Genomic DNA, 55,271 nt, shown 5'->3' on the forward strand with positions numbered 1-55,271 from the left:
AGCTAAGCCTCACAGCGCCGATGGTACTGCAGGGGGGACCCTGTGGGAGAGTAGGACGCCGCCGAACTATTGTTGAGAGAAAGCCCTGGACGGGTAACCGTCCAGGGCTTTCTTGCGTTCAAGGGCCTACCCCCTCGCCGGGTACCTCGGAGCTGAGGGTAGGGTCAGGGGGCATTGTTGGCTCGTTTCCCCACAGGAGGCCCCCGGGTGGAGGTCCAGGAGACCCGTGTCCAGACGGACCGGGTGCTCACCATCCCGAACATCCTCAGCATGGCGCGTCTGGTCGGCGTACCCCTCTTCCTGTGGCTGATCCTCAGGCCGGAGTTCGGCGGCCCCAAGAGCGACGGCTGGGCGCTGCTGGTGCTGGCGCTGAGCGGCGTCAGCGACTATCTCGACGGCAAGCTCGCCCGGCGCTGGAACCAGATCAGCAGCCTCGGCCGGCTTCTCGACCCCGCCGCCGACCGGCTCTACATTCTGTCCACGCTCCTGGGACTGACGTGGCGGGGGATTCTGCCGCTTTGGTTGACGGGCGTACTTCTCGCGCGGGAACTGGTTCTTCTCGTGATGGTGGGTATCTTGCGCCGTCACGGGTACCCGCCCCCACAGGTGAACTTCCTCGGCAAGGCAGCGACGTTCAACCTCATGTACGCCTTCCCGCTCTTGCTTCTGAGCGACGGAAGTGGCTGGCTCCACGAGCTTGCTGCTATTTTCGGATGGGCGTTCGCCGGATGGGGTACAACGCTGTACTGGTGGGCAGGAATCCTCTACGTGGTTCAGGTCCGCCGTCTTGTCAAGGCGGACTCCGAGGCCGATTGAGCTCGCCATTGGGCGTACGTAAGGCCAGATGGCCCACTGTAAAGACATCGGCGGGCCATTACTGACGAGCGAAGTCGGCTAGACCGTCGTCTCTGTTCAAGGAGGACGCTTCCGACATGAAGGCCGTCGTGATGGCTGGAGGCGAAGGCACACGCCTTCGCCCCATGACCTCGAGCATGCCCAAGCCGCTCCTGCCTGTGGCCAACAGGCCGATCATGGAGCATGTGCTGAGGCTGCTCAAGCGGCATGGGCTCAACGAAACCGTGGTCACCGTCCAGTTCCTGGCGTCGCTCGTCAAGAACTACTTCGGTGACGGCGAAGAGCTCGGAATGGAGCTCACCTATGCCAACGAGGAGAAGCCACTCGGCACCGCCGGCAGTGTGAAGAACGCCGAGGAAGCGCTGAAGGACGACGCGTTCCTCGTCATCTCCGGTGACGCCCTGACCGATTTCGACCTCACCGAGCTGATCAATTTCCACAAGGAAAAGGGCGCGCTGGTCACCGTCTGCCTGACGCGCGTACCGAATCCGCTGGAATTCGGCATCACGATCGTCGACGAGGAAGGAAAGGTCGAGCGCTTCCTGGAGAAGCCGACCTGGGGCCAGGTCTTCTCGGACACCGTCAACACCGGCATTTACGTCATGGAGCCCGAGGTCTTCGACTACGTCGAGGCCGATGTGCCCGTCGACTGGTCCGGTGACGTCTTCCCGCAACTCATGAAGGAAGGCAAGCCCATCTACGGCTACGTCGCCGAGGGCTACTGGGAAGACGTCGGCACCCACGAGAGCTACGTCAAGGCCCAGGCCGACGTCCTCGAAGGCAAGGTCGACGTAGAACTCGACGGATTCGAGATCTCCCCCGGCGTATGGGTCGCCGAAGGCGCCGAGGTGCACCCCGACGCCGTACTGCGCGGACCGCTCTACATCGGTGACTACGCCAAGGTCGAAGCCGGCGTCGAGATCCGCGAGCACACCGTCGTCGGGTCCAACGTCGTCGTCAAGAGCGGTGCCTTCCTGCACAAGGCCGTCGTCCACGACAACGTCTACATCGGGCAGCAGAGCAACCTGCGCGGCTGCGTCATCGGCAAGAACACCGACATCATGCAGGCCGCGCGGATCGAGGACGGCGCCGTCATCGGCGACGAGTGCCTGGTCGGGGAAGAATCGATCATCCAGGGCAATGTGCGGGTCTACCCGTTCAAGACCATCGAGGCCGGCGCCTTCGTCAACACCTCGGTGATCTGGGAGTCCCGCGGGCAGGCCCACCTGTTCGGCGCGAGAGGCGTCTCCGGCATCCTCAACGTCGAGATCACCCCCGAACTGGCCGTACGGCTCGCAGGCGCCTACGCGACGACCCTGAAGAAGGGCTCGACCGTCACCACCGCCCGCGACCACTCCCGAGGCGCCCGCGCGCTCAAGCGGGCGGTCATCTCGGCGCTCCAGGCCAGCGCCATCGACGTACGCGACCTGGAGAACGTGCCGCTGCCCGTCGCGCGCCAGCAGACCGCGCGAGGCAGCGCCGGCGGCATCATGATCCGTACGACACCCGGCGTGCCGGACTCCGTCGACATCATGTTCTTCGACGAGCGCGGTGCCGACCTCTCCCAGGGCAGTCAGCGCAAGCTCGACCGGGTGTACGCGCGACAGGAGTACCGGCGGGCGTTCCCCGGCGAGATCGGCGATCTGCACTTCCCGTCCAGCGTCTTCGACTCGTACACCGGGTCGCTGCTGCGCAACCTCGACACGACCGGGATCGCGGAATCCGGGCTCAAGGTCGTCGTGGACGCCTCCAACGGCAGTGCCGGGCTCGTGCTGCCCAGCCTGCTCGGGCGGCTCGGCGTCGACTCGCTGACCATCAACCCCGGGCTCGACGAGTCGCGGCCGACCGAATCCGCCGACAGCAGGCGTTCGGGGCTCGTGCGGCTCGGGGAGATCGTGGCGTCGGCGCGCGCGGCCTTCGGCGTACGGTTCGACCCGGTCGGTGAGCGGCTGTCGCTCGTGGACGAGAAGGGCCGCATCGTCGAGGACGACCGGGCGCTGCTCGTCATGCTCGACCTCGTCGCCGCCGAGCGGCGCAGCGGGCGCGTCGCGCTGCCCGTGACCACCACGCGGATCGCCGAGCAGGTCGCCGCGTACCACGGCACGCAGGTCGAATGGACGACCACCTCGCCCGACGACCTGACCCGGGTCGGGCGCGAGGAGCGGACCATCTTCGGCGGTGACGGGCGCGGCGGGTTCATCGTGCCCGAGTTCAGCAGCGTGTTCGACGGCGCCGCTGCCTTCGTACGGCTCATCGGGCTCGTCGCTCGTACACAGCTCACGCTGAGCCAGATCGACGCGCGGATCCCGCGGGCGCACGTCCACAAGCGGGACCTGGCCACACCGTGGGCCGTGAAGGGGCTCGTCATGCGGCGCGTCGTCGAGGCGGCCGGAGACCGGTTCGTGGACACCACCGACGGCGTACGCGTCGTCGAGGCGGACGGGCGGTGGGTGATGGTGCTGCCCGACCCGGCCGAGGCCGTCACGCACCTGTGGGCCGAGGGACCGGACGACTCCTCCGCGCAGCAGCTGCTCGACGAGTGGGCCGCCGTCGTGGACAGCGCCGGACGCTGAGCCTCCGCGTGCCGGCCGGCCGCCCGAACGGGCGCCGACCGGCACGCCGGTGGGGCCATTTCGAGCCAGTGGCCGCGACATGCGACGATGTGCGGCATGCCGCAGCCGCCCCCCGTTCGGAGCACCCCCAAGCGCCCCGCGCGCCCCGACGCGTCGATGTCGCTGCTGACCAACGTGATGGACCACAGCCTCGACGACGGGTACGCGGAGGCCGCCGCCCGTAAGAAGGCCGCGGGGCAGAGCGGGATGCCGAAGACACTGCGGGCCAAGCTGGGGCTCGCGGCCGGGCTCGTGCTCGCCGCGCTCGTCGTGACCGTGGGGGCCGCGCAGGCCCGCGTCGCGGCGCCGGTCGTGGCGAAGGAGCGCGAAGAACTCATCGCCCGTATCGACCAGGAGACCAAGACCGCCGACGCCCTTGAGGGCAAGGTCGACTCGCTGCGTACCGACGTCGGTGCCATGCAGCGCCAGGCGCTCAAGAAGCACGGCGGTGAACAGGGCGAGCTGGTGGGCATCCTGTCCGGGGCGCTCCCGGTGCACGGTCCCGGCGTCAAACTCGTCGTCGACGACGCCAAGTCCGCCGAGATCGGCGGCGGGAGCGGGCCGCGGGAGAGCGCCGGGTTCTCCGACACCGGGCGGGTGCGTGATCGGGACATGCAGCGCGTCGTCAACGGGCTGTGGCAGTCAGGCGCCGAGGCCGTCAGCATCAACGGGCAGCGGCTGACGGCACTGTCCGCGATCAGGGCCGCCGGTGACGCGATACTGGTCGACAACAAGCCGCTGGTGCCGCCGTACACGGTGCTCGCGGTGGGGGACGGACAGCGGCTGAGCACCCGGTTCCAGAACAGCCCCGACGGGCTGTATCTGCACGCCCTGAAGGAGAACTTCGGGATCCGGACCAGCATCGCGGCGCAGGACGACGTGAGGCTTCCCGCCGCCCCCAGCGTGATCGTACGTACAGCACAGCCGAGAGCAGAGCAGAAGGGCACATCGTGATCGCCGTACTGGGCCTCGTCGTGGGAGTGGTGGTCGGGCTGTTCGTCCGGCCCGAGGTTCCGGCGGTGGTCGAGCCTTACCTTCCGATCGCCGTCGTCGCGGCGCTCGACGCGGTGTTCGGCGGGCTGCGCGCCATGCTGGACGGGATCTTCGACGACAAGGTCTTCGTCGTGTCGTTCCTGTCCAACGTCGTCGTGGCCGCGCTCATCGTCTTCCTGGGCGACAAGCTGGGCGTGGGCGCCCAGTTGTCGACCGGTGTCGTGGTGGTGCTCGGCATCCGCATCTTCTCCAACGCCGCCGCCATCCGGCGGCACGTGTTCCGGGCGTGAGGCCGATGAGCGAGGACGACAACACCGCGAAGGACACCGGCCGGGACGCGGCCGGCGAGGGCACACCGGGCGCGCGCAGGGAACTGCCCGCTGAGATCGCGCCCGGGGAGCGGACCGCGGAGCCCGCCGAGCCGGCCGCCGAGCAACAGGGCGGGAAGTCGGGCGGGCAGCCGCAGTTGACCGGGCGTCAGCGGCTGGTGAAGGGGCTGTGGCCGCCGCGGTTCTCGCGCGCGCAGCTCATCGTCGCGCTGCTGCTGTTCGGGCTGGGGCTCGGGCTCGCCATCCAGGTGCGGTCCACCAGCGACAACAGTTCGCTGCGCGGGGCGCGTCAGGAAGATCTTGTGCGCATCCTCGATGAACTCGACGACCGTACTCAGCGTCTAGAGGATGAGAAGCAGGGCCTCCAGGACCAGCGCACCGAGTTGGAGAACAGCTCGGACCAGGCCAAGGAGGCGCGCAAGCAGACGGTCGAGAAGGAACGGCAGCTCGGCATCCTCGCGGGCACCGTGGGCGCTCAGGGGCCCGGCATCACCATGACGGTCACGGACACGAAGGGGGCGGTCCAGGCGGACATGCTGCTCGACGCGGTCCAGGAGCTGCGGGCCGCCGGCGCCGAGGCGATCCAGGTGAACGGCGTGCGGGTCGTGGCGAACACGTACCTCACGGACGGAACCGGCGGCAAGGGTGTCAGCGTCGACGGTCACAAGATCAACCAGCCGTACCGCTTCAAGGTCATCGGCAAGCCGCAGGACCTCGAACCGGCCCTGAACATCCCGGGAGGTGTGGTGCAGACGCTGGAGAAGGAGCAGGCCACGGTGGCTGTCAGCCGGTCGGAGAAGATCGTCGTGGACGCCTTGCGAGCTGCGCAGCGGCCTGACTACGCTCGGTCGTCCTCGCAGTGAGACGAGGGTGTATGGGGGATGTCGTGCAAGGGCATGAGGTTGCGGGGGGTCGGCGCACCGTAGGCGGGGTGCGTGGTGGAAACTGTTTCGCGGACCCGGACGTTGTGAGGATGTCCGTGTCAGCGAGGTACGCCGATGTGTGCAGTCAGGGTTCGTCCTGCCCCACGGGCGGGTCTGTTTCGGTCAAGGGGAATCGCCCGTGAAGTTGTTTGCGAAGTTGTTCGGCAAGAGCGCGCGTGAGGACAACCGTCACCGCGCGTCGCGCCAGGGAGATGTGCCGGAGACGCAGGTGGGCGAGCGCCCGCTGTTCCGGGACCAGGTCGGTGGAGACAATTCGGGCGGACAGGGCGCGTCGTCTGTTGACCCTGCCGGTTCCGGCCGCATAGGTTTCGGGGAACCGTCGACCTCACGTACGGGTGGAGGGTTTGGTTCCGGCCCGTACGAGTCCCACGCCCCCGCGGGGCAGCCGCGGCAGGAGGGTGATCCATCCATGTCGGCCCTGGTGTGTACGAGGTGCGGAAACCGGAACGGCGAGAACAGCCGCTTCTGCTCCAACTGCGGTGCGCCGCTGCGGGGCGGGATCGCGGCGGAGGGCCCGTCCGAGACGACCTCCACGATCTCCATCTCCGGTCTTGAGTCCTACGATCCGGAGGCCACCGGCCAGACGCAGTTGCCGGCCCTGTCGCCCGAGGCGCAGGCCGCGGTGGACGCGCTGCCGATGGGCTCGGCGCTCCTGGTGGTGCGGCGCGGTCCGAACTCGGGCAGCCGCTTCCTCCTGGACGGCGATCTGACCACGGCGGGCCGTCACCCGCAGAGCGACATCTTCCTGGACGACGTGACCGTCTCGCGCCGCCATGTGGAGTTCCGTCGCCAGCAGGACGGCTCGTTCACGGTCTCCGACGTCGGCAGCCTCAACGGGACGTACGTCAACCGTGAGCGCATCGACTCCGTGCTGCTGAACAACGGTGACGAGGTGCAGATCGGCAAGTACCGGCTGGTGTTCTACGCGAGCCAGCGAGGTATCTGAACCGTCAGCCAACCGTCAGGAAGGTCCATGCTTCACACACCGAGGGGCGGTGCCGCGGGCGGCACCGCCACTGCGGACAGTCGACAGATGAGCATCGGCACCGTTCTGAACGTGCTGCGCGAAGAGTTTCCCGAGGTGACCATCTCCAAGATCAGGTTCTTGGAGTCCGAGGGGCTCGTCGAGCCGCAGCGGACGCCTTCCGGCTACCGCAAGTTCGGTCCGGAGGACGTCGAGCGGCTGGCTCATGTCCTGCGGATGCAGCGGGACCACTACCTGCCGCTGAAGGTGATCAAGGAGCAGCTCGACGCTCTGGAGCGGGGCGAGTCGTTGCCCGTCCCCGCGCCGGGGCGGCCGGGCGACCCCGCCGATGAGGGCGAGGACGGCCCCACCGCCGCCCGGATCGGGCGCGACGAACTGCTCGCCGCCGCCGAGATCGACGAGGCGGAGCTGGTGGAGTGGGAGTCCTACGGGCTGATCGCGGCGCTGCCGGACGGCGGCTACGACGCGTCGGCCGTCCTGGTGGCCGAGCTGATCGGCGATCTGGGCCGGTTCGGCATCGAGCCGCGTCATCTGCGGGTCATGCGGGCCGCCGCCGACCGGGAGGCCGGCCTCGTGGACTCCGTCGTCGCCCCCCTCAAGGTGCACCGCAATCCGCAGACGCGGGCGCTCGCCCAGGCCCGCGCCAAGGAGCTGGCAGGGCTGACCGTGCGGTTGCACGCGGCACTTGTGCAGACCGCTCTCGGGGTGCGTCTTCCCTGATCGCAGGGGCGGGCGAGCGCCGTGGGCCCGGCCCGCGGAGCATGCCCGACTACCCAAACCGGCCGGGCACGTCCTAGGGTTGCTGTGTGAACGAGCTCGACGTCGTAGGTGTCCGGGTCGAAATGCCCTCCAACCAGCCGATCGTGCTCCTGCGTGAAGTGGGAGGCGACCGCTACCTCCCCATCTGGATCGGACCGGGGGAGGCGACAGCCATTGCCTTCGCCCAGCAGGGCATGGCCCCCGCGAGGCCGCTGACGCACGACCTTTTCAAGGACGTGCTGGAAGCGGTCGGTCAGGAGCTGACCGAAGTCCGGATCACGGACCTGCGAGAAGGCGTGTTCTACGCGGAGCTGGTGTTCGCGAGCGGGGTCGAGGTCAGTGCCCGCCCGTCCGACGCCATAGCGCTCGCGCTGCGCACGGGCACGCCGATCTTCGGCAGTGACGGGGTCATGGACGACGCCGGCATCGCGATCCCGGACGAGGAGGAGGACGAGGTGGAGAAGTTCCGCGAGTTCCTCGACCAGATCTCACCCGAGGACTTCGGGACCAACAGTCAGTGATCAGCGGGCGGCCGCCATTCGGCGGTCGCCGCGGCACATTCGGCTAGCCTTTCCCCGCGGTGGGACACGGGAAACCACTCGTAGGGTGATTATCACTCGGCGTGGCGAGTGTGGCGTTCGTTGACGCACCCCCTGTGACTGCCTACCGTCGAGAGGGCAGGTCAAAGAGGAGGTCGGCGTGAGAAGCAGCGGCGACGGTACGGCTACGGGCGGACCGTACTCGTTTCACGGCAGCGCGGCCGATCACCCTCAGCAGCTCTCGCAGGTCGTGCCTGCGGGGTCGGGGGCGGAGGGCGACGCGACGTCCGAGCAGATCGGGTACCGGGGGCCGACCGCGTGCGCGGCGGCCGGGATCACGTACCGCCAACTGGACTACTGGGCCAGGACGGGCCTGGTCGAGCCGAGCGTGCGGCCCGCGTACGGGTCGGGGACGCAGCGGCTCTACAGCTTCCGGGACGTCGTCGTCCTGAAGGTCGTCAAGCGTTTCCTGGACACCGGCGTCTCCTTGCAGAACATCCGGACGGCCGTGCAGCATCTGCGCGAGCGCGGGTTCCGGGACCTGGAGCGGATGACGCTGATGAGCGATGGGGCCACGGTCTACGAGTGCACGTCGCCGGCCGAGGTCCACGATCTGCTCCAGGGCGGGCAGGGGATCTTCGGGATCGCCGTCGGAGTGGTGTGGCGGGACGTCGAGGCGGCCCTGTCGCAGTTGCACGGCGAGCGCGTCGACACCGGCGAGACGCTGGTCGGGCACAACCCCCAGGATGAGCTGGCCAGGCGGCGCAACCGGGCCGTGTGACGTGGCTGAGGTCCCGTTGTCAGTGGCGTAGGGCAGCATCGGACATGTGAGAACCGCGCCGACGATCCTGCATCTCGACATGGACGCCTTCTACGCCTCGGCGGAGCAGGCGTCCAAGCCGAGCCTGCGCGGGAAAGCGGTCGTCGTCGGCGGGCTCGGACCGCGCGGAGTGGTGGCCACGGCGTCGTACGAGGCGCGGGTGTTCGGGGTGCATTCGGCGATGCCGATGGGGCAGGCGCGACGGCTCGCTCCGAACGCGGCGTATCTGGTGCCGAGATTCCGGCTGTACAAGGCGGTCAGCGAGCAGGTCATGGGGCTGCTGCGGGAGCTGTCGCCGCTGGTGGAGCCGTTGAGCCTGGACGAGGCGTTCGTCGATCTGGAGGCCGGGGGCACCGCCTGGGACGAGGAGTCCGCGCGGGCGGTGGGGGTGCGGCTGCGGGAGGACATCCGGCGGGTGACCGGGCTGACCGGTTCGGTGGGGCTCGCCGCCTCCAAGATGCTCGCCAAGATCGCCTCGGAGGAGGCGAAGCCGGACGGGCTCTTTCTGATACCGCCGGGGACCGAGCGGGCGCTGCTCGGGCCGAAGTCCGTGCGGATCCTGCCGGGCGTGGGACCCGCGACCGGCGACCATCTGCGGCGGGCCGGCATCCTCACGGTCGCGGAGATCGCGGAGGCGGGCGAGGACGAGCTGGTGCGGCTGCTGGGCAAGGCGCACGGCAGTCACCTGTACGCGATGGCGCTGGCGCACGACGACCGGCCCGTGGTCGCCGAGCGCGACTCCAAGTCGGTGTCCGTCGAGGACACGTACGACGTCGACATCCACGACCGGGTGCGGGTGCGGGCCGAGGTGCAGCGGCTCGCCGACCGCTGCGTGGAGCGGCTCAGAGGAGCCGGGCGGTCGGGACGGACCGTAGTCCTGAAGGTGCGGCGGTACGACTTCTCGACGCTGACCCGTTCGGAGACCCTGCGCGGGCCTACCGACGACCCCGGGGTGGTGCGGGAGGCGGCGGCGCGGCTGCTGGAGTCCGTGGACACGACCGGGGGCGTCCGGCTGCTCGGCGTCGGCGTCAGCGGGCTCGCGGACTTTACCCAGGAGGACCTGTTCGCGCAGGCCGCGGCGGCGGCTGAGCGGGCCGAGGAGGCGACTGCCGGGGGCCCGGGGGCGGGGAGTACGGGTGGGGGTGCGGAGGGCTCAGAGGGGGTTGCGGGGGCCGTGGTGGGGGTGCTGGGGGATGCGGGGGACTCTGGCTCTGGTGGGGGTTATGGGGGCGGGATTGGTGTGCGTGGGGTGGTGGGTGCCGGGGATACGGGCGGGCCTAGTGCTGCCGGTGGTGCGGGTGGAGCTGGTGGAGCCGGTGGTGCGGGCGGAGCCAGCGGTGTCGGCAGTGCCGGTGGTGCGGGTGGGGCCGGCGGTGGCGGTGATGCCAGTGGTATCGGCGATGGCGGGGGCTCCGATGGGGCCGGTGTGTCGGGCGTGGCCGGTGTTGGGCCGGGCGTGCCGGGGGGCGCGGTGGCTCAGGCGGGGGCCGGGGCTGTCGTGGCGCCCGGCGCACAGGGCGCGTCGGGGGCTGAGCGGCGCTGGATGGCGGGCCATGACATCCGGCACGCGGAGTTCGGGCCCGGGTGGGTGCAGGGCAGCGGGCTCGGACGCGTGACGGTGCGGTTCGAGACGCCGTACTCACGGGTGCCGGGGCGGGTGCGGACCTTCGCCGTGGACGACCCGCTGCTGGAACCGGCGGAGCCGTTGCCGTTGGTGCCGGTCGAGCCGGAGGCCGGTGACGCGGCGGAGGAGGGCGCGGGCAGTGCCGGGGAGCCGGGGGCGAGGAAGGAGGCGGGGAGTCCGGGATGAGCGCAGGGGAGCGAGATGCCGTAGAGAAGCGGCCGGGCGGGAGTTCCGCCGAGCGGGGGAGCGGGCGTGGTTCCAGGGGCGGTCCGGTCAGCGGCGGGGGTCGTCCTCGGGGCGGGCGGTCCGGCCGAAGGTCAGGTCGTCCGGGGCCGGCGGCGCGGTGACGTCCAGTCCGTAGTGGTGGTAGAGCTGGAGTTCCTGCTCGGGGGAGAGGTGGCGGCCCACGCCGAAGTCCGGGGCGTCCTTGATCAGGGCGCGGTCGAAGGGGACGCGGAGGGTGCCGTCGACCAGTTCGCTCGGCTCCAGGGGCACGAAGGCGTCCCGGCTGAACAGACCCGTCCGTACGGCCGCCCATTCGGGGACTCCGGTGGCGTCGTCGAGGTACACCTCGTCGATCGTGCCGATCCGGGCCCCGGTGCGGTCGAAAGCCTTGCGGCCGATCAGATTGCGCGGATCGACATCGGTCTGCACGGTGCCTCCAACTGATCGCAACTCATGTGTAAACACTACGAAAGAGCACAATGAGGAAGGCGGCCACTCGAACCCCTCGGCCAAGTAGCCGCTGGTAGGCTGGCAGACGGCTGCTGACCCCGTGCGGGAGAGTCCCCGGACAGTCGTCGGGGGCGCCGAAGGAGCAAATCCTCCCCGGAATCTCTCAGGCACCCGTACCGCACGGACGAGGTCACTCTGGAAAGCAGGGCGGGGCGCACGTTTTCCGCTCTCACCGACGGTGAAAACCGGCATGCCCCGTGGGAGCGCGGGCCGGGCCGGTGAAGCTCTCAGGTTGAGATGACAGAGGGGGAGGCCGTCCGGGCACCCGCGCCGTGGTGCCCCTCGTAGGTCGCAATGACCAGGAGGCCCCCGTCATGACCGCCCATCGCATTCCGCTCTCCGAGTTGGAGCAGGGAATCCCCTTCGAGCAGCGCCACATCGGCCCGGACGACGCCGCGCAGGCCAAGATGCTCGCGCAGGTCGGCTACGGCTCGCTCGACGAGCTGACGGCCGCCGCGGTGCCGGACGTCATCAAGAGCGCCGAGGCGCTCGACCTGCCCGGCGCGCGGACCGAGGCCGAGGTCCTGGCCGAGCTGCGTTCGCTCGCCGACCGCAACCAGGTACTCGGCTCGATGATCGGCCTCGGCTACTACGGCACGTTCACCCCGCCGGTCATCCTGCGCAACGTCATGGAGAACCCGTCCTGGTACACGGCCTACACGCCGTACCAGCCGGAGATCTCGCAGGGCCGCCTGGAGGCGCTGCTCAACTTCCAGACCATGGTCGCCGAGCTGACCGGCCTGCCCACCTCCGGCGCCTCCCTGCTGGACGAGGGCACCGCCGCCGCCGAGGCCATGGCGCTGTCCCGGCGCATCGGCAAGGTCAAGAACGGCGTGTACGTCATCGACGCCGACGCCCTGCCCCAGACCATCGCCGTGATCCAGACCCGCGCCGAGCCGACCGGCGTCGAGATCGTCGTCGCCGACCTCAGCGCGGGCATCCCCGCCGAGGTCGCCGAGCGCGGTGTCGTCGGCGTCCTCGTGCAGTACCCCGGCGCCTCCGGTGCCGTGCGGGACATCAAGCCCGTCATCGACCAGGCGCACGAGATGGGCGCGATCGTCACCGTCGCCGCCGACCTGCTCGCCCTCACGCTGCTCACCTCGCCCGGCGAGCTGGGCGCGGACATCGCCGTCGGCACCACCCAGCGCTTCGGCGTGCCCATGGGCTTCGGCGGCCCGCACGCCGGCTACATGGCGGTCCGCGAGAAGTTCGCCCGCTCGCTGCCCGGCCGCCTGGTCGGCGTCTCCGTCGACGCCGACGGCAACAAGGCGTACCGGCTCGCGCTCCAGACCCGTGAGCAGCACATCCGCCGCGAGAAGGCCACCAGCAACATCTGCACCGCGCAGGTGCTGCTCGCCGTCATGGCCGGCATGTACGCCGTCTACCACGGGCCCGAGGGCCTGAAGACGATCGCCCGCCGCACCCACCGCTACGCGACCGTTCTCGCCGCCGGTCTCACCGCGGGCGGAGTCGAGGTCGTGCACGGCTCGTACTTCGACACCCTCACCGTGCGCGTGCCCGGCAAGGCCGCCGCTGTCGTGGACGCGGCCCGCGAGGGCGGGGTCAACCTGCGCCTGGTCGACGCCGACCACGTCTCCGTCGCCTGCGACGAGACGACGAACCGCGCGCAGCTCGCCGCCGTGTGGAGCGCGTTCGGAGTCGAGGCCGACATCGAGGCGCTGGACGCCGAGGCCGTCGACGCCCTTCCGGCCGGCCTGCTGCGCGAGGACGAGTACCTGGCGCACCCGGTGTTCCACCAGCACCGCTCCGAGACCGCGATGCTGCGCTACCTGCGCAAGCTCGCCGACCGCGACTACGCGCTCGACCGGGGCATGATCCCGCTCGGCTCCTGCACGATGAAGCTGAACGCGACGACCGAGATGGAGCCGGTGACCTGGCCCGAGTTCGGTCAGCTCCACCCGTTCGTGCCCGCCGAGCAGGCCGAGGGCTATCTGACGCTCATCCGCGAGCTGGAGGAACGTCTCGCCGAGGTCACCGGCTACGACAAGGTCTCCCTCCAGCCGAACGCCGGTTCGCAGGGCGAGCTGGCCGGGCTCCTCGCGGTCCGCGGCTACCACCGCGCCAACGGCGACGAGCAGCGCACCGTCTGCCTCATCCCGTCCTCCGCGCACGGCACCAACGCGGCGAGCGCTGTGATGGCCGGCATGAAGGTCGTCGTCGTCAAGACCGCCGACGACGGTGAGGTCGACATCGCGGACCTGCGCGCGAAGATCGAGCAGTACGCCGACGAGCTGGCCGTACTCATGATCACGTACCCCTCGACGCACGGTGTGTTCGAGGAGCACGTCGCCGACATCTGCGCCGCGGTGCACGACGCGGGCGGCCAGGTCTACGTGGACGGCGCGAACCTGAACGCGCTGGTGGGTCTCGCCAAGCCGGGCCGCTTCGGCGGGGACGTCTCGCACCTCAACCTGCACAAGACGTTCTGCATCCCGCACGGCGGCGGCGGCCCGGGCGTCGGTCCGGTCGGTGTGCGCGCGCACCTCGCGCCGTACCTGCCCAACCACCCGTTGCAGCCGGCCGCCGGTCCCGAGACGGGCGTCGGCCCGATCTCGGCGGCGCCGTGGGGTTCCGCGGGCATCCTGCCGATCTCCTGGGCGTACGTGCGTCTCATGGGCGGCGAGGGGCTGAAGCGGGCGACGCAGGTCGCGGTGCTCTCCGCGAACTACATCGCCAAGCGCCTGGAGCCGCACTTCCCCGTGCTGTACACCGGGCCCGGCGGGCTCGTCGCGCACGAGTGCATCATCGACCTGCGGCCGATCAGCAAGGCGACCGGGGTCAGCGTCGACGACATCGCCAAGCGGCTCATCGACTACGGTTTCCACGCGCCGACCATGTCGTTCCCCGTGGCCGGGACGCTGATGATCGAGCCGACGGAGAGCGAGGACATCGTCGAGCTGGACCGGTTCTGCGACGCGATGATCGCTATCCGCGGGGAGATCGAGAAGGTCGCGTCCGGGGTCTGGCCCGCGGAGGACAACCCGCTGCGGAATGCTCCGCACACGGCCGGGATGCTCGGCGGGGAGTGGGAGCACGCCTACTCGCGGGGCGAGGGGGTCTTCCCTGCGGGGGTGTCTGTGGCCGACAAGTACTGGCCACCGGTTCGTCGGATCGATCAGGCGTTCGGGGATCGGAACCTTGTTTGTTCTTGTCCGCCGTTGGATGCGTACGAGGGGTAGTTGGCGGGTTTTAAGGTGCGGGTCTCTCTTCGGAGGGGCCCGTGTCCTTTTTTGGGGGTGCCCCCCGGGGGTGGGGGTTCGTGCGGGTGCGTTGGGGCTGAGCGCGCAGTTCCTCGCGCCCCTATCGGGGCTTGCCCCCTGGGGATTCGGGGTTCGTGCGGGTGCGTTGGGGCTGAGCGCGCAGTTCCCCGCGCCCCTGTCGGGGCGCTTGTCCTCTCGGGGTTTGCAGGCGTCAGGCTGCTGTTACTACTCGGGAGAGGGGGCGGTGGGGGGCGATGATCGTTCCGTTGGGCAGCAGTTCGCCGGTGTCCTCGAAGAGGAGGACGCCGTTGCACAGCAGGCTCCAGCCCTGCTCCGGGTGGTGAGCCACGGGGAGCGCGGCCTCGCGGTCCGCGGAGTCGGCTGAGGGGCACGAAGGCTGGTGCTGGCACATGGAGGGGATCTTTCGCTGCGAAGTGATCTCGATGACGTCGGCTTGGCCGTGGTGCTTGACGGTGCTCGTGGCGCTCGTGGTGCTCGTCGGGTGTGTGGTGGTCGTCGTGTGCGTCGTGTTCTGCTTGCCGCGGCTTGAAGGCTCGTTCATGGCCGCCCCCCGATTCATTCGGTCGGAACCCAGTGTTGCCCCGCGGGAGTCGTTCCGCAGGTATTTCGTAGCAGCGGTCCTCACTGGAGCTAGACGCATCACTCTTGCGGGCGGTTCAGGTCAACTGCACGGCCTCTTCGGATGGTTCGGGGTGGCCCGTGCGGGCTAGTCCTCCCGGGTGCGCGCGGCGCGGGCGCGGGCAGGGCTGTGCCCCGCGACCGGACGGCGGGCGGCGCGGGGCACAGGGCGGGTGGTGCTTCCGGTCGCGTCAGGCGATGAGGGTCGCCGGCGGCGGGGTGAGGCGGTGGGTCAGGACCGGCAGCAGGTCCGCCACGCGGTGCGGGCGGTACGCGGCGATGCCGGGCGGCGCGGGAGCGAGCGGGACGAGGATGTCGTCGGCGGCCGGCCGGCCCTCGCCGGCGTCCGCCGCGGGGTCGCCGTGCAGCCACAGGGTGAGCATGTACAGCTCCGGCACCGACAGCAGGCGCGGCTGGTAGGTCTTCGGCAGGGCCTCCGCCTGGCGCAGCGCGCGCTCGGTGGAGGTGACGTAGGGACCCTCGAAGAAGTGCGAGAACGCCCAGCCGTCCGCGGTGAGCAGGGTGTCGGCGGCGGCCAGGGAGCGGTCGTCGCAGCGGATCAGGAACCGCCAGCCGCTGAGCCGCGCGCGGGCCTGGCCTGTGGCGTCGGTGATGCGGTCCAGGACGTGGACCGGCAGCGGGAGTTCGGGGCGGGCGGAGGCCGCGGAGCGCAGCGACGGGGTGCGTGCCTCGCGGACGGCGGTGGGGGAACCGAGGGCCGTGAGGACACTGCGCAGGGCGGGCGCGGGAGCCGGCGGGACATGCAGGGGCATGGTGGGTCGCCTCTCGTGTGGACAGGCACGTGGAACGGGGCGGTGCGGAGCGAGCGGACGGCGCTGTCTGCTGCGGGTGCGCATAGGTGCGCGAGGAAAGTGCGCGGGGCAGAGGGGGCGGGGGCCTCGGCCGCGGGCGCCGACACTCTGTCTCGTCCGCGGAGTTTATACGACGTATGTTCCATCCGTGTTTCCGGATGGGCGCCGGATACACCTGGCAAGGCGTTCTTCGGCCGTCGTGGCAGCGGTGATTTGTGGGTTTGCTTCCTATTTACCGGGGAACCCACTCGGGTGACCTCGGCCTTTCCACCGGGCCGGTCGGCCGATTCCGATCGGCGTTTTTCACCAGGCTTCCGGCCGGTGAATCTGCGGCGGGCCGCATGCCTAAGGAATGTGCCGCGGGGTAACTGCTGGGAGCGTACTGCTCCGCGGGCCCGCGCGGGGCGTTATCGATCACATCGCCTGGGCATCATCCACCGTGACACGCGGCCGGATCAGCGGGCTGCCCACGCGAGGAAGGACGCTTCCATGGGGGAGAAGGTCGATGCGGGCGCCTTTGATCTGGGCGACCGGCGGCGCTACCGCCACAAGCTCGACGAGTGCCTGACGGGGCTCGGGAGGCTGCTGGAGGAGAAGCGGTTCGACCGGGCTAAGAATCTCATGGGGCTGGAGATCGAGCTGAATCTCTGCGGCCCCGACGGCACCCCGAGAATGATGAATGCGGAAGTTCTGGAGCGCATCGCGAGCCGGGATTTCCAGACCGAACTCGCCATGTTCAACCTTGAAGTGAACATTGCCCCGCACCGGCTGGGCGGCCGCGTTCTCGACCAGCTCGCCGAGGAGTTGCGCACCGGTCTCGGCTATGCGCACCGCAAGGCCAACGAGGTCGACGCGGGAATCGTGATGATCGGAATTCTGCCCACGCTCGGCGCGGACGATCTCGTCTCCGCGAACCTCTCCGCTGTCGATCGGTACACGTTGCTCAACGACCAGATCGTCGCCGCGCGCGGCGAGGACTTCCAGCTCGACATCGACGGCGTCGAGCGGCTGACCTGCACGTCTTCCTCCATCGCGCCCGAAGCGGCCTGTACGTCCGTGCAGTTGCACCTTCAGGTCACCCCCGCCCGGTTCGCCGATGTGTGGAACGCGGCGCAGGCCGTCGCCGGCGTACAGATAGCGCTCGGCGCCAACTCGCCGTTCCTGTTCGGGCGTGAGCTGTGGCGTGAGTCGCGGCCCCCGCTGTTCCAGCAGTCCACGGACACGCGTGCGCCGGAGATCGCCGCGCAGGGCGTGCGTCCGCGCACCTGGTTCGGGGAGCGGTGGATCGATTCGGCGTACGACCTCTTCGAGGAGAACCTGCGCTACTTCCCGCCGCTGCTGCCCATCGTCGACGACGAGAGCCCGCTGAAGGTCCTGGACGCGGGCGGTGTGCCGAGCCTCGCCGAACTCGTGCTGCACAACGGCACGGTCTACCGCTGGAACCGGCCCGTGTACGGGATCGCCGACGGGGTCCCGCACCTGCGTGTGGAGAACCGGGTGCTGCCCGCCGGTCCCACCGTCATCGACGTCATCGCCAACACGGCCTTCTACTACGGCGTCGTACGGGCGCTGGCCGAGGACTCCCGGCCCGTGTGGTCGCGGCTCTCCTTCGACGCGGCGTCCCGCAACTTCGACGCCGCGTGCCGGTACGGGATCGACGCGCGCCTGGAGTGGCCGCGCCGGGGCCGGTTCGGCGGCACGGAACAGGTGCCGGCGGTCGCCCTCGTACGGGACGAGCTGCTGCCGCTGGCCGCCGCCGGGCTCGACGCGTGGGGAGTCGAGCCCGCCGACCGCGACCTGTACCTCGGCGTCATCGAGGAGCGCTGCCGGCTGCGGGTGAACGGCGCGTCCTGGCAGGCCGCCACCTATCACCGGGCCAGGGAGAGCGGGCTCGCCCGGGACGCGGCGCTCGCGGCGACGACCCGCAGGTACTGCGAGCTGAGTCATGTCGGCGAGCCCGTGCACCAGTGGCCCGTGGGGCTGCCCGAACCGGCCGTGCCGCTCGGCTGACCGGCGGTCAGGAGCTCTTGGCGCCCGCCTCGATGATGGCCTTCAGGATGACCTCCTGGATGTCGGCCGGGTCGGTGACCTGGTGGCCGGAGCCGCCGGTGGCCGCCGCGAGCTGCTCGATCTCGTCCTTGTCGGTGTCCGGGCCCACCGCGATGGCGATGATCGGCACCGGGTGCTCCGCGTCGGAGAGGTCTTCGAGCTGGGAGACGAGACTGCTGCGGGAGATCGAGCCCGGGTCCTCGTTGACGCCGTCGGTGACGACGACTAGCGCGTTGAACTTGCCGTCGCGGTAGGAGGAGACGGCCTCCCGGTAGGCGGCGAGGGTCGTGTCGTACAGGCCCGTCGCGCCGCCGGGCACCGGCTGGAGCGAGCTGAACGCGGCGGACAGGCGGTCGCGCTGGGTGCCGGCGCCCTTGCGGTCGCCGAGACGCTCGGTCGGCACGAGCTTCTTGTAGTCGCGGTCGCCGTCCAAGTGTGTGGCGAACTCCCACAGCCCGATCTCGTCCTCGGGCGTGAACGTCGACAGGGCCGCCAGCATCGACGCCTTGGTGACCTCCATACGGGACTCCCCACGCCCCGGCACCGGGTTCGCCATCGACGCCGACGCGTCCACCACCGTGGAGATACGGGCGCTCTGCACGGTGATCGTCCACATGCCGAGGGTCTCCTCGACCTGCTCCTGGCTGGGCGGCGCGGCCGTCGGTTCCGCGTACGGCTGCGGGGAGCGGGCGCCCGCCTGCTCGGCGACGGCCCCGGGCGAGGCGTCGCCGTCCGTACGGAAGCCGTGCTCGCGCAGGATCGAACGGCCCTCGGGCGCGCCGAGCAGCGTCATGAAGCGGACGGCGGCCCGGCTCTGCGCGGTCGACAGGCGCGACTCGTCGACCAGGGAGAGCGGGTAGTCGAGCTGCGGGGAGCCGTCCTTCGGGTAGAAGAGGTCGAGCGCGCCGCCGTCCTCCGCGTCCTCGTTGTGCGTGAACGCGGCCTGCTCGGACAGGACCAGCGCCTGGTTGCGGCGCGGATTGCCCTGCTCGGTGCCGGAGGAGTCGCGGGCCACGGTGTCCAGGAGCTGGCCGTCCGTGTCCGAGGTGCGCTGCGAGAGGACCTTCGCCATGGCCGCCGCCTGGGTGCCCTGCTTGTCGCCGGAGTCCTTCGCGGCGGACGCCAGCTTCGTCAGCGCCAGCAGGCCGGTCGCGCTGCGGGACGGGTCGGCGGCGCCCAGGCGCAGCTTGTCGTCCTGCGTGGCGGCGCCGGTCAGCTCCGTCCAGGAGTACGTCTTGCGGGGCCAGCCGAACTGCTTCGCGGCCGCGGGCACCATGCCGACGCCGATGGGGGAGGAGGCGATGTTGCCCGCCGCCTTGACCTTGGTGGCCTTGGAGTTCTGCGCGACGCGCTGGAGCCACAGGTTCGAGTCCGGCACCCACACCTGGTAGTCGGGCGTGCTCGTGCCGGTGCGCAACGACTCCGCGACCTTGTAGGAGTCGCGGGCCGTGACCGTCACGTCGAGGCAGCGGCCGTCCGTCGTGAGCTGCTCCTTCCTGGAGTGGTCGGCGGCGTCGGCCAGCGCGGGCGCCACGTCGGGGGAGGCGACCACGCCGATGCGCACCGGGTCGCCGCAGCCGCTGCCGAGGCCGAGGAGGTCGCCGCGGACCGCGAGGGCCGTACCGGCGGCGACGACGAGCACGAGGGCCGTCGCGATGGCCACCGTCCGCCCCCGCGACCGGGGTCGTGGGTCGGCCTCGGCCGTCCCGTACCCGTCGGGCATGCTGCTGTGACGTCCCATGGCGGTGGTGCCCCTCCCTGAGCCATAAAGGCAGTTGCGATATAAGCGGTGAAGCAAGAGAGGGCTGCGGTGCGGCAGTCTGCGGCGCCCGTCCCCCTCGGCCTGTCGCGCGCGATCTTCGTACCTGCATTCGAGACCCTAGCGGGGCGGCGTGAGGGATGCGGCGCGATTACTGAACTGGAGTCAACTGTGCAGGTGGAGACGGGGTCCGTGGCCGGATCTTTTCCCGAAGAGCGGTCCTCGCGGCGGATTCTGCGGGACGAGACGGTGCTCGTCCTGGCGCTTTCGCTCGGTGCGAGCGGAGTATCCGCCCTGATCAGCTTTGTCGGGTCGGTCACCAAACCGGGCGGTCTCAAGGACCAGGCCGCCACCCTCAACGCCTCGGCGGCGCCGGGGCGTCCGTGGCTGGATCTCGCGTGGCAATTGTTCGGGATCGCCAGCGCGCTCGTGCCCGTGGCGCTCGTCGCGCACTTCCTGCTGCGGGAGGGCGGAAGCCTGCGCACGATCGGCTTCGACCGCGCCCGGCCGTGGTCCGACACCGGGCGCGGGGCGCTGGTGGCCGCGTGCATCGGCAGCACCGGCATCGCCTTCTACCTCGCCGCGCGCGGCCTCGGCTTCAACCTCACCGTCGTGCCCGAGGCGCTGCCCGACGTGTGGTGGAAGTTCCCGGTGCTGATCCTCTCCGCCGCGCAGAACGCGGTGCTGGAGGAGGTCATCGTCGTCGGCTATCTGCTGCGCAGGCTCGGCCAGTTGGGCTGGTCGCCGGGGACGGCGCTCGTCGCGTCGTCCGTGCTGCGCGGCTCGTACCACCTCTACCAGGGCATCGGCGGTTTCTTCGGCAACCTGGTGATGGGCGTCGTCTTCGTCTTCCTCTACCGGCGCTGGGGGCGCGTCGGCCCGCTCGTCGTCGCGCACACCCTGCTCGACATCGGCGCGTTCGTCGGATACGCCCTGCTCGCCGGGAAGGTGGGCTGGCTGCCGACCCCCTGAACGCGCGGCGCCCTCACACCGCAAGCTCCCCGTCGAGCACGGTGACCGCGTCGCCGGTGAGCAGGGTGCGGGCGCCGCGCAGGCCGACGCGGACGAGGCCGGTGCGGGCTGACGCCTGGAGGCCGGTGAGATCGGCGCGGCCCAGACGCGGGCCCCAGAAGGGGGCGAGCGCGGTGTGGGCGCTGCCCGTCACGGGGTCCTCGTCGATGCCGACCCGGGGGAAGAAGCACCGCGAGACGAAGTCGTACCCGCGCGCCGGGTCCGCCGCGCGCGCCGTGGCGATGATCCCCCGCTCGGACAGGGCGGCCAGCGCCCGCAGGTCCGGCGCGAGCCCCCGTACGGTCTGCTCGTCCGCCAGTTCGACCAGCAGGTCGCCGATGGCCTCCCCGGTGTCGTACGCGCACAGCGGCGCGGCCCCGAGCACCTGCACGAGCCCCTGCGGTGCGGGTTCCTCGGTGAGCGGCGCGGTCGGAAAGTCCAGGGTGATCGCGCGGCCCGGCCCCGGCTCCGCGACGAGCAGCCCGCCGCGCGTCGAGAACCGTACGGGGCCATCGGCGGCGCCCGTCGTGCGCAGGACGTGGGCGGTGGCCAGCGTCGCGTGGCCGCACATGTCGACTTCCGTCGTCGGCGTGAACCAGCGCAGCTCCCAGTCCGCGTCGCCGCCCGGCGGAAGGGGGCGGGCGAACGCGGTCTCGGCGTGGTTCATCTCGGCGGCGACGCTTTGGAGCCAGGAGTCGTCCGGGAAGGCGTCGGTGGGGTAGGCGTCGAGGAGCAGTACGCCGGCCGGGTTGCCGGCGAAGGGGCGGTCGGTGAAGGCGTCTACGACACGGATACGCATGCCGGAACGGTAGGGGCCGGGCCGGCGCCCGCGCCAAGGCCAATCCGGGGTGACTGGCCTTGGCGCGGGCGCGGGCGTCGGTGGTCCGCGCGGCTCAGGGTGCTTTGTTCGTCCGGTGAGGTCGAAGAGGTGTACGTCGTCGATCTGTTGGTCGCGGTCCCGCCCGACGCCTCTACCTGACCTTGGCCGGGTCGAGGAGATCCGGGCCGTAGAGGTTCGGGGCGTGGAGGTCTGGGGCGTGGAGGTCTGGGGCGTGGAGAAAAGCGCCTTCTCCGCTTGGTGTTGCGTCGGCGGAGAAGGCGCCTTTGTCTTTTCTGCTGCCCGGGGTGCCAATTCCCTTTCCGGCTGGGTGTGTTGCTCCGGTGAGGGGAGTTCCGGGCTTTTGGGTGGTCAGGCCTTGTCGAGGTAGAACTTCTCGTGCTCGCCGCCGTTGGCGTTGATCTGACAGTTGACCGTTCCGCCGGGGCCCGTCGCGGTGGTGACGCCGCTGCCCGTCACCATCCTGAGGAAGATGTTCGGAAAGGCCGCCGACTCGAAGGAGAACGAGCCGTCGGACTGGGCCCGCAGCCGGTACTTCTCATAAGGCCCGCAACCGAACTGACAGTTCACCGTGCCGCCGCCGGCCATGGTGGTGGGGACGCCGGTGCCGTCCATCCTGAGGTACACGTTCGGGAACGCCGCCGATTCGAAGGCGTACGTCCCGTCCGACTGCGGCCGGACCTTGAACGACGTCCAGGACCCGGGGCCGTACTGACAGTTCACCTTCCCCGCGCCCGGGTCGGTCGCGGTCGTGACCCCGGTGCCGTCCATGCGCAGGCAGATGTTCGGGAAGAACGTGGACTGGATCGTGACGGGTGCGTCGCCCAGCTTCGCCAGGTCGGCTGCCGATAACGGCATGATGGCCTCTTCCTTCGCGTAGGGAGGTGCGGGAAACGAGCGGGATCCGGTGCCGGTGACCGTGAAGTCGCGGCGCGGGAACCCGGGCAGGGGAAAGCCGTGACGGTGCCTGGTGATACGGCTTCATGAGTGACCGCTTATACGGAACTCATGGAAAAGCGGAATCCTCGTGAGGATGCCGCTCATACCCCCCTGATTTCCTGCTCTCTTGCAGGACCCGGCATCACTGTATGGACGGCTTTACAGACTGTCCACACTCCCGCTGCGACGAATTTTCCGCCCGGGCGGAAATCGGCCAGGTGGGAAGCCGGTGGGAGAATTGTGCTGGGAAAGACCGGTGGGGCTGCCGGCGACAGCGGGGATTCGTTCAGGGCATCCCGGCGGTGCCGGTGGGGCGGGGGGCCTCGGTGGGGTGCGGGGCACGGTCGAGGGGGTTCGGGGCGCAGAGCCAGCCGTTGACGGCGAAGCGGCTGTCCTCGTACCGCTTGCTCGGGCAGACGACCGGGCGGACCTCGTGCCAGGCGGTCGGAAGGAAGAAGACGATGCTGTCGTGTTCCGGCTCCCAGTCCCGCCAGGTCTGCTCCTGCCAGCGCCCGGCCGGCTCGGAGTACAGCGGCAGCGCCGCGTCGAACATCCGCAGCGCGCCGCCGGTGAAGGGGCGGGGTGTGCGGTGCAGGTAGTAGACGAAGGTCAGCAGGCGGCGGGGCGCGTACTCGCGGCTGGTGTCCTGGTGGGACCGGTAGAAGTCGCCGTCGTTGTGCACGTTGAGGCTGTAGTCGGGCTCGGTGTGGCGGCAGGAGACGCCGAGGGTGTGCTCGACGGCCGGGAGTACGTCGGCGATGGCCGCGAGGAGTTCGGGCGCGGCGAAGTCGGGGCGGGAGCGGGAGCTGCGGACCTCGGGGGCCAGCTCCTCGTCGCCGATCAGGGAGGGGTGGAGGGAGCCGCCGGGGGAGGTCAGCGCGCGGTCAAGCAGGGCGTTCGCCGTGGTCGCGCCGAGGAACTGGGTGACGCGGCAGACCGTGACAGGCAGCCGCCAGACCGCTTCCGCGGACAGGCCGGGCGGTTCGGACGGTTCGGAGGGCGCGGGCGGTACGGGTGTTTGTTGTGCGGGTCCGTCCGGCGCGCCCGGGGCCGGGTGGTGGGCCGACGCGGCCTGGGGCGATGCGGGCCGGGTCGATGCGGGTCGGGGCGATGCGGTCTCGGTCGTCATGAGGGTCGTCCGTCCTTGTCGGCGCCGGCGGCGACGGTGGTGGCGGCCGGTTCGGTGCCGGGCGCGGGTGCGGGGGTGGCGGGCACGGCCGCGCGCAGGTGTTCGACCTCCTCCGTGAGGTCGGCGATACGGCGGTGTAGGGCCTGCACGCTGACGAGGGCGACGCCGAGGGCGTCCACGACGGAGATCGTGGTGTCGTCCGGATTGAACCCGAACGCCGCGTGCCAGTCCTGTGCCATGGGGCCGAGGTGCCGTACGTCCTCGGGCTCCCAGAGGTAGCGCCAGGTGCTGATGGGGAGCGCGGCGACCGTCTCCAGGATCGCGTGCCCGTTGACCGGGCCCGCCGGAGCAGTGCCGCCCGGCTCCCGCGCCGGGGCCGCGGGCCGCGCCGGGTCGCCGGGGGCGGCGGGGGCGGCGGCGGTACGGGAGCGCAGGCGCGGGAGCCGCACGGTCACCGGCTCCAGTCGACCGGGACGACGTCCTGCTTCAGCGCCCGGTCGCTGCACACCGAGCACGGCGAGTTCGGCACGCCGGGGCCCTGGTCGGTGCCGATGGTGATCGCGCCGTGGGCGCCGACGGGGGCGTGGACCCCGTCGCCGACCATCGCCGCCTCGTAGCCGCCGAGCAGTTCCTGGAGGGTGCCGGGGCCCAGGTTCTCCGGGGCGGTGATCGCGGCGATGCCGTAGTAGTCGGTGTAGGCGACGCCGAGGGTGCGTCCGCCCACGGTGGCGAACACGATCTTGGCGCCGCGGATCGGTTCACCCGTCACGGCGTCGGACGCCGTCGCGTTGATGTTCTCCAGTTGCATCTGGGTGACGTTCAGGCTGCCCTGACTCGCGCTCAGGCGCGTCGGCCGCAACTCGGTGCACGACGCTCCGCTGCACGACGGGTCGGCGGTGGGTGCGGCGGCCGCGGTCGCGCCGCCGCCCACCCCCAGCGCCGCCATGGCCACGGCCATGGCGGAGACGGCAACACGCCCCGAAGACCTCACGGTTGACTCCTCAGTGTCGGTGTGGATGCCGCCACGACCGGGCGGCTCGCAGACCATATGGGCGCCGGACCGGAAGTAGTACGGAATGAACGCGGATGCGTCCTATCAGGTGAAGCGGGCGTGTGACGCTGACGCGGACGCCCCCGACTCGGCGTCGTCCTCCATCTCGTCCGCCCCGCACGCGCTGTCCGCCGCGCACGCCCTGCCTGCACGTTCGCTCGCCCGTGGGGTCACGTCGGGTTACGTCGACAGCAGAGGCACCCAGTGTTCGCGCACGTCGCGCAGGCGCCGCCGGTGGTCCGCGATCCAGTCGTCCGGCGGGACGAACGGCACCCGCACGGTGACCATGGACCCCGACTCGTCCTCGACGACCGCTTCGGGGCAGCCGCGTTCGCCGTCGAGCCGCACGGAGAGCGTCGGTCCCCTGCTCAACTCCATCCAGGCCACGTCCTCGCCGGCGTCGAGCCGGTTCAGCGCGGCGGCCCAGGCTTCCAGCTTCCGGACGGTCAGAGCCAGGTCGAGGCGGCCGGACACGAACGGGGTCCGGTGATCCTCGCTCGCCGGGGAGCGCGGCCGCCAAGCGGTTTTCGCGGCCTGCGGGGGCCGGTTCGGAGTGGGTGACCTGTCGGGGCGGGCGTTCGCGCTGGTCGGAGGGTGTTGTCAGGCGACCGGTTCCGATATATCGTTGAGGCATCGGCGATCGGTCAAGATCGTTGTACCGAGGCGTGCGAAGCGCCTGATAGTGAAGGAAAGGGATGGTTCCCATGCGTACTCATGGACATGACCACGGACACGGAAAGTGCGGGCCCGGCTTCGGGCACGGAGAGTTCGAGAGCCGGCGTGCCGCGTTCGGCGGATTCGGGCCCGGCTTCGGGGGGCCCGGCGGCTTCGGTCCCTGGGGCGGCCGCGGCGGACGAGGAGGCGGCCCGCGCGGGCGAGCCCGGCGCGGCGACGTGCGCGCCTCGATCCTCGCGCTGCTCAAGGACCGCCCGATGCACGGCTACGAGATGATCCAGGAGATCGCCGAGCGCAGCGGCGGCGCCTGGAAGCCGAGCCCCGGTTCGGTCTACCCCACGCTCCAGTTGCTGGAGGACGAGGGCCTGATCGAGAGCGCCAGTGAAGGCGGCAAGAAGCTGTTCTCGCTCACCGACGCCGGCCGCACCGCCGCCGACGAGGGCCCCGACGCCCCGTGGGAGGAGGCCGGACGCGGTGTCGACTGGGACGCCATGAACGAGGTCCGCCAGGCCGGATTCGGCCTGATGGAGGCGTTCGGGCAGGTCTGGAAGACCGGCAGCCAGGACCAGCGCGAGAAGGCCGTCGCCGTCATCAACGAAGCGCGCAAGAAGCTGTACCTGATCCTCGCCGACGAAGACTGACCCCGTGCGGGCACGGCCGACGTCCGACAGTGAGGCAGAGATGAACAGGCGCCCCGTACATCGCGTACGGGGCGCCTTCTCGTGCGTGCCGGGGCCGGGTCCGGGGCAGGGTCTGGGGCTGAGGTCGGAGCCGGGCCCGCATCCGGAGCCGGGCCGGGGAGGGAGGGGGCGTCAGGTGACCAGGCCGGCCAGCTTGCGCAGCGACTCCGTCAGCGCGGCCGTCGCCGAGTCCTTCAGCTTGCCGGCCATCAGCGAGACGGCCGCGCCCGTGAACTCGCCGTCCGCGCGGACCAGCGTCCCGTCGCCCTCCGGGGTGAGGGTGTAGCGCGTGCCGACGTTCACCCCCATCGGGCCCTTGCCCCGGATCGCGAACGCCCGCTCGGGCACCAGGTCCTCGATGGTCCAGGTGACCTCGGCCGGGAAGCCCATCAGCTTCATGTTCTCCTCGAACTGCCCGCCCACCGCGAGCGCGGCCGGGCCGCCCTTGGGGAAGTCGGTGTGCGTGGCGTTCCACTTGTTCCACGAGGAGAAGTCCGTGAGCTGCGCCCACACCTTCTCGGCGGGTGCCTCGATGCGTGCTTCCGCGCTGACTTCGGCCATGCGGCCACCCCTTCGCGTCGTGAGCCGGGACGCCCCGCGCCGCCGCGGGAATCGCGTCGTCGCGGAACGTAGCGGTGCCGCCTCGAACATTCAATACTGATGAACCGTCAGAAAGTTCCGGCGCCGGCGACGGGCCGGTCACCCCATCCGCTCGATCTCCGCCGCGTCGAACACGTCGTACGCGCGCGGATACGGACCCTCGTCATGGCAGTGCCAGGCGTCCCAGAACAGGTCCGCGGGGAGCGCGTCGTCGGGGGCGTACACGCGGTACACGTACTGCCTGCCGTCGACCGCGGGCAGGGCCACGAGCCAGCAGCCGCTCTCCATGGCTCCTCCCCTCGCCTGCTCCCTCTGCCTTGTCGTCTGCCCCGTCACCTGCCCCTTCTGACCTGTCACCTGCCCCTTCTGACCTGTCGGACGTACGGGGAGGGGGTGGTGGTTGCGTCCTCGCGTGCGGGCAAGGCGGCGCGCGCGAGTCCGGGGCGAACGGCTAGATCTCCTCCCTGAGGAGGAGAAACCGTTCATCAGTGCCCACCCTGTGTCGGACGCGGAAATGCTCCCCGCCGGGGATGCCCGCGCCCGCGGGGGCTGATGGGGTGAGAGATGTGCAAAGCCCTACCCCGCCGGACGCCTCAGCGCCCGGAATCGCCCGCGACGACCTCGTCGGTATCGGCCGCGACGACCTCGCCGGTATCGGCCGCGCCGACCTCGCCGGTATCGCCCGCGACGACCTCGTCGACGCCCCGCTGAGCGACGAACTGGCCCTGGTCGTCGCGGGAGCCCGGCGGCGCGCCGTGCGCGACGGGGACCGCCAGATCGACACCGCGCATCTGCTGCACTCCCTGCTGGAGGCCGACCCCGAGGTGCGCGGCGCGTTCCCCGAGGGCGAGCAGGTCGCGCGGCTGCTCGGCTATCTCGTGCAGCGCAGCATCGGGTACGGGCTCCAGTGGCAGGGCGCTGTCGAGGACTCCGGCGCCATGCCCGTCCTCAGCGGCGCGCCCGGCTGGTCGTCCGTCGCGGCCGCCGCCCTGGAGGCGGGCGTCGCGCGCGCCACCGCCCGCGGGGACGAACGGGCCAGGGGCGTCGACGTCCTCGCCGCCCTCGCCGACGACATGGAGTGCCGCGCCGTCGAGGTGCTCGGCCGGGCCGGCGTCGACGTACGCGAACTGCGCCGCCGCCTGAACTGACGCGCGCGGCACGTCCGTACCGTGAGACAGGGGTCATCGGGGATGACGCTCCTGTCGCCGCCTGTCATGATGTGCCGGTGCACGGGTCAAACGGTTCTTCGGGGAGCAAGGCAACCGGCGGGCGTGGCTTCGGACTGGGACTCGCCCTGGTCTCCGCGCTGGCGTTCGGCGGCTCGGGAGTGGCGGCCAAACCGCTGATCGAGGCGGGTCTCGACCCCCTCTACGTGGTGTGGCTGCGGGTCACGGGCGCCGCGCTCGTCATGCTGCCCGTCGCATGGCGCCACCGCGCGCTCGTCCGCGCCCGGCCCGCGCTGCTCGCCGGGTTCGGCCTGCTCGCTGTCGCCGGTGTGCAGGCGTGCTACTTCGCGGCGATCTCCCGCATCCCCGTGGGTGTCGCCCTGCTCATCGAGTACCTGGCGCCGGCGCTCGTGCTCGGCTGGGTGCGGTTCGTGCAGCGCAAGCCCGTGACCCGCGCCGCCGCGCTCGGTGTCGTCCTCGCCGTCGGCGGTCTCGCGTGCGTCGTCGAGGTCTGGTCGGGGCTCAGCTTCGACGCGCTCGGCCTGCTCCTCGCCCTCGGCGCGGCCTGCTGCCAGGTCGGTTACTTCGTCCTGTCCGACTCCGGCAGCGACGCGGGCGACACGGGCGGTACGGTCCCCGATCCGCTCGGCGTCATCGCGTACGGGCTGCTCGTCGGCGCGGTCGTGCTCACCGTCATCGCGCGGCCCTGGGGCATGGACTGGTCGGTGCTCGCGGGCAGCGCCGACATGAACGGCACCGCCGTCCCCGCCTGGCTCCTGCTCTGCTGGATCGTGCTGCTGGCCACCGTCGTCGCCTACGTCACCGGAGTGGTCTCCGTACGGCGGCTGTCGCCGCAGGTCGCCGGGGTCGTGGCGTGCCTGGAGGCGGTCATCGCGACCGTCCTCGCCTGGGTGCTGCTCGGCGAACACCTGTCGGCGCCGCAACTGTTCGGCGGCGCGGTGGTGCTCGTCGGCGCGTTCATCGCGCAGTCCTCCACCCCGTCGTCCGGCGACGCACCGCGGGACACGGTCGAACCGGAAACGGCGTTGTCCCGCTCCGGCGGGGCCGTCTAGGCTCGCGCCCATGCACACGCACACGCTTCTCCTCTCCCCGCCGCAGGCCGTCTAGGGCCTTTCCTTCGGGTCAGGCCGGATCAGGGAGCGGGCTCTGGTGCGGTGCGGTGCATCGCAAGGCGGAGGAAGCGCTCGTGCTGCTGTCGTGTGCCGGGGTCGAGGGGCTGGTCGCGCCGGTCGCGCATCCGGTGCTCGTCCTCGGGCTGCTCGCCTACATCGCGTCCGTGCCGACCGCCCTCGCCTACGCCCTGTACTTCGCGGGCGCGGCCGTCGTCCGGTCCGCGACCGTCTCCGTGATCATGCTGCTCGAACCGGTGGGGGCGGCCCTGATCGCCGTGACGCTGCTGGGGGAGCGGCTGACCGGGGCGACGGTGGCGGGCACGGGGTTGATGCTCGCGGCTGTCGCCGGGCTCGCCGCGGGGGAGGCGCGGACCGGCGGCTGAGCGCCCGCCCGCGCCCCGGCCGGGTCAGGACTCCGTCGCGCGGCGGCGCCGCTGGGTGGCGAGCGCCGCCGCGTCGCGGGGTGCGCCGCGTTCGGTGAGGCCCCGCGCGATGCGGTCCTGCACCTCCTGCTCCCGGTGCCCCGCGTACTTGAACTTCGCCCGGACGTCGGTCACGCGCAGCCGCAGCACCCGGATGCCGGGCAGTTTGCGTCCGTACGGGGCTTCGCCGGGGCGGGCCGGCACCGACATGCCGGGCGGCTGGAAGTGCAGGACCTGGCGGTTCAGCAGCTCCGCCTTCAGCTCGGGGTCGTCCACCACCTCGGCCGTGCACCGCAGTTGGACCGCCGCGTAGACGCTCGTCGGGGTGCCGTGCTCGGGTGCCTCGTCCGGGCCGGCCTGCCAGGGGCCCGGTACGTACGCGTAGTCGTCGACGACGCTGAGCAGGACCTCGGGGTCGGCGTCGAGCGCGGCCCAGATCGGGTTGGGCCGGGCCAGATGCGTCACCGCCTCGCCGAACTCGCCGCCGCCCGCCGGGTCGTACGCGAAGTGCAGGGGCTGCACCGAAGGCGGCTCGCCCGGCATGCCGTTGACCGCGAGCTGCCCGAAGTCGTGGGCGGACAGCCATTGTTGCCACTCGGCGGCGTCCCGTGCCGCGTCCCAGGGGCGGATCAGCATCACGACTCCCGCAGATATCCGGGGACGTCGATGCCGGGGGCGAGGTCCGCCGATGGGACGAGCGCGCCGTACGTGCGCTGCACCGGGACCACGCCCGCCCAGTACGGCAGGTCCATGTCCTCGGCGTCGTCGTTCGGGCCGCCCGCGCGGACCTTCGCGGAGACCTCGGCCAGATCCAGGCTCAGGACGGCGGTGGCGGCCAGCTCCTTGGCGTTCGCCGGGCGGGAGTCGGCGGCGCGGCCCGCGACGACGTGGTCGACCAGCGCGTCGAGGGCCGCGCGCTTCTCGTCCGGGTCGGTGACCTGGTGGGCCGTGCCGTGGATGACGACCGAGCGGTAGTTGATCGAGTGGTGGAAGGCGGAACGCGCCAGCACCAGGCCGTCCACGTGCGTCACCGTCAGGCACACCGGCAGGCCCGGGTCCCGCGCCTCGCCCGCCATGCGCAGCGGGCGCGAGCCCGTCGAGCCGTGCACGTACAGGCGCTCACCGACCCGCCCGTACAGCGTCGGCAGCACGAACGGCGAGCCGTCGCGCACGAAGCCGAGGTGGCACACGTACGCCTCGTCGAGTATCGCGTGCACCAGCTCGCGGTCGTACGTGACGCGCTCCCGGGCGCGGGTGGGGGACGTGCGCTCCGAGGGGGCGTACGGGACTGCCGCAGCGGGGGCGGACTCCGGGGCGGGGGCGGGTGCCGACGCGGGGACGGACTCGGGGGCCACGCTCATCTTGCGAACTCCATTGCACTAGTGCAAAATGTGGTTTGTGCTAGGAGAGTATCCGATTCAAGGGCGACGCGCAGCCGAGATCGCCGCCAGTGTCGAGCGAGCCGTCGCGGAAGGCGGCCTCGAACCGGGGCAACTGCTGCCCCCGATGCGGGAGTTGGCGCAGCGGCTCGGCGTCAACCCCAATACGGTCGCGGCCGCGTACCGCACGCTGCGCGAGCGCGGGGTCATCGAGACGGCGGGCCGGCGCGGCAGTCGCGTACGCCCGAAACCGGCCACGACCGGCCGCGAACACATCCGCGTGGACGTGCCGGAAGGCGTACGGGACGTGTCGCACGGCAACCCCGACACCGCCCTGCTGCCGTCCCTCGTGGACGCCTTCACCGAAGCCGCCAGGGCCGCCGCGACCTCGCCCGTGCTCTACGGTGACGACGCGCTGGAGCCCGCTCTGGTGCGGCAGGCGCGGGCCGCGTTCGACGCGGACGGGGTGCCCGGCGGGCCCGTCGCGGTGTCCTCCGGGTCCCTCGACGCCATCGAGCGGGTCCTCGCCGCGCACCTCAAGCCGGGGGACGCCGTCGCCGTCGAGGACCCCGGGTGGGGCAGCATGCTCGACCTCGTGCCCGCGCTCGGGCTGCGGGTCGTCCCGGTGGGCGTGGACGACGACGGGCCGCTGCCCGAGGACGTCGAGCGGGCGCTGCGGGACGGGGCGCGGGCCCTCGTCGTCACCGACCGCGCGCAGAACCCGACGGGGGCGGCCGTCACCGCCGCGCGGGCCGGGGAGTTGCGGGGCGTACTGCGCGGGCATCCGGACGTGCTGCTCATCGAGGACGACCACGGCCACGGCATCGTCGATCTGCCGCTCAGTCCGCTGGCGGGCGTCACACGGCACTGGGCATTCGTGAGGTCCGTCGCCAAGGCGTACGGGCCCGATCTGCGGCTGGCCGTGCTCACCGGGGACGAGGTCACCGTGGACCGGGTCCGGGGGCGGCAGCGGCTCGGGCCCGGCTGGGTCAGCCGCATCACGCAGCGGGCCGTCGCCGCGCTCTGGGCGAGCGGGGCGGTCGACATCCCGGCGGTCTCGGCGTCGTACGGCGAGCGGCGTGACGCGCTCATCCGGGAGCTTGCGGCGCGGGGGGTGCGGGCGCGGGGGCGCAGCGGGCTGAACGTGTGGGTGCCGGTGCCTGATGAGACCGGGGCGGTCGCGCGGTTGTTGCATGCGGGGTGGGCGGTGGCGCCCGGGGCGCGGTTCCGGCTCGGGGGCGGGGTTCTTGGGGGCGGGAGTCTTGGGGGCGGGCCTTTTGGGGGTGGGGTGCGGATCACCGTGTCGGGGTTGGTTGTGGGGGAGATGGGGGTGGTGGCCTCTGCGGTGGCTTCCGCGGTGGGGGGTGGCCGGGGGGATTTTGGGCGCGGGGTTTGAGTGTGCGGGCCTGCTTTTTGGGGGCGGTTCTGGGGGTGGGGGTTTGTTTGTGCGGGGTGTTGAGCGTGCTGTGCGCGGTTCCTCGCGCCCCTATAGGGGGCGGTTCCCCAGGGGGTTTGGTTTTTGCGGGGGGTTGTGCTTTCTGTGCGCGGTTCCTCGCGCCCCTTCAGGGGGCGGTTCCCTTCGGGGTTTGTTGAGGGCGGGGCGCTGGGTGTGCTGTGCGCGGTTCCTCGCGCCCCTTTGCGGGGCGTTTCCTGCGGAGGCGAGGGGGTTAGGGTGGGGGTGTGAGGCCTGTGCATGTTGTTGTCAAGGGGCGGGATCAGCGGGGGTTGGGGCGGTTCTGGGCCGAGGCGTTGGGGTGGAGTGCCTACCCTGCCGGCGCCGGGACGTTCGTCGCGCCGCCCGGCGGGCCCGTGTGGCCTGATCCGGTGTACATCGGGCTCGACGTGCTGCCCGTACCGGACGCGGGGACGACGGCGAAGAACCGGCTGCATCTCGATCTCGCCATCGAAAGCCCCGCGCACCAGGCCGAGTTGGTCGCGCGGTTGAAGGAGATCGGGGCCACGGACCTCGACGTCGGGCAGGGTGACGTGCCGTGGACGGTGCTCGCGGACCCCGAGGGCAACGCTTTCTGCGTGCTGGAGCCCCGCGAGGTCTACCGGGACACGGGGCCGATCGCCGCGTTCGTGCTCGACAGCGCCGACCCCCGGGCCATGGCGCGGTTCTGGAGCGCCGCCACCGGCTGGACCGTGTGCGAGGCCGGCGACGAGCAGGCCCGGCTGCGCGCGGCGAGCGGAGTCGGGCCGTACCTGGAGTTCGTACGCACCCCCGACGCCCCCACGGACACGCCCGACCGGCTCCACCTCGACCTGCTGCCCGCGCCCGGCGACGACCGGGCCGCCGAACTGGCCCGGCTGCGGGCCCTCGGCGCCCGGGACCTCGACGTCGGGCAGGGTGACGTGCCCTGGACCTGTCTGACCGACCCGGAGGGGCACGCCTTCTGTCTCCTCGCCCCGCACTGATGCGAAGGGCGGTCCCTACCGCTTGGCCCGTGACTGGGTGAGCGCCGCGCCCGCGAGGACGACGACCGCGCCGACCGGGGTCGACCAGCTCAAGGACTCGCCGAGGACCGCGACGCCGGCCGCCGTGGCGATGACCGGGATGAAGTACGTGACCATCTGGGCCGTCGTCGGGCCGACTTCGGCCACCAGCCCGTACTGGATGAGGACCGCGAGGCCCGTGCCGAGCGCCCCGAGGGCGACTACCGCGAGCAGCGGCACGAGCGCGAACCGGCTCGGGAGCGAGGTGAACAGGGGCGTGACGAGAGCCAGTTGGCCCGTCGCCAGGAGCAACTGCGCTCCCGTCAGCGCCAGATGTGAGGTGCCGTCGGTCCGGGCGAGCGTCCGGCGTACGTAGATCCAGCCGACCGGGTAGCTGAACGACGCGAGCAGGGCCATCGCCGTGCCCGTGACATCCAGGCCGTGGAAGCCCTGCCAGACGCCGAGCACGGTCAGCACGCCGAGGAAGCCCAGGCCGAGGCCCGCGACCCGGCGCCGCGTCGGGCGGTCCTCCGAGAGCGCGACCAGGGACAGGGCCATGCCCCACAGTGGCGAGGTCGCGTTGCAGATGCCGGCCAGCGTCGAGGGGATCGTCTGCTCGGCGAACGCGAAGAGGGAGAACGGCAGCGCGTTCAGCAGGAGAGCCGCCACCGCCAGATGCCCCCACGTGCGGGCCCCGCGCGGCAGCCGCTGCCGCTTCACCGCCATCGCCCCGAACAGGACCAGCGTGCCGAACAGCAGCCGCCCGAACGTCACTTGGAAGGGCGCGTAGCCGTCCGTGCCGACCTTGATGAGGAGGAAGCTGAAACCCCAGATCAGGGAGAGCGCCCCGAAGCGCAGCCGCCAGTCCAGGGCCCGGCGCGCGCCGGGCGCGGCCCGCCCGGACGGGGGTGCGGGATCGGGGCTGGGGGCGGGCGCCGGTGTGGCCAAAGAAGGGCTGGCCAGAGGCGGCGTGGCCGGAGAGGGTGAGGCCGGGGGAGGCGTGGCCGGGGACGCGGTGCTCATGACGATCAGGGTCGCGCCCGCATTCTCGTAGCACAAGCGAGATTTTGTACGGATTATCGCTTAGCATCGCTTAGGTGTCGGCGGGGGGTCGCGCGGCGTGACCGGCGCCGGGACCGTCGTCGAGCGCCGGGAGGGCATGTGTTGAATCTGGAGCGGCTGCGTGTGCTGGACGCGCTGGCCCGGTACGGGTCGGTGAGCGGGGCCGCCGGGGCCCTGCACGTCACCACGTCCGCCGTGTCGCAGCAGATGACCAAGCTGGAGCGTGAGGCCGGGGAGCAGCTGCTCGCCAAGCACGGGCGGGGGGTGCGGCTGACCGACGCCGGCCGGCTGCTCGCCGACCACTCCGCCCGCATCCTCTCCCAGGTCGAACTGGCGCAGGCCGACCTGGAGGCCCAGCGCGGGCAGGTCGTCGGCGAGCTGCGGCTGTCCGCCTTCCCGACCGCCGCCCGGGGCCTGTTCCCGGCCGCGCTCGCCGCACTGCGCGCGGACCACCCGCAACTACGCGTCCGCTCCCAGGAGTTGGAGCCGGAAGCGGGTGTCACGGCCGTCATCCGGGGCGATCTCGACCTCGCCGTAGTGCTCGACTGGTACAACAAGCCGATGCCGCTGCCGGACGGCCTGGTCAAGGCGAGCATCCTCGACGACCCGGCCGACGTGGCGATGCCGGCCGGCCATCCGCTCGCCGGGCAGGAGGAAGTGGACCTGGAGGACTTCGCAGACGACGAGTGGATCACCTGGGGCGAGGGCGAGTTCTGCCACGAGTGGCTGCTGTTCACGCTGCGCTCCAAGGGCGTGGAACCGCAGATCGCCCACCGCGCCGCCGAGACGCACACCCAGCTCGGTCTCGTCGCCGCCGGCCTCGGCGTGTGCGTCGCCCCGCTGCTCGGCCGCCACCCCGTCCCGGAAGGGGTCGTCACGGTGCCGGTGCGGCAGAAGGTGCGGCGGCACGTGTACGTGGTGTGGCGGTCGGACGCCGACCGGCGCCCCTCGATCCGCGCGGCCGTCGACGCCCTGCGCGCAGCGGGCGCGGACCTTGGCGGGGCCGCCGCCGGCTGACGCGCGGGCGGCTCCCAGACCCCGGGCCGCCGCCGACTGACGCGCGCGCGGGCCGCTCTCAGCCCCCGGAGCCCGGCATCTTGCGGAAGTCCCAGGACGTGACGCGCTCCGGCGTCAGCCGCGCCCAGGCATGCCGGCCGTCATGGACCATCTCGGCAAGACCGAAGTTCTTCCGCGCGAACAACCGCTCGGGCACGTCGAGTTCCGGACACGGCTCTCCCGTACGCGGGACCTCGCCCACGAACTCCACGCGGCCCGACAGCTCGACGCCGCGCAGCTCCCCGTACTCCTCGCCCGCGTCCACCACCACCGCCACCCGAGCGTCCGCGCGCAGCTCGGCCCAACGGCGGCTGCGGGACAGGGAGTACAGCCACAGCGACGTGCCGTCCCACACGAACCACAAGGGGCTGACATGCGGGGTGCCGTCCGCCGCGACCGTCGCCACCCGGCAGGTGCGCTGCTCGGTGAGGAACGCGTCCCGCTCCTGCGGTGACATCATGATCCTGCGGCCCCGGCGCTGCGTCACGGTCATCTGGGCTCCCCGGTACGTGGACTGACGTCCTGTCAGGAAGGCAGCATGCGGCCTCTTCCGTCCGCACGCAATGGTGGCTAGTGTCCGCCGCCCCGGACCACCGACCGCCGCCAGGGGGCGCCATGCCGACGCGTGAGAACCTCGCCGAGCTGCTCGACCCGGCCACGACCGTCCTGCTCACCGTCGAATGCCAGCAGGGCGTCGTCGGCCCCGACAGCGCCCTGCCCGAACTCGCCGCGCAGGCACGGGAGTCCGGCGCCCTCGCGCGCGTCGGCCTGCTCGTCGCCGCCGCCCACGACAGCGGCGTCCAAGTGCTGCACGCCATCGCGGAACGGCGACCCGACGGGCGCGGCGCCAACCGCAACGGGCGCCTCTTCCGCGCCGCCGAGCGCCTTCCCGTACAGCAGGTGAGCGGGTCGCGGGCCGTGCGGGTCGCGCCGCCGCTGGAGGTCGCCGAGGAAGACCTCGTCGTGCGGCGGCTGCACGGGCTGTCGCCGCTCGCCGGGACCGACGTGGACCCGCTGCTGCGCAACCTCGGCTGCCGCACCCTCGTCGTCACCGGCGTCTCCGCCAACGTGGCGATCCCCAACGCCGTCTTCGACGCGGTCAACCTCGGCTACACCGTGGTCGTGCCCAAGGACGCCATCGCCGGGGTGCCCGCCGACTACGTCCCCGCGATGGTCCGCCACACGCTCGCCCTCGTCGCCACCGTCGTCACGGCCGAGGACGTGCTCGGCGCGTGGCAACGGCCCCGGCGCGCCTGACCCGTACGCCGTTGGGGCCGGGCCTCACGCCAGCCCGATGGAGTCACCGCTCGTGCGGACGCTCTTCGCGGCGAGCGGCTGGGTCGCCGGGCCGTGCCGTACGGACCCGTCCTCGATGGAGAACTTGCTGCCGTGGCACGGGCAGTTGATCGTGCCGTCCGCGACCTGCGTGACCGGACACTGCTGGTGCGTACAGATGTTGGTGAACGCCTTGAACTGGCCCCGCGTCGGCTGCGTCACCACCACGCCCGCGTCGGCGAAGATCTTGCCGCCGCCCACCAGGATCTCCGAGAGCTTCCCCAGCTCCTTGTTGCCGCCGCCGTCCGAGCCGCCGCAGGCGCTCAGCGCGGCGGCGATGCCCGCCACGCCGACGGCCGCGACGACGGAACGGCGGGTGGGACCGCCGGTGGGGACGCTCTCCTGTGCTGCGGTCATGCTGTCGCTTCCCTTCACGTGGGGGACGTGCCCGGACCTGCCCGGACGGGCCGGGCTCGTGACTGCGTACGGGCGGCGCCCCCGGAATGTTCAACGCGTGCGCGCTCTGACTCCTAACGCCTCCCGGCCGCACCGGCGTCACGGCACCGCGCGAAGTCACCCCAACGGACCCGCGCCCGGGGCCTAGGGCGTGTCCGCAAAGTCCCGTCGTCGTCCGAAGGACGGCCCCGCGGCGTCTGGTGCGTGCTCTCGGCGTGCCGGGTGCAAGGCCTCGTACTGGATGTACTTGGCCTTACGCCCGGTGCGGCGAGAGTGCGTGCCAGGCGTCGCGGGGCAGGCGGGACTTTGCGGACACGCCCGAGGCCGCCCCGCGCCGCCGGTCGGGGATCATGGAGGCCGGGGCGGGCGCACTACGCTCGTCCCGGCCGCCGGACGCGGCGACAAGCGAGCAGGACGACCGATGGAGCAGCTGACGTGTTGACGCAGGCCGCCGTGGCCCGTTACATCGCCCCCCTGAGGGAGGGCGGATCGCTGCCCGGCCTGGTCGAGGGCGACGACCTGAACCCGTACGTCATGAAGTTCACCGGGGCCGGACAGGGACGCAAGACGCTGGTCGCCGAGGTGATCTGCGGCCAGCTCGCCCGCGCGCTCGGGCTGCGCGTGCCCGCGCTCGCCGCGCTCGACCTCGACCCCGTGATCGGCCTCGGCGAACCCGACACCGAAGTGCAGGAACTACTCAAGGCGAGCGGCGGCACCAACCTCGGCATGCGGTTCCTGCCGCGCGCCCTCGGCTTCGACCCGCTCGCGTACACCGTCGACCCGGTGGAGGCGGGGCGGGTCCTCTGGTTCGACGCGCTGATCAACAACGTCGACCGGTCCTGGCGCAACCCCAACATGCTCGTCTGGCAGGGCGAGCTGTGGCTCATCGACCACGGCGCCGCCATGATCTGGCACCACAACTGGCGCGGCGCCGCCGCCTGGGCCGCCAAGCGCTACGACGCCCGCGACCACGCCCTCGCCCCCGCGGGCCCCGACCTCGCCGCCGCCGAGGCTGACCTCGCCGCCCGCGTCACCGAGGACCTGCTCACCGCCGTCGCCGCCGACGTGCCCGACGTGTGGCTCGCCGACGAGCCCGGCTTCGACACCCCCGACGACGTGCGCCGCGCCTACGTGAGCACCCTCCTGGAGCGCGTCCGCGGCCTCACGAGCCGCATCGACCTGCCCGCCGCCACCCCCGCGGCCGACCGGCGCGAGCCGGGCTGGATCACCCCCGAAGGAGCCGCCGAGTGAGCCGCCGTGACGTCTTCGAGTACGCCCTGCTGCGCGTCGTCCCGCGCATCGAGCGCGGCGAGCAGATGAACGCGGGCGTCGTCGTCTACTGCCGCGCCCGGTCCTACGTCACCGCCCTCACCCACCTCGACGAGGCGCGGCTGCGCGCCCTCGACCCCGAGGCGGACATCGCGGGCGTACGGGCCCTGCTGGGCGCCGTCGAACGGCACTGCCGCGGCGGCGACGGCGCGGGTCAGGCGGGCGAGGACGACGCCGGCCGGCGCTACCGCTGGCTCGTCGCGCCGCGCTCCACGGTCGTGCAGCCGGGGCCCGTGCACACCGGCCTCACCGCCGATCCGGAGGCCGAGGCGCACCGCCTGCTCGACCTCCTGGTGCGCTGAGCGGGGCCGCGCGCGGGCCTGAGTGATCAGCGGCACCCGGTGGGTACGTTGACACCGGGTGCCAGGGCTTCTAGCGTCACCCGCACAGGGTACTAAGCGGTCGCTCACCCGTATCGGAACCGGGCGGCCGCACCTCTAGGGCGAGGAGACCGAACAGCATGTCCACCACTGAGCAGCGCGTAGCGATCGTCACCGGGGCCGCGCGCGGCATCGGCGCCGCCACCGCGATCCGTCTGGCCGAAGAGGGCCGCGCCGTCGCCGTGCTCGACCTCGACGAGGCCGCCTGCAAGGACACCGTCGAGAAGATCACCGCCGCCGGTGGCAAGGCCCTCGCCGTGGGCTGCGACGTGTCCGACGAGGCGCAGGTCGAGGCCGCCGTCGCGCGCGTCGCCGAGGAGCTGGGCGCGCCCACCATCCTCGTCAACAACGCGGGCGTCCTCCGCGACAACCTGCTGTTCAAGATGAGCGCCTCCGACTGGGACACCGTCATGAACGTGCACCTGCGTGGCGCGTTCCTGATGTCGAAGGCCGTCCAGAAGCACATGGTGGACGCGAAGTTCGGCCGCATCGTCAACCTGTCGTCGTCCTCGGCGCTCGGCAACCGCGGCCAGGTCAACTACTCCGCCGCCAAGGCCGGCCTCCAGGGCTTCACCAAGACGCTCGCCAAGGAACTCGGCAAGTTCGGCGTCACCGCCAACTCCGTCGCCCCCGGCTTCATCGTCACCGAGATGACCAAGGCCACCGCCGAGCGCGTCGGCATGGGCTTCGAGGAGTTCCAGGCCGCCGCCGCCACCCAGATCCCCGTCCAGCGCGTCGGCCGCCCCGAGGACATCGCCAACGCCATCGCCTTCTTCACCGGCGACGCGGCCGGCTTCGTCTCAGGACAGGTCATGTACGTGGCCGGCGGACCGCTCAACTAAGGCCGGGGGCAACCGACATGACTGCTGAACCCACGGGCAAGGTCGCCCTCGTCACCGGCGCCAGCCGCGGCATCGGCTACGGCATCGCCGAGGCCCTCGTCGCGCGCGGCGACCGCGTGTGCCTCACCGGACGCGGCGAGGACGCGCTCAAGGAGGCCGTCGAACGGCTCGGCCCCGACCGCGCCATGTACGTCGCCGGCAAGGCGCACGACACCGCGCACCAGGCCGCCGCCGTCGAACGCACCATGGAGGCGTACGGCCGCGTCGACTTCCTCGTCAACAACGCCGGTACGAACCCGGTCTTCGGCCCCATCGCCGAACTCGACCTGGACGTCGCCCGCAAGGTCTTCGAGACCAACGTCGTCTCCGCGCTCGGCTTCGCCCAGCAGACGTGGAAGGCGTGGCAGAAGGAGAACGGCGGCGCCATCGTCAACATCGCCTCCATCGCCGGCGTCTCCGCCTCGCCGTTCATCGGCGCGTACGGCATGAGCAAGGCCGCCATGGTCAACCTGACCCTCCAGCTCGCGCACGAGTTCGCGCCGAAGGTACGGGTCAACGCCATCGCCCCGGCCGTCGTCAAGACCAAGTTCGCGCAGGCGCTCTACGAGGGCCGCGAGGCCGAGGCCGCCGCCGCGTACCCGCTGGGCCGGCTCGGTGTCCCGGAGGACATCGGCGGCGCCGCCGCGTTCCTCACCTCCGCGCAGTCCGACTGGATCACCGGTCAGACGCTGCTCGTGGACGGCGGCATCTTCCTCAACGCGGGCGTCGGCTGACCGGCCCCGCGAAGGAGATTGCGGGCGTCGGATGACAACGCCTGACAAACGTCCGCACGTGTGAAGTGCCCCGCTGGATCAAGGAGTTGATCCGGCGGGGCACTGCGATATGGTCTGCCGATCCCTGGCATGTCCGATCGAGGAGCGTGCGCGTGTTCAAACGGTTGCTTGCCCCCCGCGCGTTGGCGGCGACTGCGTCCATGGCCCTGCTCGGCGGCTGCGGACTGATGAGTTCGAACGACTCCGCCGGCGCCGATCCCATCGTCGTCGGCACGACCAGCGCCCCGAGCACACTCGACCCGGCGGCCTCCTGGGACGGCTCCTGGGAGCTGTTCCGCAACGTCTACCAGACGCTCGTCTCGTTCCCCACCGGCGCCGCCCAGCCCGAGGCCGACGCCGCGCACTGCTCGTTCCAGGACAGCGCGAACCAGGTCTACCGCTGCCGGCTGCGCGCCGACATGAAGTTCTCCGACGGGCACGCGCTGGACGCGGCGGCCGTCAAGTACTCCATCGACCGCATCCGCGCCATCAAGGTCAAGGGCGGTCCCGCCGGCATGCTCGGCAGCCTCGACCGCGTGGAGACCAAGGGCGCGCGGGACATCACGTTCCGCCTGAGGAAGCCCGACGCGACCTTCCCGTTCGTCCTCGCCACGCCCGCCATGTCGATCGTCGACCCCGAGTCGTACCCGAAGGACAGGGTCCGCGACGACGGCGGCGTCACCGGCTCAGGACCGTACGCCCTGCGCTCGTACACGGACGGCGACAAGGCCGAACTCGTCCGCAACGACCACTACTCGGGCTTCGCCGACCGCAAGAACGACGCCGTCACCATCCGCTACTTCAAGACGTCCGCCGACATGGTCGCCGCCCTCGAGGCCAAGCGGATCGACGCCACCTTCCGCGGCCTCGCCGCATCCGACGTCGTCGACCTCCAGACCGCGGGCAACGGCAAGCGGGGCCTCCAGCTCGTGGAGGGCGCCGGCACCGAGATCAGCTACCTGGTCTTCAACCCCAAGGACCCGTGGGCCGGGAAGAAGGCGGTGCGCCGGGCCGTCGCCCAGGTCATCGACCGCGGCGCCATCGCCCACGAGGTCTACAAGGACACCGTGGAACCGCTTTACTCCATGGTCCCGCGCGGCCTCGCGGGGCACACCACGGACTTCTTCGACCAGTTCGGCGAGCGCCCCGACGCCGCGAAGGCCGCCCAGATGCTCGCGCGGGCCGGCGTCCCCACGCCCGTCCCGCTCACCCTCTGGTTCACCACCGACCGCTACGGCTCCGCGACCGCCCCCGAGTTCGCCGCGCTCAAGCGCCAACTGGAGGCGTCGAAGCTGTTCAAGGTCACCCTCAAGAGCCGCCCCTGGAAGACGTACGAGGCGGGGTACCGGGCCGGTGAGTACCCGGTGTTCGGGCGCGGCTGGTTCCCCGACTTCCCCGACGCGGACAACTTCATCGCCCCCTTCGTCGGCAAGGACAACGCCGTCGGTACGCCGTACGAGGCGCCCGAGATCACCGACGTGCTGCTGCCCCAGTCCCGGCGCGAGAGCGACCGCGGGGCCGTCGTGCGCCAGTTCCGGCGGGCGCAGCGGATCATGGCCGACGACGTGCGGCTGCTGCCGCTGTGGCAGGGCAAGCAGTACATCGCGGCCAGCGACGAGATATCCGGCGGCGAGCGCGCCCTCGACCCCTCGACGATCATGATGATGTGGGAGCTCCAGCGGAAGACGAGCTGGTGAGCGGGGGCGCGGGCCGGGCGGGACGGCCCGTTGTCAGTGGGGGCCGGTAGGTTCGGGGACATCGATACGGCGACGCCCTCCGCAGGGGCGGGCGGCGCCGTGCACATGTCCTGACCCCGGAGGTTGTTGACGTGACCGACACCGCGATGCTGCCCGAGTCCTGGCGCGGCGTCCTCGGCGACGAACTGCAGAAGCCCTACTTCAAGGAGCTGACCGAGTTCGTCGAGGAGGAGCGCGCCAAAGGTCCCGTCTACCCGCCGCGCGAGGAGGTCTTCGCCGCCCTCGACGCCACCCCGTACGACAAGGTGAAGGTCCTCGTCCTCGGGCAGGACCCCTACCACGGCGAGGGCCAGGGGCACGGACTGTGCTTCTCCGTGCGGCCCGGCGTGCGCACCCCTCCGTCCCTGCGCAACATCTACAAGGAGATGCAGGCCGAGCTGGGCACGCCCATCCCCGACAACGGCTACCTCATGCCGTGGGCCGAGCAGGGCGTCCTCCTGCTCAACGCGGTGCTGACGGTCCGCGCGGGCGAGGCCAACTCGCACAAGGGCAAGGGCTGGGAGAAGTTCACCGACGCCGTCATCAAGGCCGTCGTGGACCGGCCCGACCCAGCCGTCTTCGTCCTGTGGGGCAACTACGCGCAGAAGAAACTGCCTCTCATCGACACCGAGCGGCACATCGTCGTCAAGGGCGCCCACCCCTCGCCGCTGTCCGCCCGCAAGTTCTTCGGCTCGCAGCCCTTCACCCAGATCAACGAGGCGATCGCCGCGCAGGGCCACGAGCCGATCGACTGGCGCATCCCCGACCTGGGCTGAGCCGCGCCTGACCGTGATCGCCGGTGGCGGCCGTTAGCGTCGACAGCCGTGACCGGCGCGGGGCCGGACACCGGGAGCGAGGAGGAGCAGCCAGTGGCACACCAGCGCGAGCAGGCGGCCGACGACGCCATGATGTCCCGCATCGGACAGGTGGTGATGCTGGCGCACGCCGGGGACCGCGAGGAGGCCCGGGACCGCTTCCTCGGGCTGTGGGCGGAGATCGGCGAGGACGGCGACCCGCTGCACCGGTGCACGCTCGCGCACTACATGGCCGACACGCAGGACGACCCGTCGGACGAACTGGCCTGGGACCTGCGGGCGCTGACCGCCGCCGAGGCCGTCACCGAGCGGCGGCTCGCCGCGCACGACCGGTCGGTCGCCCTGCGCGCCCTGTACCCCTCGCTGCATCTGAACCTCGCGGCGGACTACGTGAAGCTGGGGCGCGCCGACGCGGCCCGCAGTCATCTGGCCCGGGCCTGGGACGTGGTCGACGCCCTCGGTGACGACGGGGACGGTGACTACGGCTCGGGTGTGCGGGCCGCGCTTCGGCGACTTGAGGCGCGGGTTGCCGGGTTGTCCGCCGGGGGCGGGGGCGCGGGTGGGGGTGGGGGTGATGAGGGCCCCGGGCACTCGGGTGGGGAGGCGTTGGGGCCGCCCCGCGCGGGGTCCTGACGGCGGCCTGCCGGCGGGGGCTGGGCGTGTGGTTCCCCGCGTCTCTGGGGGGCTGGTCGTGGTTTCTTCGTCCTCGGCTCGTGTCGTGCTGAGCGCGCAGTTCCCCGCGCCCCTGAGGTAGTGGGGGCTGGCCGTGCGTGGTCGGCCATCGGCCGGTGGGGGCTGGTTGCGCAGTTCCCCGCGCTCCTGGGGGGGGGTGGGCCTGCTCGTGCTTGGTCAGCCACCGGTCGGTGGGGGCTGGTCGCGCAGTTCCTCGCGCCCCTTCGGGGGCGCGGTTTGCGTCAACGGCCGTATGTGGCCTCGCAGATGATGGACTGGGGGCTGTCTGAGGGCCATCCGCCGTAGCGGCGGCCCAGTTCGCAGACGTCCGTTTGTGGGGGAGCAGCCGGTGGCTCGGGGGTGGGGGAGCGTTCGGGGGTGGGCGCGTGGTGTCGGGGCGGTGGGGGTGTGCGGGGGGCGGGGGCGAGCGTGCGGGGTGGTGCGGTGGTTCGGGCGGGGGCGGCGGTGGCGGGGCCCGTGCGGCGCATCGCCTCTCGTGCCGGTTCGGGGGCGGTTACGTGGGGCCGGGGCGCGGGGGCGGGTGCCGGGGGAGTGGTGGTGACGGCGGGGGTCGGGGTCGGTACGCCGACGCAGCCGGTGGCGCCGGCCGCGGTGACGGCTGCCGCCGTCAGCAGGAACAGGCGGGACCTGGACGATCTGAACACCGGCCCACTCTCCGGCACGGCCGTGTTCCACTCACCCGAACGGCCGTCAAGTGCCCCGCACGAGTGACGGCGGGCCCCGGCATATGCTGGGGGAGGCCGGGGCGCGAGGTCCCGCCGGCGGGAGGAGCACCAGACGTGAAGGTCGCCTGTATCGGACTCGGGGACATCGCGCAGAAGGCGTACCTTCCGGTGCTGACCGCGCAGCCCGGCATCGAACTGCACCTCCAGACGCGGACGCCCGCGACCCTCACCCGCGTGGCCGACCAGTTCAACGTGCCCGGCGCCCGCCGCCACGCCGACCTGGACGCCCTGCTCGCCGAGGGCCTGGACGCCGCCTTCGTGCACGCCTCCACCTCCGCCCACCCGGAGATCGTGGCCCGCCTGCTCGACGCCGGAGTGGCGACCTACGTCGACAAGCCCCTCGCGTACGAATTCGCGGACTCCGAGAAGCTGGTGCGGCTCGCCGAGGAGCGCGGAGTCAGTCTGGCCGTCGGGTTCAACCGCCGGCACGCCCCCGGGTACGCGCAGTGCGCCGACCACCCGCGCGAGCTGATCGTCATGCAGAAAAACCGCGTGGGCCTGCCCGAGCAGCCCCGCACGATGATCCTCGACGACTTCATCCACGTAGCCGACACGCTCCGCTTCCTCGTGCCAGGCACCGTCGACGAGGTCACCGTACGGGCGCACGGCGCGGACGGCCTGCTGCACCACCTCGTGCTCCAGCTCTCCGGCGACGGGTTCACCGCGCTCGGCGTGATGAACCGGCTCAGCGGTTCCACCGAGGAGATCCTCGAAGTGTCGGGCCAGGACTCCAAGCGGCAGGTCCTCAACCTCGCCGAGGTCGTCGACCACAAGGGCCAGCCGACGATCCGGCGGCGCGGCGACTGGGTGCCGGTGGCGCGGCAGCGCGGCATCGAGCAGGTCGTCGTCGCGTTCCTCGACGCGGTCCGCGCGGGCCAGGTCCTCGACGCGCGCGACGCCCTCGCCACGCACGAGCTGTGCGAACGGATCGTCCAGGAAGCCACCGACCGCATCAGCTAGGGCCGCCCCGGCCACCCCGCGTCCCGGGCCGGGCCGCGCCCCCGTACCGCCCGCCCGGTGTGAGCCGGATCAGCGGCTGCCGGAGACGCGCGCCGCCGCCACCGGCGCTTCCTGAGCCGGGCGCCGCAGCCGCCGCGCCGCCTCAGCCACCGCCAGGACCACCAGCACCGCCACCGCCGTGTGCACGGGCCAGTCACCGAACCGTACGTACAGGGTCGTGCCGTGGGCGGTCGGGACCGTGTACACGCGCGCCGCGCTCGCCGACGTGCCCAGCCACGGGCCCGCCCGGTGCCCGTCGGGGCCGTACACGGCGGAGACCCCGGTGAGCGTCGCGTGCACCATCGGGCGGCCCGTCTCCGCCGCCCGGAGCGCCGCGAGCGTGGCGTGCTGCTCGGGCGCCCACGTCTGCTGGAACGACGACGTGGACGACTGCGCGAGAAGGACCCGCGCGCCGTCCCCGGTCAGCTTCCGCGTCATGTCGGGGAACGCCGACTCGAAGCAGACCAGCGGGCCGATCCGCAGGTCACGGCCGTCATGCCGGGCGTCCATCACGACCTGCCGGGTGCCCCGCATCCGGTCCTCGCCCGCCGCCTTGCCCACCGAGGTCGCCCAGCCGAGGAGCGAGCGGGCCGGAATGTACTCGCCGAACGGCACGAGCCGCATCTTGTCGTAGCGCGGGCCGGTCGGACCGTCAGGACCGATGAGCACCGAACTCTTGTAGATGCCCTCGGCGCTCGCGCCGCCGCCCGCCGGCCGGCGCGCGTCCACGTTGACCAGGATGTCGGCGTCCACGGCCCGGGACAGCGCCGCGATCCGGCGGGCCAGGTCCGGGCGGGCGGCCAGGTCGAAGCCGACGCTGCTCTCGCCCCAGACGACGAGATCGACGTCCTCGCCCACGAGCCGGCGGGTCAGCGTCTCCTCCCGCGCGAACCGGCGCGCGCCGCTCTCGTCGCCGTCGAACATGCCCGCCTGCACGACCGCGATCCGCGCCTGCCCGTCCTGCACGGGGCGCGGCGCCCACGCCCAGGCCGCGCCCGTCACCGTGACCGTCGCCACGAGCCCCGCGACGGCGGGCGTCCGGGCGTCGCGGGCGACCACGAGCAGCGTCACCACGGTGTTCACGGCCACCACCAGCAGGCTCACCAGCCACACCCCGCCCACCGAGGCGAGCCGCAGCGCGGGCGTGACCTGCCACTGGCTGGATCCGATCATGCCCCAGGGGCCGCCGAGGCCCTGCCAGGACCGGACGAGTTCGACCATCAGCCAGCACGACGGCACCGCGACCAGCGCGGCCGACGCCTGCCGTGCCGTCGGTGTGCCGGCCAGCAGGCGGCGCACCAGCCGGCCCCACGGCGCCCACAGCGCGCCGAGCAGCGCGGCGAGGACGACGGTGAACACGTGCAGGCTCGGCAGCAGCCAGTGGTGCACGGCGAGCATGAAGCCGAGCCCGCCGAGCCAGCCGTCACGCGCGGCCCACCGGCCGGTCGGCGCCGAGCGCGCCAGCAGCATCCACGGCACCAGGGCCACGTACGCCCACCACCACAGCGACGGCGCGGGGAACGCGAGGGCGGGCAGCGCGCCCGCCACGATCGCCGCCGCGCCCCGCCACCAAGGCGACGAGCCGAACCGCTGCCGCCACGTCTCCATGCGCCGCGCCTCCCTGCTCGTACGCCTCACCCGTGCCCCTCAAGTGTGCGCGCCGCAAGCGATCAACGACAGTGGGCGCCGGGCGCACGGGCCGTGAGGTGGCCGGATCAGGCCGGGGGCGCGGCGGCCGGCTCCCGGCTGCGGCGCCACTTCTCGTGGACCGTGACGCGCAGCAGCCGCCACCCGGCGGGCGTGCGCACGGCCTCGAAGGCGTACCGGCCGCCGCACTCGAAGTCCGGGGCGGTGCCGGGGCCCGCGAACCGCATCGGGTTCGCGTAGTCCGCCTGGACGGCCGCGGTGTCCCCGGTGTCGTGGTCGAGGCGGCCGAAGCGGACGCGGCGGTTCACGATCAGGTGCTGGCGCGTCGGGAACAGTTCCATCGTGGCCGCCAGCCAGCGGGCGATCTCCTCGGCGCTGCCCTCGGCCCCGCCCGCCGCCCGGTAGTCGGCGCGGCCCGCGGGCGCGAACAGCGCGCGGTACGCGGTCCAGTCGCCGTCGTCCACGGCCACCGCGTAATCGGTCACCAGCTCGTCGAGCGCGAGCCGGTCGAGGACGGTGGCGAGTTCCCCACGCTGCGTCATCGGCCCAGTCTGGGGCTCGCGCGGCTCGCGGCCAAGAGGCGTGCGCGGCTCTTGTCACGCGCGTAGCATGCAGTCACGTACGGCTTCGCACCGTCCAACTCCAGGCGATCAGGGGGAAGTTGATGAAGAACGAGGACCGCAAGGCCGCGTACGAGCGGCAGACCGGACGTACCGAGTTGACGCCGCGTCAGAAGCGGCGACTCGCCAAGAAGGCCCGTCAGGGCAAGGGCTGAGCTTCGCCCGGCGGGAGCCCCCGGCCGCCCCGCGCGGCGGCCGGTCCCGCCGGGCGGTAATTCCCCCGGCGGCGGCGGTGATCGCTGCTACGGTCGCCGCCATGCCAGCTGACACCAACGCCCCGGGCCCGGTCACCGCCGACGACGTCGGCGCCGCCGTCACCCTCACCGTCGCCGCCCTGACCCCGGCCCGCGACGCCGACTGGGACGCCCCCGCGGGCTCCCTCGACTGGACGTGCTGGGAGACCGGCGAACACCTCGCCGACGACCTCTTCTGGTACGCCGCCCACATCGGCACCCTGCGCGAGAAGACCGACGGCAACCTCGACCTCGGGTGGAGCAGGCGGCGCCCCGAGGGCCCCGCCAACACCGTCACGGCCGACCGGGAGGCGGGTCCTGACGCCCTGTTCCAGGTGATGGAGGCGTGCGGCGGGATCCTCGCCGCCGTCGTACGGGCCCTGCCGCCCACCGCCCGCGGCTTCCACGTCTTCGGCGTCTCCGACCCCGAGGGCTTCGCCGCGATGGGCGTCGTCGAGACCCTGGTCCACGCCCACGACATCGCCGCCGGGCTCGGCGTCCCCTTCGAACCCTTCGAAGCGCCCGCCGACCTCAGCGCCCGCGCCCTGCACCGCCTCTTCCCCGACGTGGACCCCGGCCCCGACCCGTGGACCGCGCTCCTGTGGGCCACCGGGCGCGCGGAACTCCCGGGCCGGGCGAGGCGCGAGCAGTGGCGCTGGTACGGTGCGCCCGGCGCGACATGATCATCCGCCCGGCCCGGTCCACCCCTGTCCGCGCCGGGCGCCCATCCTCCAGGAGGACCGCTTGACCAGCACCGTCACCCTCGTCACCGGGGGCAGCCGGGGCATCGGCGCCGCCACCGCGCTGCGCCTCGCCCGCGACGGGCACGACGTCGCCCTGTCGTACCTCCACGACAAGGACGCCGCCGAACGCACCGCCGAGGCCGTACGGGCGGCGGGCGCGCGCTGTGCCGTGCTGCGCGCCGACACGTCCGTCGAGGACGACGTGGAGCGCATGTTCACGCAGGCCGAGGAGGCGCTCGGGCCGCTCACCGGGCTGGTCAACAACGCCGGGGTCACCGCCCCGCTCGGCCCCCTCGCCGACGTCAGCACCGAGAACCTGCGGCGCGTCGTCGACATCAACGTCCTCGGCGTCCTGCTCTGCTGCCGCCGCGCCGCCCGCGACATGGGCGCCCGGGGCCGGGGCGCCATCGTGAACGTGTCGTCGGCCGCCGCCACCCTCGGCAGCCCCGGCGAGTACGTGCACTACGCGGCGTCCAAGGCCGCCGTCGACACGCTCACCCTGGGCCTCGCCACCGAACTCGGTCCGCTCGGCGTGCGGGTCAACGCGGTCGCGCCCGGCGTCATCGACACCGAGATCCACGCCTCCAGCGGCGACCCCGGCCGCGCCGCCCGCACCGCCCCCGGCATCCCGCTGCGCAGGCCAGGACGGGCCGAGGAGATCGCCGCGTCCATCGCCTGGCTGCTGTCGTCCGAGGCGTCGTACGCGACGGGCACGGTGCTCAGGGTGGCCGGCGGACGCTGACGTCCCGGGCCCGCGCCGCGCAGGGCTCGCCACGCGTGAACCGGGTCAGGCCGCGTGCGGGACTCCCGCGCGGACGGCGGCCGCCCACTCCGTCACCAGCCGCTCGTACTCTTCGCGCTGCGCGGCGGTCAGCCGTCCGCCCGTGCGCAGCCACAGGCCGCGGATCTGCTCGTTCACCTCGTCGGCAGACCGCGCGGGTGGATAAGCGGGTGGATACGGGACGGGCGGCATGGGCCAAGGCTACGTGCGGGCCGACCGGTTGGGAACCCTGAGCGAGCGGATGACCGCGCCAAGTGATCACTCCCGTACGAGAGTTGTCGTAGGCCGATCGGTACGGGTGGGCGTCAGCCGGAGGACTGCGCGGCGTGCGGGCTCAGGACGCCCACCGAGACGAGCACGAACAGGGCGATGCCGAGCGCGACGCGGTAGTAGACGAACGGCATGAACGACTTGCTGGAGATGTACCGCATCAGCCAGGCGATCACCGCGTAGCCCACGCCGAACGCGATGAGGGTCGCCAGGATCGTCGGCCCCCACGCGATGTGCCCCTGCGCGCTCGCGTCCTTCAGCTCGAAGACGCCGGAGGCGAGGACGGCCGGGATGGCGAGGAGGAAGGAGTAGCGGGCCGCCGACTCGCGGGTGTAGCCGAGGAAGAGGCCACCGCTGATCGTCGCGCCGGACCGGGAGACCCCGGGGATCAGCGCCATCGCCTGGCAGACGCCGTAGATCAGGCCGTCCTTGACCGACAGGTCCTTCAGCTCTTTGCGGGAGCGGATCGCGCGGTGCCGGCCGCCGATCTCGTCGCGGGCCGCGAGCCGGTCGGCGACGCCGAGCACGATGCCCATGACGATGAGCGTCGTCGCCGTCAGCCGCAGATCCCGGAACGGGCCCTCGATCTGGTCCTTCAGCGTCACCCCGAGCACCCCGATCGGGATCGAGCCGACGATGACCAGCCAGCCCATCTGCGCGTCGTGGTCGCCGCGCATCGACTTGTCGGTGAGCGAGCGGAACCACGCCGAGATGATCCGCGCGATGTCCTTGCGGAAGAAGATCACCACCGCCGTCTCGGTGCCGAGCTGCGTGATCGCGGTGAACGCGGCGCCGGGGTCGCCCCACCCGGCGAACGCGGCGGTCAGCCGCAGATGGGCGCTCGACGAGATCGGCAGGAACTCCGTCAGCCCCTGGACGAGCCCGAGTATGAATGATTCGAACCAAGACATAGAGGTAGCTACGCGATCCAGACACTGGGCGGAACCGGCCGCGAACACGGTCCGGACATGAGGACGCGAGCCCCCGCGACACGGGTCTCGGGCGCACGCGTGGGGCAGCGTAGCGCCCGAAAGTGACGGGAACACGACGGGGTCGGGACGCCCAGGCGAACGCCCCGCCGCCCCCGCGCCCACCCGCCCCTGCGCCCCCGCCCCCGCGCCCTCAGCCCGCGCCCTCGGAGCCGCCCCCGCGCCGCGGCCCCTCCCCGGAGCCGGCCGGCCCGCCCGGCTCGCCCGTCCGCTGTGCCGCGAGGAGGGCGCGGGCCGTGGGCGTGTGGAAGTAGAGGACCGAGCGGCCCGCGCGGCGGCGGGTGAGGAGGTTCGCGTCGAGGAGGACCTTGAGGTGGCGGCCGACCGAGCCGAGGGGGCGGCCGGTCAGCGCCACCAGCTGGGTCGTCGTCAGCGGGTGGTCGAGGAGCTGGAGGATGCGCGCGCGGGAGGGGCCGAGCAGCGCGGCGAGCGCGGTCGGCGGCGCCGCGCGGCCCGCGTCGGCGAGGGCGCCCGCGCACGGGTACATGACGGCGTGCCGGGTGCCGGCCGCGTCCCACGCCAGCCAGCCCACCTGCGGCGTCACCGGGACGAACACCAGGCGGGTGCCGGCGAGGTCCCGGGGCGGATACCCGTGCGCGTTGACCCGCAGCCGCCCCTCGCCGAGCCACGCCATGGACGGTTTGAGCCCGCCGAACGCGCCGGACCAGCCGCCCCGCGTCAGCTCCCGCGTCCGCGCCACGACATCCGCCTCCAGGACCCGGCGCCTGCGCGGCCACTCCGGCAGCACGGTCTCCTCCCACACCCACGCGAGCAGGCCCGCCGCCCGCTCCGCGAGCCCCGTCGCCCGGACGAGCGCGGCGGGCAGCGGGCCCGGGGACGACACGGCGAGGTCGGCGCGGACCGCGTCGTCGCAGGCGGCGGCGATCCGGTCGAGCCCGTCGCCCAGGTCGTCCTCCTCGGCGCCCGGCGGGGGAGGGGTGAGGAAGTCCGCGTTCCAGCGCGCCCCGAGCGCCGCGTCGAGCAGCGCCCCCGTCACCGGATCGTCCGCGAGCCGCGCCCGGTAGGCGGGCGAACGCGTCTGGAGCCAGGCTCGTTCGCCCGGGTGCGCGGCGCGGTCCGCGTGCAGCAGCTTCAGGCAGGCCACCGTCTCGGCCAGCCGTGACACCGCGAACCGGCTGCTCGCCAGCGTGTCCGCGTCCACCAGCCAGATCCCCATCGCGCCCCCACGTTTCGCCGGTGCGCGAAACATTAACCCCGGCCCGGGCCCGCCCCGCATCCTCCGTCCATGCGCACCTACCGGGATCTGTTCCGCGCCCCCGAATACCCCGCCCTGTTCCTCTCGTACTCCTCGCAGACCGCCGGATCGACCGTCGCCGGGCTCGCCCTCGGCTCCCTCGTCTACGCCCGCACCGGCTCGCCCGTCCTGTCGGCGCTCGCCATGTTCGGGCCCGCGCTCGCCCAGGTCATAGGGGCGTTCACGCTGCTGTCGGCGGCCGACCGGATTCCGCCGCGCGGCGCGCAGACGGGCCTCACCCTGGTCTTCTGCGGGCTCACCGCGCTCCAGGCGCTGCCCGGCCTGCCGACCGGCGTCGCTCTCGCCCTGGTCCTCGCCCAGGGCCTCCCGGCGGCCCTCATCGGCGGGGTCCGCTTCGGTGTGCTCACCGACATCCTCACCGCGGACGGCTATGTCCGCGGCCGGTCCGCCCTCAACATGAGCACCGGCCTGTGCCAGATCACCGGTTTCGCCCTCGGCGGCGTCCTCGTCGCGCTCACCTCACCGCGCGGCACCCTCCTGATCGCCGCCGCCTTCCACCTGCTCTCGGCGGCCGTCGTCCGGTGCGGCACACGGGCGCGTCCGGCCCGCGCCACCGGCCGGCCCTCCCCGCGCGAGACCCTGCTCGGCAACGCCCTGCTGTGGTCCTCGCGCCCGCGCCGCGCGGTCCTGCTCGCCCTGTGGGTCCCCAACGGCCTGATCGTCGGCTGCGAAGCCCTCTTCGTCCCCTACGACCCCGCCCACGCGGGCACGCTGCTGGCGAGCGCCGCCCTCGGCATGCTCGCCGGGGACCTGTTCACCGGACGGTTCCTGGCGCCCCGGCTGCGCGCCCGGTTCGCTTCGCCGCTGCGGCTGCTGCTCGCCGCGCCCTATTTGGTCTTCGCCGTCCACCCCGGGCTCCCGGTCGCGGTCCTCGCCGCGGCGGCGGCCTCCGTCGGCTACTCCGCGAGCCTGCTGCTCCAGGAGCGCCTGGTCACGCTGGTGCCGGACGCGCTGCAAGGACACGCGTTCGGCCTCCAGTCCGCGGGCCGGCTGACCTGCCAGGGGCTCGCCGCCCTCATCGCCGGCGCCCTCGCCCAGCTCACCGGCCCCGGCACGGCGATCGCGCTGCTCTCCGCGGCCTCCCTGGCGGTGACCCTGGCGCTCGGCCCCGCGCTCCGCGCACCCACCCGGGCATCCGTGCCGGGTGAGGAGTCCCAGGGGCCCGGGCGACCTCCTCGTACGGGGAAGGACGCGCGCCCCGCGCCCGGCCGCACCGGGAGCTGACCCGGCGGGCGGGGAGCTGACCTGTGCCGGGGCCCCGGATCAGACGCGGGCGCGCAGCTTGTGCCGCTTGAGCCAGGCCACGACCGCGCCCGCGAGCGCCGTCACCGCGATGAACCCCATGGCGATCAGGAAGGCGGGCGAGTCCGGCGTGGCCGCGCGGGCGCCCGCCACCACGTACGCCGCCGTGTTCGGGACGGAGCCGAGCGCCGTCGCCAGGAGGAACGACGGCCAGGTCATCTTGGAGACCGCCGCGCAGTAGTTCGCCGCCCAGAACGGGATGCCGGGGAAGAGCCGTGCCGCCAGCATCGAACGGAACCCGTGCCGGCTCAACTGCCCGTCCGCCGCCTTCAGCCACCGCCCGCGCAGCAGCGGCCGCAGCGCGTCCTGCCCGAGCAACCGCCCCAGACCGAACGCGACGCCCGCGCCCAGCACCGTCCCGGCCAGCGCCCCCGCGAGCCCGAGCTGCGAGCCGAACAGCGCGCCCGCCGCCAGGTTCAGCAAGGGGCGCGGCACGAACGCCACCGTGCACAGCCCGTACGCCACCGCGAACAGCAGGACCGCCGCCGAGCCGCCGGCCTGGGGCGGCCAGCCGTCCGCCAGGAGCCGCTGCGGCTCGTACAGCAGCACGCCGGTCGCGCCCGCCGCGAGCAGCAGCACCAGGAGCGTCAGCCGCGACCATGGCGAGAGCAGTGCTCTCGTCCAGCGCGCGGACGGGCCGGCGGGACGGGCGGGGACGGATTCGAACATCCGGGGAGACTAGCCCAGAGCGCCGTAAGATCGCCGTAGGTTGTGTCTCACTTCTCCGACAGTTCCCGCGGAGCCGACGGAGCGTCACATGACGGTCACCGCACCGCCACCGAGCACGCCCGCCGGCACCCTGCTCGACCGGCTCCCCGCCGTCTTCGGCGCCGCCCCCGACGCCGTACGCGCTTTTGTCACCGCCCCACCAGGGCGCCCTCTCCTCGCTGTCCGTCCGCGAGGCGCCGGGGCCCGACTCCCGTACGACCGGCGGAAATCCGGTCGACGCGGGACGCCGGGTCGGACATGATCTGACCCATGTTCCGGTACGCCTTCCTCGCAGCAGCGCCCGCAGTCGCGGGCGCCGCGAAGGCTGCCGCCCTGCTCGCCGCCGTCGTCGACGGCGCGCGACGCTGACCCTCCCCGGACATTCCGGCGGACCCCGCAGGGGGAGGGTCGGTCCGGCTCAGGGGTCCCCGCCTCGCATCCAGGAGGCCACACTCTTCTGTTCCGGAAAGGGACGACCCCAGCCATGCCCAAGACGGCATACGTGCGCACCAAGCCCCACCTCAACATCGGCACCATGGGCCACGTCGACCACGGCAAGACCACCCTCACCGCCGCCATCACCAAGGTCCTCGCGGACCGGGGCGCGGGCGCCACCCGGTACGTCGCCTTCGACCGCATCGACAAGGCGCCCGAGGAGGCGCAGCGCGGCATCACCATCAACATCGCGCACGTCGAGTACGAGACCGACACCCGGCACTACGCCCACGTCGACATGCCGGGCCATGCCGACTTCGTGAAGAACATGGTCACCGGCGCGTCCCAGCTCGACGGCGCGATCCTCGTGGTCTCCGCGCTCGACGGGATCATGCCGCAGACCGCCGAACACGTACTGCTCGCCCGCCAGGTGGGCGTCGACCACATCGTCGTCGCGCTCAACAAGGCGGACGCCGGCGACGAGGAGCTGACGGACCTCGTCGAACTGGAGGTGCGCGAACTGCTCACCGCGCAGGGCTACGGCGGCGACAGCGTGCCCGTCGTCCGGGTCTCCGGCCTCAAGGCGCTGGAGGGCGACCCGCGCTGGACCGCGTCGATCGACGCGCTGCTCGACGCCGTCGACACCTATGTGCCGATGCCCGAGCGGTACGTCGACGCGCCGTTCCTGCTGTCCGTCGAGAACGTGCTGACGATCAGCGGCCGCGGCACCGTCGTCACCGGCGCCGTCGAGCGCGGGCGCGTCCGCGTCGGCGACCGCGTCCGGGTGCACGGCCCGGCCGAGGACGCCGAGACGGTCGTCACCGGCGTCGAGACCTTCGGCAAGCCGATGGAGGAGGCGCAGGCCGGGGACAACGTGGCGCTGCTGCTGCGCGGGGTGCCCCGGGACGCGGTCCGCCGCGGCCATGTCGTCGCGGAGCCCGGCAGCGTCACGC

General features: G+C 72.2%; 54 protein-coding genes, 1 rRNA gene, 2 pseudogenes and 1 riboswitch (1 of these 58 running past the window's edge). Of the genes and pseudogenes, 34 read left to right on the top strand and 23 right to left on the bottom strand.

Going from position 1 to position 55,271, the window contains the following annotated elements:
• The 11 genes and pseudogenes from rrf to ACZ7LY_RS24825 form a co-directional block, all read left to right on the top strand.
• Window positions 1–67, top strand: a 5S ribosomal RNA gene (gene rrf / locus ACZ7LY_RS24775); the annotation flags it as partial.
• Between the two features lie 140 nt (window positions 68–207).
• The gene (locus ACZ7LY_RS24780) at window positions 208–816 is read left to right on the top strand and encodes a CDP-alcohol phosphatidyltransferase family protein (protein ID WP_471626888.1); all 609 of its coding nucleotides are present in this window, start codon (window positions 208–210) and stop codon (window positions 814–816) included.
• Window positions 817–932: 116 nt separating this feature from the next.
• Window positions 933–3,428, top strand: a complete 2,496-nt coding sequence (locus ACZ7LY_RS24785; protein ID WP_471626889.1) for a sugar phosphate nucleotidyltransferase — start codon at window positions 933–935, stop codon at window positions 3,426–3,428.
• 87 nt (window positions 3,429–3,515) lie between these two features.
• Window positions 3,516–4,421 carry a DUF881 domain-containing protein gene (locus ACZ7LY_RS24790; RefSeq protein WP_471626890.1) on the top strand — a complete coding sequence of 302 codons (906 nt, stop codon included), beginning with the start codon at window positions 3,516–3,518 and terminating at the stop codon, window positions 4,419–4,421.
• Window positions 4,418–4,750: a small basic family protein gene (locus ACZ7LY_RS24795; protein WP_008749169.1), complete on the top strand. Its 333-nt coding sequence runs from the start codon at window positions 4,418–4,420 to the stop codon at window positions 4,748–4,750. The genes ACZ7LY_RS24790 and ACZ7LY_RS24795 overlap by 4 nt, the downstream gene beginning before the upstream one ends.
• A 5-nt stretch (window positions 4,751–4,755) precedes the next feature.
• Complete coding sequence (locus ACZ7LY_RS24800) at window positions 4,756–5,652, top strand: DUF881 domain-containing protein (RefSeq protein ID WP_471626891.1); 897 nt, start codon at window positions 4,756–4,758, stop codon at window positions 5,650–5,652.
• A gap of 82 nt (window positions 5,653–5,734) precedes the next feature.
• Window positions 5,735–6,679, top strand: coding sequence for an FHA domain-containing protein (locus ACZ7LY_RS24805; RefSeq protein WP_471626975.1), 945 nt, complete (start codon window positions 5,735–5,737; stop codon window positions 6,677–6,679).
• A gap of 27 nt (window positions 6,680–6,706) precedes the next feature.
• Window positions 6,707–7,438, top strand: coding sequence for a transcriptional regulator FtsR (gene ftsR, locus ACZ7LY_RS24810; protein WP_471626892.1), 732 nt, complete (start codon window positions 6,707–6,709; stop codon window positions 7,436–7,438).
• Window positions 7,439–7,524: 86 nt separating this feature from the next.
• Complete coding sequence (locus ACZ7LY_RS24815; RefSeq protein WP_471626893.1) at window positions 7,525–7,998, top strand: bifunctional nuclease family protein; 474 nt, start codon at window positions 7,525–7,527, stop codon at window positions 7,996–7,998.
• Between the two features lie 178 nt (window positions 7,999–8,176).
• Entirely contained in the window at window positions 8,177–8,797 is a 621-nt protein-coding gene (locus ACZ7LY_RS24820) for a MerR family transcriptional regulator (protein WP_471626894.1), read from the top strand.
• Between the two features lie 46 nt (window positions 8,798–8,843).
• Window positions 8,844–9,938, top strand: a pseudogene (locus ACZ7LY_RS24825) (DNA polymerase IV); the annotation flags it as partial.
• A gap of 795 nt (window positions 9,939–10,733) precedes the next feature.
• Here the strand turns inward: ACZ7LY_RS24825 and ACZ7LY_RS24830 are convergent.
• Window positions 10,734–11,114: a PRC-barrel domain-containing protein gene (locus ACZ7LY_RS24830; protein ID WP_471626895.1), complete on the bottom strand. Its 381-nt coding sequence runs from the start codon at window positions 11,112–11,114 to the stop codon at window positions 10,734–10,736.
• A gap of 114 nt (window positions 11,115–11,228) precedes the next feature.
• A riboswitch (glycine riboswitch) is annotated at window positions 11,229–11,324 on the top strand.
• Window positions 11,325–11,509: 185 nt separating this feature from the next.
• On the opposite strand from ACZ7LY_RS24830, the gene gcvP reads away from it, so the two are divergent.
• Entirely contained in the window at window positions 11,510–14,395 is a 2,886-nt protein-coding gene (gcvP, locus tag ACZ7LY_RS24835; RefSeq protein ID WP_471626896.1) for an aminomethyl-transferring glycine dehydrogenase, read from the top strand.
• A 232-nt stretch (window positions 14,396–14,627) separates the two neighbouring features.
• On the opposite strand, the gene ACZ7LY_RS24840 is transcribed toward gcvP, so the two are convergent.
• Both ACZ7LY_RS24840 and ACZ7LY_RS24845 read right to left on the bottom strand, forming a co-directional pair.
• Window positions 14,628–14,828 (bottom strand): DUF5999 family protein, encoded by a 201-nt coding sequence (locus tag ACZ7LY_RS24840; protein ID WP_471626976.1) that lies wholly within the window; start codon window positions 14,826–14,828, stop codon window positions 14,628–14,630.
• Window positions 14,829–15,246: 418 nt separating this feature from the next.
• Window positions 15,247–15,828: a hypothetical protein gene (locus ACZ7LY_RS24845; RefSeq protein WP_471626897.1), complete on the bottom strand. Its 582-nt coding sequence runs from the start codon at window positions 15,826–15,828 to the stop codon at window positions 15,247–15,249.
• A 528-nt stretch (window positions 15,829–16,356) separates the two neighbouring features.
• Between ACZ7LY_RS24845 and ACZ7LY_RS24850 the strand changes: the two genes are divergently transcribed.
• Window positions 16,357–17,877 (top strand): glutamate-cysteine ligase family protein, encoded by a 1,521-nt coding sequence (locus ACZ7LY_RS24850; protein WP_471626898.1) that lies wholly within the window; start codon window positions 16,357–16,359, stop codon window positions 17,875–17,877.
• 7 nt (window positions 17,878–17,884) lie between these two features.
• Here ACZ7LY_RS24850 and ACZ7LY_RS24855 read toward each other — a convergent pair whose 3' ends face one another.
• The gene (locus ACZ7LY_RS24855) at window positions 17,885–19,657 is read right to left on the bottom strand and encodes a substrate-binding and VWA domain-containing protein (protein WP_471626899.1); all 1,773 of its coding nucleotides are present in this window, start codon (window positions 19,655–19,657) and stop codon (window positions 17,885–17,887) included.
• Window positions 19,658–19,846: 189 nt separating this feature from the next.
• On the opposite strand from ACZ7LY_RS24855, the gene ACZ7LY_RS24860 reads away from it, so the two are divergent.
• On the top strand, window positions 19,847–20,647 hold the full coding sequence (locus ACZ7LY_RS24860) for a CPBP family intramembrane glutamic endopeptidase (RefSeq protein WP_471626900.1): 801 nt from the start codon (window positions 19,847–19,849) through the stop codon (window positions 20,645–20,647).
• Between the two features lie 13 nt (window positions 20,648–20,660).
• Here the strand turns inward: ACZ7LY_RS24860 and ACZ7LY_RS24865 are convergent, their stop codons facing one another.
• From ACZ7LY_RS24865 to ACZ7LY_RS24890, 6 genes are all read right to left on the bottom strand, one after another.
• On the bottom strand, window positions 20,661–21,485 hold the full coding sequence (locus ACZ7LY_RS24865; RefSeq protein ID WP_471626901.1) for a PhzF family phenazine biosynthesis protein: 825 nt from the start codon (window positions 21,483–21,485) through the stop codon (window positions 20,661–20,663).
• Window positions 21,486–21,875: 390 nt separating this feature from the next.
• Window positions 21,876–22,382: a fibroblast growth factor gene (locus ACZ7LY_RS24870; RefSeq protein WP_471626902.1), complete on the bottom strand. Its 507-nt coding sequence runs from the start codon at window positions 22,380–22,382 to the stop codon at window positions 21,876–21,878.
• Window positions 22,383–22,749: 367 nt separating this feature from the next.
• On the bottom strand, window positions 22,750–23,592 hold the full coding sequence (locus tag ACZ7LY_RS24875; protein ID WP_471626903.1) for a 2OG-Fe(II) oxygenase: 843 nt from the start codon (window positions 23,590–23,592) through the stop codon (window positions 22,750–22,752).
• Window positions 23,589–24,047 (bottom strand): tail fiber domain-containing protein, encoded by a 459-nt coding sequence (locus ACZ7LY_RS24880; protein WP_471626904.1) that lies wholly within the window; start codon window positions 24,045–24,047, stop codon window positions 23,589–23,591. The genes ACZ7LY_RS24875 and ACZ7LY_RS24880 overlap by 4 nt, the downstream gene beginning before the upstream one ends.
• Window positions 24,044–24,550 carry a hypothetical protein gene (locus ACZ7LY_RS24885; RefSeq protein WP_471626905.1) on the bottom strand — a complete coding sequence of 169 codons (507 nt, stop codon included), beginning with the start codon at window positions 24,548–24,550 and terminating at the stop codon, window positions 24,044–24,046. Before ACZ7LY_RS24885 ends, ACZ7LY_RS24880 begins: the two co-directional genes overlap by 4 nt.
• Before the next feature lie 273 nt (window positions 24,551–24,823).
• The gene (locus tag ACZ7LY_RS24890; protein WP_471626906.1) at window positions 24,824–25,117 is read right to left on the bottom strand and encodes a DUF5959 family protein; all 294 of its coding nucleotides are present in this window, start codon (window positions 25,115–25,117) and stop codon (window positions 24,824–24,826) included.
• A 221-nt stretch (window positions 25,118–25,338) separates the two neighbouring features.
• Between ACZ7LY_RS24890 and ACZ7LY_RS24895 the strand changes: the two genes are divergently transcribed.
• Complete coding sequence (locus ACZ7LY_RS24895) at window positions 25,339–25,959, top strand: PadR family transcriptional regulator (RefSeq protein ID WP_471626907.1); 621 nt, start codon at window positions 25,339–25,341, stop codon at window positions 25,957–25,959.
• A 171-nt stretch (window positions 25,960–26,130) separates the two neighbouring features.
• Here the strand turns inward: ACZ7LY_RS24895 and ACZ7LY_RS24900 are convergent, their stop codons facing one another.
• Window positions 26,131–26,559, bottom strand: coding sequence for a type II toxin-antitoxin system Rv0910 family toxin (locus ACZ7LY_RS24900; protein ID WP_471626908.1), 429 nt, complete (start codon window positions 26,557–26,559; stop codon window positions 26,131–26,133).
• Between the two features lie 138 nt (window positions 26,560–26,697).
• Window positions 26,698–26,886: a hypothetical protein gene (locus ACZ7LY_RS24905; protein WP_471626909.1), complete on the bottom strand. Its 189-nt coding sequence runs from the start codon at window positions 26,884–26,886 to the stop codon at window positions 26,698–26,700.
• 278 nt (window positions 26,887–27,164) lie between these two features.
• Here ACZ7LY_RS24905 and ACZ7LY_RS24910 point away from each other — a divergent pair, with 278 nt between their 5' ends.
• From ACZ7LY_RS24910 to ACZ7LY_RS24920, 3 genes and pseudogenes are all read left to right on the top strand, one after another.
• Entirely contained in the window at window positions 27,165–27,746 is a 582-nt protein-coding gene (locus ACZ7LY_RS24910; protein ID WP_471626910.1) for a peptidase, read from the top strand.
• Window positions 27,747–27,823: 77 nt separating this feature from the next.
• The gene (locus ACZ7LY_RS24915) at window positions 27,824–28,837 is read left to right on the top strand and encodes an EamA family transporter (protein ID WP_471626911.1); all 1,014 of its coding nucleotides are present in this window, start codon (window positions 27,824–27,826) and stop codon (window positions 28,835–28,837) included.
• 128 nt (window positions 28,838–28,965) lie between these two features.
• Window positions 28,966–29,280: pseudogene (locus ACZ7LY_RS24920) on the top strand (EamA family transporter); the annotation flags it as partial.
• Window positions 29,281–29,304: 24 nt separating this feature from the next.
• Here the strand turns inward: ACZ7LY_RS24920 and ACZ7LY_RS24925 are convergent.
• Both ACZ7LY_RS24925 and ACZ7LY_RS24930 read right to left on the bottom strand, forming a co-directional pair.
• Window positions 29,305–29,955, bottom strand: a complete 651-nt coding sequence (locus ACZ7LY_RS24925) for an FMN-binding negative transcriptional regulator (protein WP_471626912.1) — start codon at window positions 29,953–29,955, stop codon at window positions 29,305–29,307.
• The gene (locus ACZ7LY_RS24930; protein ID WP_471626913.1) at window positions 29,955–30,680 is read right to left on the bottom strand and encodes a pyridoxamine 5'-phosphate oxidase family protein; all 726 of its coding nucleotides are present in this window, start codon (window positions 30,678–30,680) and stop codon (window positions 29,955–29,957) included. The genes ACZ7LY_RS24925 and ACZ7LY_RS24930 overlap by 1 nt, the downstream gene beginning before the upstream one ends.
• Before the next feature lie 37 nt (window positions 30,681–30,717).
• Between ACZ7LY_RS24930 and ACZ7LY_RS24935 the strand changes: the two genes are divergently transcribed.
• Both ACZ7LY_RS24935 and ACZ7LY_RS24940 read left to right on the top strand, forming a co-directional pair.
• Window positions 30,718–32,094, top strand: coding sequence for an aminotransferase class I/II-fold pyridoxal phosphate-dependent enzyme (locus ACZ7LY_RS24935; protein ID WP_471626914.1), 1,377 nt, complete (start codon window positions 30,718–30,720; stop codon window positions 32,092–32,094).
• A 284-nt stretch (window positions 32,095–32,378) separates the two neighbouring features.
• On the top strand, window positions 32,379–33,116 hold the full coding sequence (locus tag ACZ7LY_RS24940; RefSeq protein WP_471626915.1) for a VOC family protein: 738 nt from the start codon (window positions 32,379–32,381) through the stop codon (window positions 33,114–33,116).
• Window positions 33,117–33,131: 15 nt separating this feature from the next.
• Here the strand turns inward: ACZ7LY_RS24940 and ACZ7LY_RS24945 are convergent, their stop codons facing one another.
• Window positions 33,132–34,157 (bottom strand): DMT family transporter, encoded by a 1,026-nt coding sequence (locus ACZ7LY_RS24945; protein WP_471626916.1) that lies wholly within the window; start codon window positions 34,155–34,157, stop codon window positions 33,132–33,134.
• Window positions 34,158–34,295: 138 nt separating this feature from the next.
• Here ACZ7LY_RS24945 and ACZ7LY_RS24950 point away from each other — a divergent pair, with 138 nt between their 5' ends.
• Window positions 34,296–35,213, top strand: a complete 918-nt coding sequence (locus ACZ7LY_RS24950) for a LysR family transcriptional regulator (protein ID WP_471626917.1) — start codon at window positions 34,296–34,298, stop codon at window positions 35,211–35,213.
• 58 nt (window positions 35,214–35,271) lie between these two features.
• On the opposite strand, the gene ACZ7LY_RS24955 is transcribed toward ACZ7LY_RS24950, so the two are convergent.
• The gene (locus ACZ7LY_RS24955; protein WP_471626918.1) at window positions 35,272–35,745 is read right to left on the bottom strand and encodes a pyridoxamine 5'-phosphate oxidase family protein; all 474 of its coding nucleotides are present in this window, start codon (window positions 35,743–35,745) and stop codon (window positions 35,272–35,274) included.
• A 122-nt stretch (window positions 35,746–35,867) separates the two neighbouring features.
• Between ACZ7LY_RS24955 and ACZ7LY_RS24960 the strand changes: the two genes are divergently transcribed.
• The gene (locus ACZ7LY_RS24960) at window positions 35,868–36,509 is read left to right on the top strand and encodes a cysteine hydrolase family protein (RefSeq protein ID WP_471626919.1); all 642 of its coding nucleotides are present in this window, start codon (window positions 35,868–35,870) and stop codon (window positions 36,507–36,509) included.
• Window positions 36,510–36,533: 24 nt separating this feature from the next.
• On the opposite strand, the gene ACZ7LY_RS24965 is transcribed toward ACZ7LY_RS24960, so the two are convergent.
• Window positions 36,534–36,944 (bottom strand): Rieske (2Fe-2S) protein, encoded by a 411-nt coding sequence (locus ACZ7LY_RS24965; protein ID WP_471626920.1) that lies wholly within the window; start codon window positions 36,942–36,944, stop codon window positions 36,534–36,536.
• Window positions 36,945–37,418: 474 nt separating this feature from the next.
• Here ACZ7LY_RS24965 and ACZ7LY_RS24970 point away from each other — a divergent pair, with 474 nt between their 5' ends.
• The 8 genes from ACZ7LY_RS24970 to ACZ7LY_RS25005 all read left to right on the top strand — a co-directional run bounded on the left by ACZ7LY_RS24970 (window position 37,419) and on the right by ACZ7LY_RS25005 (window position 45,275).
• The gene (locus tag ACZ7LY_RS24970) at window positions 37,419–38,234 is read left to right on the top strand and encodes a HipA family kinase (RefSeq protein WP_471626921.1); all 816 of its coding nucleotides are present in this window, start codon (window positions 37,419–37,421) and stop codon (window positions 38,232–38,234) included.
• Window positions 38,231–38,614, top strand: a complete 384-nt coding sequence (locus ACZ7LY_RS24975) for a DUF3037 domain-containing protein (protein ID WP_471626922.1) — start codon at window positions 38,231–38,233, stop codon at window positions 38,612–38,614. The genes ACZ7LY_RS24970 and ACZ7LY_RS24975 overlap by 4 nt, the downstream gene beginning before the upstream one ends.
• Window positions 38,615–38,772: 158 nt before the next feature.
• Complete coding sequence (gene fabG / locus ACZ7LY_RS24980; protein ID WP_471626923.1) at window positions 38,773–39,534, top strand: 3-oxoacyl-ACP reductase FabG; 762 nt, start codon at window positions 38,773–38,775, stop codon at window positions 39,532–39,534.
• Window positions 39,535–39,551: 17 nt separating this feature from the next.
• Window positions 39,552–40,307 (top strand): SDR family oxidoreductase, encoded by a 756-nt coding sequence (locus ACZ7LY_RS24985; protein WP_471626924.1) that lies wholly within the window; start codon window positions 39,552–39,554, stop codon window positions 40,305–40,307.
• 152 nt (window positions 40,308–40,459) lie between these two features.
• Window positions 40,460–42,043 (top strand): ABC transporter substrate-binding protein, encoded by a 1,584-nt coding sequence (locus ACZ7LY_RS24990; RefSeq protein WP_471626925.1) that lies wholly within the window; start codon window positions 40,460–40,462, stop codon window positions 42,041–42,043.
• Window positions 42,044–42,174: 131 nt separating this feature from the next.
• The gene (locus ACZ7LY_RS24995) at window positions 42,175–42,858 is read left to right on the top strand and encodes a uracil-DNA glycosylase (protein ID WP_471626926.1); all 684 of its coding nucleotides are present in this window, start codon (window positions 42,175–42,177) and stop codon (window positions 42,856–42,858) included.
• Between the two features lie 93 nt (window positions 42,859–42,951).
• Window positions 42,952–43,530: a hypothetical protein gene (locus ACZ7LY_RS25000; protein ID WP_471626927.1), complete on the top strand. Its 579-nt coding sequence runs from the start codon at window positions 42,952–42,954 to the stop codon at window positions 43,528–43,530.
• A gap of 839 nt (window positions 43,531–44,369) precedes the next feature.
• A complete protein-coding gene (locus tag ACZ7LY_RS25005; protein WP_471626928.1) occupies window positions 44,370–45,275 on the top strand; it encodes a Gfo/Idh/MocA family protein in 906 nt (301 codons plus the stop codon).
• Between the two features lie 69 nt (window positions 45,276–45,344).
• Here the strand turns inward: ACZ7LY_RS25005 and lnt are convergent, their stop codons facing one another.
• A complete protein-coding gene (gene lnt, locus ACZ7LY_RS25010) occupies window positions 45,345–46,922 on the bottom strand; it encodes an apolipoprotein N-acyltransferase (protein ID WP_471626929.1) in 1,578 nt (525 codons plus the stop codon).
• A 107-nt stretch (window positions 46,923–47,029) separates the two neighbouring features.
• A complete protein-coding gene (locus ACZ7LY_RS25015) occupies window positions 47,030–47,503 on the bottom strand; it encodes a nuclear transport factor 2 family protein (RefSeq protein ID WP_471626930.1) in 474 nt (157 codons plus the stop codon).
• Window positions 47,504–47,837: 334 nt separating this feature from the next.
• Here ACZ7LY_RS25015 and ACZ7LY_RS25020 point away from each other — a divergent pair, with 334 nt between their 5' ends.
• Window positions 47,838–48,497, top strand: a complete 660-nt coding sequence (locus ACZ7LY_RS25020) for a maleylpyruvate isomerase N-terminal domain-containing protein (RefSeq protein WP_471626931.1) — start codon at window positions 47,838–47,840, stop codon at window positions 48,495–48,497.
• 61 nt (window positions 48,498–48,558) lie between these two features.
• Window positions 48,559–49,299, top strand: a complete 741-nt coding sequence (locus ACZ7LY_RS25025) for a glucose 1-dehydrogenase (RefSeq protein WP_471626932.1) — start codon at window positions 48,559–48,561, stop codon at window positions 49,297–49,299.
• Window positions 49,300–49,344: 45 nt separating this feature from the next.
• On the opposite strand, the gene ACZ7LY_RS25030 is transcribed toward ACZ7LY_RS25025, so the two are convergent.
• The 3 genes from ACZ7LY_RS25030 to ACZ7LY_RS25040 all read right to left on the bottom strand — a co-directional run bounded on the left by ACZ7LY_RS25030 (window position 49,345) and on the right by ACZ7LY_RS25040 (window position 51,774).
• A complete protein-coding gene (locus tag ACZ7LY_RS25030) occupies window positions 49,345–49,530 on the bottom strand; it encodes a hypothetical protein (RefSeq protein WP_471626933.1) in 186 nt (61 codons plus the stop codon).
• Between the two features lie 113 nt (window positions 49,531–49,643).
• The gene (locus tag ACZ7LY_RS25035; RefSeq protein WP_471626934.1) at window positions 49,644–50,519 is read right to left on the bottom strand and encodes an undecaprenyl-diphosphate phosphatase; all 876 of its coding nucleotides are present in this window, start codon (window positions 50,517–50,519) and stop codon (window positions 49,644–49,646) included.
• 211 nt (window positions 50,520–50,730) lie between these two features.
• On the bottom strand, window positions 50,731–51,774 hold the full coding sequence (locus ACZ7LY_RS25040; RefSeq protein WP_471626935.1) for an ArsR/SmtB family transcription factor: 1,044 nt from the start codon (window positions 51,772–51,774) through the stop codon (window positions 50,731–50,733).
• A 69-nt stretch (window positions 51,775–51,843) separates the two neighbouring features.
• On the opposite strand from ACZ7LY_RS25040, the gene ACZ7LY_RS25045 reads away from it, so the two are divergent.
• Complete coding sequence (locus ACZ7LY_RS25045) at window positions 51,844–53,097, top strand: MFS transporter (protein ID WP_471626936.1); 1,254 nt, start codon at window positions 51,844–51,846, stop codon at window positions 53,095–53,097.
• A gap of 39 nt (window positions 53,098–53,136) precedes the next feature.
• On the opposite strand, the gene ACZ7LY_RS25050 is transcribed toward ACZ7LY_RS25045, so the two are convergent.
• On the bottom strand, window positions 53,137–53,844 hold the full coding sequence (locus ACZ7LY_RS25050) for a TVP38/TMEM64 family protein (protein ID WP_471626937.1): 708 nt from the start codon (window positions 53,842–53,844) through the stop codon (window positions 53,137–53,139).
• A 523-nt stretch (window positions 53,845–54,367) separates the two neighbouring features.
• Between ACZ7LY_RS25050 and tuf the strand changes: the two genes are divergently transcribed.
• Window positions 54,368–55,271: the 5' portion of an elongation factor Tu gene (gene tuf / locus ACZ7LY_RS25055; RefSeq protein WP_471626938.1), read on the top strand. Its footprint extends 278 nt past the window's final position; only the first 904 of its 1,182 coding nucleotides appear in the window; the start codon lies at window positions 54,368–54,370; its stop codon lies beyond the right edge, outside the window.

It is taken from the genome of Streptomyces sp. NPDC107550 (assembly GCF_055639095.1).

What these genes read in the sequence shown, in the direction of transcription:
- ACZ7LY_RS24785 (WP_471626889.1), top strand. Translation starts at nt 933, where the DNA reads ATGAAGGCCGTCGTGATGGCTGGAGGCGAAGGCACACGCCTTCGCCCC.
- ACZ7LY_RS24790 (WP_471626890.1), top strand. Translation starts at nt 3,516, where the DNA reads ATGTGCGGCATGCCGCAGCCGCCCCCCGTTCGGAGCACCCCCAAGCGC.
- ACZ7LY_RS24800 (WP_471626891.1), top strand. Translation starts at nt 4,756, where the DNA reads ATGAGCGAGGACGACAACACCGCGAAGGACACCGGCCGGGACGCGGCC.
- ftsR (WP_471626892.1), top strand. Translation starts at nt 6,707, where the DNA reads ATGCTTCACACACCGAGGGGCGGTGCCGCGGGCGGCACCGCCACTGCG.
- gcvP (WP_471626896.1), top strand. Translation starts at nt 11,510, where the DNA reads ATGACCGCCCATCGCATTCCGCTCTCCGAGTTGGAGCAGGGAATCCCC.
- ACZ7LY_RS24840 (WP_471626976.1), bottom strand. Translation starts at nt 14,828, where the DNA reads ATGTGCCAGCACCAGCCTTCGTGCCCCTCAGCCGACTCCGCGGACCGC.
- ACZ7LY_RS24845 (WP_471626897.1), bottom strand. Translation starts at nt 15,828, where the DNA reads ATGCCCCTGCATGTCCCGCCGGCTCCCGCGCCCGCCCTGCGCAGTGTC.
- ACZ7LY_RS24850 (WP_471626898.1), top strand. Translation starts at nt 16,357, where the DNA reads ATGGGGGAGAAGGTCGATGCGGGCGCCTTTGATCTGGGCGACCGGCGG.
- ACZ7LY_RS24855 (WP_471626899.1), bottom strand. Translation starts at nt 19,657, where the DNA reads ATGGGACGTCACAGCAGCATGCCCGACGGGTACGGGACGGCCGAGGCC.
- ACZ7LY_RS24865 (WP_471626901.1), bottom strand. Translation starts at nt 21,485, where the DNA reads ATGCGTATCCGTGTCGTAGACGCCTTCACCGACCGCCCCTTCGCCGGC.
- ACZ7LY_RS24870 (WP_471626902.1), bottom strand. Translation starts at nt 22,382, where the DNA reads ATGCCGTTATCGGCAGCCGACCTGGCGAAGCTGGGCGACGCACCCGTC.
- ACZ7LY_RS24875 (WP_471626903.1), bottom strand. Translation starts at nt 23,592, where the DNA reads ATGACGACCGAGACCGCATCGCCCCGACCCGCATCGACCCGGCCCGCA.
- ACZ7LY_RS24885 (WP_471626905.1), bottom strand. Translation starts at nt 24,550, where the DNA reads ATGGCCGTGGCCATGGCGGCGCTGGGGGTGGGCGGCGGCGCGACCGCG.
- ACZ7LY_RS24895 (WP_471626907.1), top strand. Translation starts at nt 25,339, where the DNA reads ATGGTTCCCATGCGTACTCATGGACATGACCACGGACACGGAAAGTGC.
- ACZ7LY_RS24900 (WP_471626908.1), bottom strand. Translation starts at nt 26,559, where the DNA reads ATGGCCGAAGTCAGCGCGGAAGCACGCATCGAGGCACCCGCCGAGAAG.
- ACZ7LY_RS24905 (WP_471626909.1), bottom strand. Translation starts at nt 26,886, where the DNA reads ATGGAGAGCGGCTGCTGGCTCGTGGCCCTGCCCGCGGTCGACGGCAGG.
- ACZ7LY_RS24925 (WP_471626912.1), bottom strand. Translation starts at nt 29,955, where the DNA reads ATGCTGATCCGCCCCTGGGACGCGGCACGGGACGCCGCCGAGTGGCAA.
- ACZ7LY_RS24930 (WP_471626913.1), bottom strand. Translation starts at nt 30,680, where the DNA reads ATGAGCGTGGCCCCCGAGTCCGTCCCCGCGTCGGCACCCGCCCCCGCC.
- ACZ7LY_RS24945 (WP_471626916.1), bottom strand. Translation starts at nt 34,157, where the DNA reads ATGAGCACCGCGTCCCCGGCCACGCCTCCCCCGGCCTCACCCTCTCCG.
- ACZ7LY_RS24955 (WP_471626918.1), bottom strand. Translation starts at nt 35,745, where the DNA reads ATGACCGTGACGCAGCGCCGGGGCCGCAGGATCATGATGTCACCGCAG.
- ACZ7LY_RS24960 (WP_471626919.1), top strand. Translation starts at nt 35,868, where the DNA reads ATGCCGACGCGTGAGAACCTCGCCGAGCTGCTCGACCCGGCCACGACC.
- ACZ7LY_RS24965 (WP_471626920.1), bottom strand. Translation starts at nt 36,944, where the DNA reads ATGACCGCAGCACAGGAGAGCGTCCCCACCGGCGGTCCCACCCGCCGT.
- fabG (WP_471626923.1), top strand. Translation starts at nt 38,773, where the DNA reads ATGTCCACCACTGAGCAGCGCGTAGCGATCGTCACCGGGGCCGCGCGC.
- ACZ7LY_RS24985 (WP_471626924.1), top strand. Translation starts at nt 39,552, where the DNA reads ATGACTGCTGAACCCACGGGCAAGGTCGCCCTCGTCACCGGCGCCAGC.
- lnt (WP_471626929.1), bottom strand. Translation starts at nt 46,922, where the DNA reads ATGGAGACGTGGCGGCAGCGGTTCGGCTCGTCGCCTTGGTGGCGGGGC.
- ACZ7LY_RS25015 (WP_471626930.1), bottom strand. Translation starts at nt 47,503, where the DNA reads ATGACGCAGCGTGGGGAACTCGCCACCGTCCTCGACCGGCTCGCGCTC.
- ACZ7LY_RS25020 (WP_471626931.1), top strand. Translation starts at nt 47,838, where the DNA reads ATGCCAGCTGACACCAACGCCCCGGGCCCGGTCACCGCCGACGACGTC.
- ACZ7LY_RS25030 (WP_471626933.1), bottom strand. Translation starts at nt 49,530, where the DNA reads ATGCCGCCCGTCCCGTATCCACCCGCTTATCCACCCGCGCGGTCTGCC.
- ACZ7LY_RS25035 (WP_471626934.1), bottom strand. Translation starts at nt 50,519, where the DNA reads ATGTCTTGGTTCGAATCATTCATACTCGGGCTCGTCCAGGGGCTGACG.
- ACZ7LY_RS25040 (WP_471626935.1), bottom strand. Translation starts at nt 51,774, where the DNA reads ATGGGGATCTGGCTGGTGGACGCGGACACGCTGGCGAGCAGCCGGTTC.
- ACZ7LY_RS25045 (WP_471626936.1), top strand. Translation starts at nt 51,844, where the DNA reads ATGCGCACCTACCGGGATCTGTTCCGCGCCCCCGAATACCCCGCCCTG.
- ACZ7LY_RS25050 (WP_471626937.1), bottom strand. Translation starts at nt 53,844, where the DNA reads ATGTTCGAATCCGTCCCCGCCCGTCCCGCCGGCCCGTCCGCGCGCTGG.